The organism is Scytonema sp. NUACC21, assembly GCF_054684315.1.
This window is the reverse complement of sequence record NZ_BAAFZH010000104.1, coordinates 1-57671: the sequence shown is the minus strand read 5'-3', so window position 1 is coordinate 57671 and position 57671 is coordinate 1. Positions and strand designations below refer to the sequence as shown.

General features: G+C 40.6%; 45 protein-coding genes and 4 pseudogenes (1 of these 49 running past the window's edge). 34 read left to right on the top strand and 15 right to left on the bottom strand.

The window, feature by feature from the left end; all coding sequences use genetic code 11:
* From ACYRY3_RS35795 to ACYRY3_RS35780, 4 genes are all read left to right on the top strand, one after another.
* On the top strand, positions 1-841 hold the 3' portion of the coding sequence (locus tag ACYRY3_RS35795; protein WP_460206462.1) for a MazG nucleotide pyrophosphohydrolase domain-containing protein. The gene continues 155 nt to the left of window position 1, outside the view; 841 of the gene's 996 nt are visible here — the last part of the coding sequence; the start codon falls outside the window, past its left edge; it ends in the stop codon at positions 839-841.
* Positions 842-990: 149 nt separating this feature from the next.
* Positions 991-1113 carry a hypothetical protein gene (locus ACYRY3_RS35790; protein WP_460206460.1) on the top strand — a complete coding sequence of 41 codons (123 nt, stop codon included), beginning with the start codon at positions 991-993 and terminating at the stop codon, positions 1111-1113.
* Between the two features lie 128 nt (positions 1114-1241).
* Positions 1242-1499: a hypothetical protein gene (locus ACYRY3_RS35785; protein WP_460206458.1), complete on the top strand. Its 258-nt coding sequence runs from the start codon at positions 1242-1244 to the stop codon at positions 1497-1499.
* A gap of 86 nt (positions 1500-1585) precedes the next feature.
* Entirely contained in the window at positions 1586-1999 is a 414-nt protein-coding gene (locus ACYRY3_RS35780) for a heavy metal-responsive transcriptional regulator (RefSeq protein WP_460206456.1), read from the top strand.
* Positions 2000-2255: 256 nt separating this feature from the next.
* Here the strand turns inward: ACYRY3_RS35780 and ACYRY3_RS35775 are convergent, their stop codons facing one another.
* Positions 2256-2996, bottom strand: coding sequence for a histidine phosphatase family protein (locus tag ACYRY3_RS35775; RefSeq protein ID WP_460206454.1), 741 nt, complete (start codon positions 2994-2996; stop codon positions 2256-2258).
* 276 nt (positions 2997-3272) lie between these two features.
* Between ACYRY3_RS35775 and ACYRY3_RS35770 the strand changes: the two genes are divergently transcribed.
* Positions 3273-4160 (top strand): NAD-dependent epimerase/dehydratase family protein, encoded by an 888-nt coding sequence (locus ACYRY3_RS35770; protein WP_460206452.1) that lies wholly within the window; start codon positions 3273-3275, stop codon positions 4158-4160.
* 108 nt (positions 4161-4268) lie between these two features.
* On the opposite strand, the gene ACYRY3_RS35765 is transcribed toward ACYRY3_RS35770, so the two are convergent.
* On the bottom strand, positions 4269-4925 hold the full coding sequence (locus ACYRY3_RS35765) for a glutathione S-transferase family protein (RefSeq protein ID WP_460206450.1): 657 nt from the start codon (positions 4923-4925) through the stop codon (positions 4269-4271).
* Between the two features lie 33 nt (positions 4926-4958).
* Positions 4959-6359, bottom strand: a complete 1401-nt coding sequence (locus tag ACYRY3_RS35760) for a DUF2252 domain-containing protein (RefSeq protein ID WP_460206448.1) — start codon at positions 6357-6359, stop codon at positions 4959-4961.
* Positions 6360-6677: 318 nt separating this feature from the next.
* On the opposite strand from ACYRY3_RS35760, the gene ACYRY3_RS35755 reads away from it, so the two are divergent.
* Complete coding sequence (locus ACYRY3_RS35755) at positions 6678-7133, top strand: EVE domain-containing protein (protein WP_460206446.1); 456 nt, start codon at positions 6678-6680, stop codon at positions 7131-7133.
* Positions 7134-7519: 386 nt separating this feature from the next.
* Positions 7520-9208, top strand: a complete 1689-nt coding sequence (locus tag ACYRY3_RS35750; RefSeq protein WP_460206444.1) for an NHL repeat-containing protein — start codon at positions 7520-7522, stop codon at positions 9206-9208.
* Here ACYRY3_RS35750 and ACYRY3_RS35745 read toward each other — a convergent pair.
* The gene (locus ACYRY3_RS35745) at positions 9205-9360 is read right to left on the bottom strand and encodes a hypothetical protein (protein ID WP_460206442.1); all 156 of its coding nucleotides are present in this window, start codon (positions 9358-9360) and stop codon (positions 9205-9207) included. The two genes, ACYRY3_RS35750 and ACYRY3_RS35745, sit on opposite strands and share 4 nt — an antisense overlap.
* Positions 9361-9392: 32 nt before the next feature.
* Complete coding sequence (locus tag ACYRY3_RS35740) at positions 9393-10196, bottom strand: phytochelatin synthase family protein (protein ID WP_460206440.1); 804 nt, start codon at positions 10194-10196, stop codon at positions 9393-9395.
* Between the two features lie 557 nt (positions 10197-10753).
* On the opposite strand from ACYRY3_RS35740, the gene ACYRY3_RS35735 reads away from it, so the two are divergent.
* The 3 genes from ACYRY3_RS35735 (at position 10754) to ACYRY3_RS35725 (ending at position 16428) form a co-directional block, all read left to right on the top strand.
* A complete protein-coding gene (locus ACYRY3_RS35735) occupies positions 10754-11464 on the top strand; it encodes a DUF305 domain-containing protein (protein ID WP_460206649.1) in 711 nt (236 codons plus the stop codon).
* Between the two features lie 221 nt (positions 11465-11685).
* Positions 11686-13329, top strand: coding sequence for an efflux RND transporter periplasmic adaptor subunit (locus ACYRY3_RS35730; protein ID WP_460206438.1), 1644 nt, complete (start codon positions 11686-11688; stop codon positions 13327-13329).
* 15 nt (positions 13330-13344) lie between these two features.
* The gene (locus ACYRY3_RS35725) at positions 13345-16428 is read left to right on the top strand and encodes an efflux RND transporter permease subunit (protein ID WP_460206436.1); all 3084 of its coding nucleotides are present in this window, start codon (positions 13345-13347) and stop codon (positions 16426-16428) included.
* Between the two features lie 21 nt (positions 16429-16449).
* Here the strand turns inward: ACYRY3_RS35725 and ACYRY3_RS35720 are convergent, their stop codons facing one another.
* Both ACYRY3_RS35720 and ACYRY3_RS35715 read right to left on the bottom strand, forming a co-directional pair.
* Entirely contained in the window at positions 16450-17058 is a 609-nt protein-coding gene (locus ACYRY3_RS35720) for a Uma2 family endonuclease (protein WP_460206434.1), read from the bottom strand.
* 397 nt (positions 17059-17455) lie between these two features.
* Positions 17456-18793, bottom strand: coding sequence for a hypothetical protein (locus tag ACYRY3_RS35715; RefSeq protein ID WP_460206432.1), 1338 nt, complete (start codon positions 18791-18793; stop codon positions 17456-17458).
* Positions 18794-19286: 493 nt separating this feature from the next.
* Between ACYRY3_RS35715 and ACYRY3_RS35710 the strand changes: the two genes are divergently transcribed.
* Positions 19287-19412, top strand: a complete 126-nt coding sequence (locus ACYRY3_RS35710) for a hypothetical protein (protein ID WP_460206430.1) — start codon at positions 19287-19289, stop codon at positions 19410-19412.
* Between the two features lie 443 nt (positions 19413-19855).
* Positions 19856-20362, top strand: coding sequence for a GNAT family N-acetyltransferase (locus tag ACYRY3_RS35705; protein ID WP_460206428.1), 507 nt, complete (start codon positions 19856-19858; stop codon positions 20360-20362).
* A gap of 174 nt (positions 20363-20536) precedes the next feature.
* On the opposite strand, the gene ACYRY3_RS35700 is transcribed toward ACYRY3_RS35705, so the two are convergent.
* On the bottom strand, positions 20537-21610 hold the full coding sequence (locus ACYRY3_RS35700; RefSeq protein ID WP_460206427.1) for a tetraprenyl-beta-curcumene synthase family protein: 1074 nt from the start codon (positions 21608-21610) through the stop codon (positions 20537-20539).
* Positions 21611-22132: 522 nt separating this feature from the next.
* Between ACYRY3_RS35700 and ACYRY3_RS35695 the strand changes: the two genes are divergently transcribed.
* Positions 22133-22345 carry a hypothetical protein gene (locus ACYRY3_RS35695; RefSeq protein ID WP_460206425.1) on the top strand — a complete coding sequence of 71 codons (213 nt, stop codon included), beginning with the start codon at positions 22133-22135 and terminating at the stop codon, positions 22343-22345.
* 377 nt (positions 22346-22722) lie between these two features.
* Complete coding sequence (locus ACYRY3_RS35690; protein ID WP_460206423.1) at positions 22723-23739, top strand: alpha/beta fold hydrolase; 1017 nt, start codon at positions 22723-22725, stop codon at positions 23737-23739.
* Between the two features lie 199 nt (positions 23740-23938).
* On the opposite strand, the pseudogene ACYRY3_RS35685 reads toward ACYRY3_RS35690, so the two are convergent.
* A pseudogene (locus ACYRY3_RS35685) lies at positions 23939-24385 on the bottom strand (cation transporting ATPase C-terminal domain-containing protein); the annotation flags it as partial.
* Positions 24386-24535: 150 nt separating this feature from the next.
* Here ACYRY3_RS35685 and ACYRY3_RS35680 point away from each other — a divergent pair.
* Positions 24536-25360: a superoxide dismutase gene (locus tag ACYRY3_RS35680; protein ID WP_460206421.1), complete on the top strand. Its 825-nt coding sequence runs from the start codon at positions 24536-24538 to the stop codon at positions 25358-25360.
* Between the two features lie 4 nt (positions 25361-25364).
* On the opposite strand, the gene ACYRY3_RS35675 is transcribed toward ACYRY3_RS35680, so the two are convergent.
* Positions 25365-26228 (bottom strand): hypothetical protein, encoded by an 864-nt coding sequence (locus ACYRY3_RS35675; RefSeq protein WP_460206419.1) that lies wholly within the window; start codon positions 26226-26228, stop codon positions 25365-25367.
* A 435-nt stretch (positions 26229-26663) separates the two neighbouring features.
* Here ACYRY3_RS35675 and ACYRY3_RS35670 point away from each other — a divergent pair, with 435 nt between their 5' ends.
* On the top strand, positions 26664-27743 hold the full coding sequence (locus ACYRY3_RS35670) for a potassium channel family protein (RefSeq protein WP_460206417.1): 1080 nt from the start codon (positions 26664-26666) through the stop codon (positions 27741-27743).
* Positions 27744-27843: 100 nt separating this feature from the next.
* Positions 27844-28467 carry an SAM-dependent methyltransferase gene (locus tag ACYRY3_RS35665; protein ID WP_460206416.1) on the top strand — a complete coding sequence of 208 codons (624 nt, stop codon included), beginning with the start codon at positions 27844-27846 and terminating at the stop codon, positions 28465-28467.
* 9 nt (positions 28468-28476) lie between these two features.
* Here ACYRY3_RS35665 and ACYRY3_RS35660 read toward each other — a convergent pair.
* Both ACYRY3_RS35660 and ACYRY3_RS35655 read right to left on the bottom strand, forming a co-directional pair.
* A pseudogene (locus ACYRY3_RS35660) lies at positions 28477-28582 on the bottom strand (transposase); the annotation flags it as partial.
* A gap of 68 nt (positions 28583-28650) precedes the next feature.
* Positions 28651-29502, bottom strand: coding sequence for an AAA-like domain-containing protein (locus tag ACYRY3_RS35655; RefSeq protein ID WP_460206648.1), 852 nt, complete (start codon positions 29500-29502; stop codon positions 28651-28653).
* A 532-nt stretch (positions 29503-30034) separates the two neighbouring features.
* Between ACYRY3_RS35655 and ACYRY3_RS35650 the strand changes: the two genes are divergently transcribed.
* From ACYRY3_RS35650 to ACYRY3_RS35635, 4 genes are read left to right on the top strand one after another with little or no spacing between them, the layout of a single operon-like run.
* Positions 30035-30334 carry a hypothetical protein gene (locus ACYRY3_RS35650; protein WP_460206415.1) on the top strand — a complete coding sequence of 100 codons (300 nt, stop codon included), beginning with the start codon at positions 30035-30037 and terminating at the stop codon, positions 30332-30334.
* Positions 30321-31373, top strand: a complete 1053-nt coding sequence (locus ACYRY3_RS35645) for a DUF6745 domain-containing protein (RefSeq protein WP_460206414.1) — start codon at positions 30321-30323, stop codon at positions 31371-31373. Before ACYRY3_RS35650 ends, ACYRY3_RS35645 begins: the two co-directional genes overlap by 14 nt.
* A gap of 43 nt (positions 31374-31416) precedes the next feature.
* A complete protein-coding gene (locus ACYRY3_RS35640) occupies positions 31417-32049 on the top strand; it encodes a hypothetical protein (RefSeq protein ID WP_460206413.1) in 633 nt (210 codons plus the stop codon).
* On the top strand, positions 32040-32561 hold the full coding sequence (locus ACYRY3_RS35635) for a hypothetical protein (RefSeq protein WP_460206412.1): 522 nt from the start codon (positions 32040-32042) through the stop codon (positions 32559-32561). The genes ACYRY3_RS35640 and ACYRY3_RS35635 overlap by 10 nt, the downstream gene beginning before the upstream one ends.
* Positions 32562-32594: 33 nt before the next feature.
* Here the strand turns inward: ACYRY3_RS35635 and ACYRY3_RS35630 are convergent, their stop codons facing one another.
* Together ACYRY3_RS35630 and ACYRY3_RS35625 are read right to left on the bottom strand one after the other, a co-directional pair.
* On the bottom strand, positions 32595-37019 hold the full coding sequence (locus ACYRY3_RS35630) for an NACHT and WD40 repeat domain-containing protein (protein ID WP_460206411.1): 4425 nt from the start codon (positions 37017-37019) through the stop codon (positions 32595-32597).
* A 491-nt stretch (positions 37020-37510) separates the two neighbouring features.
* Positions 37511-37777 (bottom strand): annotated as a pseudogene (locus ACYRY3_RS35625) (alpha/beta fold hydrolase); the annotation flags it as partial.
* 323 nt (positions 37778-38100) lie between these two features.
* Here ACYRY3_RS35625 and ACYRY3_RS35620 point away from each other — a divergent pair.
* The 13 genes from ACYRY3_RS35620 to ACYRY3_RS35560 all read left to right on the top strand — a co-directional run bounded on the left by ACYRY3_RS35620 (position 38101) and on the right by ACYRY3_RS35560 (position 56511).
* Positions 38101-39423, top strand: coding sequence for a salicylate synthase (locus ACYRY3_RS35620; RefSeq protein WP_460206410.1), 1323 nt, complete (start codon positions 38101-38103; stop codon positions 39421-39423).
* Between the two features lie 119 nt (positions 39424-39542).
* Positions 39543-40346 (top strand): methyltransferase domain-containing protein, encoded by an 804-nt coding sequence (locus ACYRY3_RS35615; protein ID WP_460206409.1) that lies wholly within the window; start codon positions 39543-39545, stop codon positions 40344-40346.
* Positions 40347-40639: 293 nt separating this feature from the next.
* A complete protein-coding gene (locus ACYRY3_RS35610; protein ID WP_460206408.1) occupies positions 40640-40840 on the top strand; it encodes a hypothetical protein in 201 nt (66 codons plus the stop codon).
* A gap of 797 nt (positions 40841-41637) precedes the next feature.
* Positions 41638-43935, top strand: a complete 2298-nt coding sequence (locus ACYRY3_RS35605; RefSeq protein WP_460206407.1) for an iron-containing redox enzyme family protein — start codon at positions 41638-41640, stop codon at positions 43933-43935.
* Between the two features lie 11 nt (positions 43936-43946).
* Positions 43947-45788 carry a carbamoyltransferase family protein gene (locus ACYRY3_RS35600; protein ID WP_460206406.1) on the top strand — a complete coding sequence of 614 codons (1842 nt, stop codon included), beginning with the start codon at positions 43947-43949 and terminating at the stop codon, positions 45786-45788.
* A gap of 611 nt (positions 45789-46399) precedes the next feature.
* Positions 46400-47527 (top strand): SGNH/GDSL hydrolase family protein, encoded by a 1128-nt coding sequence (locus tag ACYRY3_RS35595; protein ID WP_460206405.1) that lies wholly within the window; start codon positions 46400-46402, stop codon positions 47525-47527.
* A gap of 9 nt (positions 47528-47536) precedes the next feature.
* Positions 47537-47674, top strand: coding sequence for a hypothetical protein (locus tag ACYRY3_RS35590; protein ID WP_460206404.1), 138 nt, complete (start codon positions 47537-47539; stop codon positions 47672-47674).
* A gap of 170 nt (positions 47675-47844) precedes the next feature.
* Entirely contained in the window at positions 47845-49413 is a 1569-nt protein-coding gene (locus ACYRY3_RS35585) for a carbamoyltransferase C-terminal domain-containing protein (protein WP_460206403.1), read from the top strand.
* Positions 49414-49553: 140 nt separating this feature from the next.
* Positions 49554-50930: an ATP-grasp domain-containing protein gene (locus ACYRY3_RS35580; protein WP_460206402.1), complete on the top strand. Its 1377-nt coding sequence runs from the start codon at positions 49554-49556 to the stop codon at positions 50928-50930.
* Between the two features lie 9 nt (positions 50931-50939).
* Positions 50940-51665, top strand: coding sequence for a CTP synthase C-terminal region-related (seleno)protein (locus ACYRY3_RS35575; protein ID WP_460206401.1), 726 nt, complete (start codon positions 50940-50942; stop codon positions 51663-51665).
* Positions 51666-51899: 234 nt separating this feature from the next.
* On the top strand, positions 51900-53096 hold the full coding sequence (locus ACYRY3_RS35570; protein WP_460206400.1) for an MFS transporter: 1197 nt from the start codon (positions 51900-51902) through the stop codon (positions 53094-53096).
* A gap of 177 nt (positions 53097-53273) precedes the next feature.
* A complete protein-coding gene (locus ACYRY3_RS35565; protein ID WP_460206399.1) occupies positions 53274-54491 on the top strand; it encodes an ATP-grasp domain-containing protein in 1218 nt (405 codons plus the stop codon).
* Between the two features lie 379 nt (positions 54492-54870).
* The gene (locus tag ACYRY3_RS35560) at positions 54871-56511 is read left to right on the top strand and encodes a GUN4 domain-containing protein (RefSeq protein WP_460206398.1); all 1641 of its coding nucleotides are present in this window, start codon (positions 54871-54873) and stop codon (positions 56509-56511) included.
* A 26-nt stretch (positions 56512-56537) separates the two neighbouring features.
* Here the strand turns inward: ACYRY3_RS35560 and ACYRY3_RS35555 are convergent.
* Positions 56538-56777, bottom strand: a pseudogene (locus ACYRY3_RS35555) (transposase); the annotation flags it as partial.
* Positions 56778-57671: the final 894 nt, after the last annotated feature.

Here is a 57671-nt window from a genome sequence, read left to right as displayed (position 1 = left end):
TAAACTTTTTAAAGAAGGAGTTGCGGAAGAATTGGGTGATATGCTTTGGTATCTTGCCAACTTGGCAAGCAAGTTTAACCTTGATTTAGAAGAAATTGCAGAAAAGAATTTGAAAAAGTGCCATGACCGTTGGGGATGGAGAAATTCAGTAAAAATAGATAGTCAATCTATAGGCTACATCTTTGACAAAAACTTTCCCGAACACGAAACTTTACCACGACAATTTGAAGTAGAGATGACTGAGTTAAGGAACGATAACTTAGTAAAGATGAGAGCCTTTATTGACAAACAACAGGTTGGAAACGACCTCACCGATAACTCTTACTCTAGCGATGGTTACCGCTTTCATGATGTTTTCCATATGTCATATGCCGCAGTTTTGGGTTGGTCGCCAGTCATGCGTAGTATGCTTAAACGTAAGCGCAAAAGCAATTCTCTCGTTGACGAGGTTGAAGACGGCGGTCGTGCAATAGCTATTGAGGAAGGCATATCAGCACTCGTATTCACCTATGCTAAAGATCACAGGTTTTTAGAAGGCGTTTCAGCGATAGATTACCAGCTATTGAAAACTATCAAAAATATGACATCACATTTAGAAGTTACTCAGTGTTCGTTGGGTGATTGGGAGAAGGCAATCATGATGGGCTATGAGGTCTGGGGACAGGTAGAGAAATACCGGGGAGGAACGGTAGTTGTTGACCTTAATGCACGCTCCATAACTTATCAAATAACTTTAATGCCTTCTAACTCCCAATTTATAGATATGCATGACAAGCACCAACTGACTGAGGAACCGTGTGAATTTAACAATGTCATGGTTAGTCTCGCAAACGGGGTTTGAATTAAGCGATCGCAAATTCAGTGTTGGGTTCAATTAAACAGAAAGCCAAGATTCTGTCCGAAAGGGCATGCGTAGTGGTACGTAAAGTGACCCTAGGATAGTTTTCAGGGATGTAGTGAATACGGCTGTTATGACATTTTACAAAAAGGATGATACGAATCGGCAATGTAGAGACGCTTCAAACAGCACGTCTGACAAAATTTATATGTATCGCGATTGCTGATGCAGATGTTGATGCTGCAAAAGCGCTCCTTAGACATGCCATCTCTTAACGGAGAGGGGGAGTACTTAACCCCACGATTGCAGGTGCAGCAATGGCATTTAGTTCTGTGTCAGTCGTTACAAATGCTTTGCGTCTGCGTAACTTTCAAAGCAAAGCCATTGTGTAAGGAGTAGGAAAATGTTAAGTCAAAAGGCAATTACCAGCAGTATCGTCAGTTTGGGATTAATAGTCGGTGTCACCTCTAGTAGAGTAGAAGCACAGACAACTCACGAAATGCCACATACTCAAACTTCACACACCACCCAGTTTGCGCGGATTGAACAACCACTGTGGGTAAAGGGTGCAGTGACAGGCGGCGGGTTGACGTTAATTGGATTGGAGATATGGTGGTTTCTTGTGAGAAAACCGAAGTCTCACAAAGGTGCCAAGATTTAGCGATATGGTGCTGTCAGGTCTTGACTCTCCATCTCACTGGAGGGTCTAAGATAAAAGTGGTCATTTCTATAGAACAGGGGCTCATCATGTTAGTTCGAGAACAGTCAAAACAAATTGGCGAAGTAGCTAAAGAAAGTGGTGTTCCTATCAAAACTATCCGCTATTATGAGGAGCTTGGTTTACTGAAAGCGTCTGGTAGAACTGAAGGCGGGTTTAGATTGTTTAATTCTGATGTTTTTAAACGTCTCAACTTTATCAAACGCGCTCAACATCTTGGGTTGACACTATCAGAAATTAAAGATTTTTTGGATGTACACGATGAAGGTTTTTTACCTTGCGATCGCGTAAAAGTCAAGCTAAAAGATAAGTTAGCTGCTATTGACGAACAAATTCGGCAACTACGTATCTTGAAGACTGAACTAGAAGGATTGCTGTCAGGTAGGGAAAATGTACCCGAACAGAACGAACAAACAATTTGCCCTATTATTGAACAGAATTAACAAGTCAAAGCTTCTTTAAGTTGAGCGAACTACGTGCAACCATTAAGCAAAATCTCAAATTGGAGATAAAGCCACACGATCCTTTGAATCAATTACAAGTAGCAGCTGCTAATATCCCTGTTGTAAATATGTGGCAACATGGTTCCCGGTACAAAATGTATAGAAAATATCTACACTATCTTTCTTGAGCAGGCAATAAGATTGTAGATAAAATTCGTCCTGTTAGTGGCATCTCACTTCAACTTAACACTTGTCGTTATAGCGGCTGAACTCCATTCCAATCCGTACAAATAAGATGTCCGTTTCTCAGTTCGCCTTTGACAACCCCCGTATTTGGTAAGATGTTAGCCAGTGCAAATTGCCTCGAAACGTTCTTGAAGACCAGAGGTAACATGGTAGATAAAATAGCGCCGTGCGCCACAAATATTAGCACTTGAGGAATGCTGGAATACTGCTCGATTGTCCTTGTGACAAATGGGACGAAACGAGAGCGCAAATCGTTGTAACTCTCTCCATCAGGGGCGCTGCGCTCGTATTGTTCGTTTATCAACCAATCAGTTAATAATTGAAAGATTTCTTGAAGAGCAGCAGCACTTGATGCAGCGAGTGTACCAAAATTGACTTCAACAATTTCAGGAGCAAGTTGTATGGGAATATTTTTGGCAAACGATAGAGCATCTGCTGTTTGAACGGTACGCAAGCGAGTGGAGGTGAAAATCGCTGAAACATCAATCTCTTGAATCGACAAGGCAAGTTCTTTCACCTGCTCGATACCTCTTACTGTGAGAGGATAGGTAAAGCCTTCATCGGGGGGTAAGTCTGGGGGTAGGTTGGGTCTTGAGGATAAAACATTAACTTCACTCTCACCATGCCTAATAAACCAAACTTCAAACTTTTTGACATCTTGAGCTTTAACTTTTGAAAGAAGGGTAGAAAAACCTGCAAATGCAGGTGCGGCAGCAAGGGCACTGATGATTGTACGTCTGTTAATCTTCACTGTTACAATTGCTTTGTCTAAATTCCGAATAGCATTGAGATTACACTAGCATGACTAAGTTCTTCTTAAGAAACCGTTAACATCATTATCCTTGTACTACAAGGCTCAAGCTCTAGGCTGAACCTGCATTTCACGGGTGATATGCCACAGATGAGTTATTAGCCAAATATTAATTTTTGTAAAAAATAATAGCGATGGAGTAGAAAACAAGGACGTATTCCGCCGATAAGTAAGGGGATATCTAAAGAAAGCTGAGTTTTATCGGAGGGTAGTTGGATGATTTTGGTCACCGGCGCAACAGGTATGTTGGGAAGTTTTGTTGTACAAGAACTACAACAACGCGGAAAGCATATTCGCATACTAGCTCGAACAAACTCAGAACCTGCAATACGAAAGACAAATGTTGACGTGGTTCTTGGCGATCTTGCTGACACGCATAGTCTTCGCCGTGCCGCACATCAAGTAACAGGCATTATTCATGTAGCTTGTACGTTCATACATCCTGAAGTAGATATTGTTGCAATGGAGACATTACTCAAATATTGGGATCGAGGAGCATTTGTATTCATAAGTAGTGTAGATGTGTATGGTTATGCTCAATGGCTTCCAATCGCTGAGAATCATCCATTAAATAAGACCTATTCATCATACAGCTATGGCAAAGTGTCCTGCGAAACGTTATTGGAGGAAACAGCCCGAAAGAGAAAGCGTAGTGACTTTAGTATCCTTCGACCACCACATATTTGGGGTCCAGATCCGCGTTGTCTGACAAAAAAAGGTTTATGGACAACAGATCTCTACGAAAAAGTATCTAGGGGTGAAGATGTCATCTTGCCTGGGGAGACTCAGGACGAATGGTCACAGTTTGGCGATGCTTGGGTAGATGCTCGAGAATTAGCTTGGGCATCAGTTGAATGTTTAAATAAGCCACTAGGACTAGCTGCTAATGTTATCAACGATCATTTTACTTGGCATGACTTCTGTACTGAATTGATTCACATTACTAGCAGCAGCAGTGCTATTAAACATAGTAACTCTGAAAGTAGCGCTTTCGGGCAACGCTGGAAATACAGCGGTGAAAGATTACAACAACACTTAAACTTTAACCCCATCTACAAGTGGCAGGATACTCTCGCACAGATGGTTACTCTAACTGGTTCTTGATTCTAAAAGAGTTACCCAAAAAGGATAACTAAGGGTAAGTGTGGATAGCAGCTATATTACAGCTACTATCCCTTTTAGCACTGACGCTGTGATTCCCATCACGTCAACTTACGATCGCCGCTCCAAAATTTTTCTGATATTTGGAAGAGCCGATTCAATTGCTCGATCGTTCGGAGTTGTTTGCTGCCAACTAGCTCGCTCTTGCAAACGTTGCGACCAAGCATTGAGATTTGGGTAAGGTTCTAAAGACAAACCGTATAAGGGTATTGAAGGAACTAGTGTTCCAACAACAACTTCGCATAACATTATTTTATCTTCGACAAAGTAAGACTTTCCAACTAAAAGTGACTCATAGAACTGCAATACCGCGATCGCTCTCTCTCTTGCCATTTCCAGCTTTTCTTGAGAAGTTTCTAATCCTACTAATGGTCGAGAAAGAGTTATTGTAGCAAGCTGAAGCTCGTTGATAGCAACCATATTGACCATCCGCACTATCGCAATATCTTCAGGTTCAGTAGGCATTAAAGATGGATTGGGATACTTCGCCTCAAGATAATCTAAAATTGCCAATGACTCAACGACTCGGAATCCGTTATCTACAATGACAGGAATGCGTTGAAGCGGATTAATTGCTGTAAACTCTTGATTAAATTGGTCTCCATCTAGATTCACCAAAACTGGCTCAAAGAGAATTTGTTTCTCGATTAAGGCTATCCAGACTCGACGAGCGTTAACAGAAATTGGATTATAGAAAAACTTTAACATTGTTTCTTAGTCTCAAATGTCAAATGGTGCAATTCAGTAAAGCGGTACCTTGGCATTGTAAGCTTCTACAAAACTTGCATAGTCATATTCAACTTGAGTTGCGTAGTTTACAGCAAAGTTAACAATTTCATCTTTAAATGCAGCTGAATTTGGAGTTACAATGTCAGTCACTTCTTTGTCAACGCTATAGGGAACGATCGCGGTATTGTAATCCTTGTCAGATATTGCATGATTCTTTGCAACCACCTTTCCTGCATACTCCATTGCATCCATAAACTTTGACTTATCGGTCAATAACTTATAGTCGAAGTCCACCTGGTAGGGAGATTTTTCATGCACCATGAAGGGGATGTTGTTCACCGTGGTGTACCCAACCAAGGGGTCGGTATTGGAAAGCATTGCTTTAGCGGTCATCGTCACTCTTAGCCCCTCATGGTTTTCATAACTTGCAGGAGACAGCAGACCGGGAACTGCAATAGCAACCGCACTACTAGCTTCCTGTTTCATTTCTAAAATTCGGTCGTCATCGGTTGCCGAACTAGGACCCTCGATGAGTAGGAAATATCGATATTTACCAAGATTACCAGTGCCCGAACCTAATTTGAGACGAATATCTTTTAGGGTGTAGTAGCTCTTGCTTTTGCGTTTGCTTTCAGGGATTGAGTGAATATAGTCACTCATGGCAGAGGAAATGGCTGAATAAGTACTGTCAGATACAGATTCGAGGACGGAGGATGTCTGGAAGGCTCGATTGCCATCAGTGCTCACTACTGTGTATTGTTTTAATAAACTAGAGCGTTTTTTACTTGCTGCTTTTTCAATTAAATCCTTTACCACACCGCTTGTATTGCTCGATTCCAGACGGTAAGATAATTCGTCGTTAGTCCCCTTAAAGTCACTCATTTTATTTAAGTAAGCATCTAAAAAATTCCGGACGATATCTTGAGCATCGCCAGAACTCAGACCGTTTTCTTTAGCCGCTAATAGAATAGAGACTGCCATGCGTCGCAAATCCCAAACGTAGGGACCGAGGTAGCCTTCATCAAAGTCTGTTGTGTCAAAGACGTTATTATCTTTGCTATCCCTCATTCCCCCAAGATTTTGCACGTGCATATCTCCTTCCAACCAAATGGCGGAGGTTGGGGAATTGACAAATTTAGAGCCCCCCAAGGTTTGCATATCGCGGTAGAAAATATGAGCCGTTCCCCGGTAGAAGGCGAAGGGGCTATCTGCCATCTTACGCATTTTTGTTTCTAGTTCAGTTGGCAGCTGGCTGGCATAGGGATGGTTGTGTTGGTAGATTTCATTTTGCACCCAAGTCGGGCGCGAAGTTGCAGCTTGAACTTCTGGTGCAAATCCCAAACTAAAGATCCAGATGATTGCGATCGCCCATAGGTGGATGCTGCGTGCGATCGCAACTATTTGTTTTATCATAGCAGTTTCTAATACTGGAAACAAATTAACTATAACGCAGATGGTTTTATGGGAAGAATTACGTGAAAACAATCCCTTGCCGATACAAAATGACATACTTCGCTATGGCGGTTTTCAATAGGTAATCTTCTGGCGGGAAGGGAGTAAAGATTAAAAAAATATTTCGTATAAATTGTAACTTTCAAGAACTTTAAGATTTTCTAAAAAAAGCGTTAGTATACTTGTTGTTTTAAGTCAACTAATTAATAATACGATCGGTAAACTGTATTCCCGTACATTATGGATAGGTGTATGTGTTAACAAAACTATCCGGGCTCAATGAATTATTGGCTAATGAAGTCAGAACCAACAGTTTACAGTATCTCTGACCTCCAACAGCAACGTGAGACTGTCTGGGACGGCGTTCGCAATTATCAAGCTCGCAACTTTCTGCGGCAAATGCAAGCAGGAGATTTAGCTTTTTTCTATCACTCCAACACCGAGCCCCCCGGTATTGTAGGATTGATGCGTATTGTGAAGACAGGTATTGCTGACCCAAGCCAGTTTGATACAAAAAGTAAATACTACGATCCAAAATCCAGCCCTGACTCCCCTCGGTGGCAAACAGTTGTCGTGGAATTTGTGGAGGCTTTTGCCAAACCCCTCTCACTATCAACGCTCAAACAAGAGTTTACCAATGAAGAACTCATGGTAGTCAGACCGGGAAATCGGTTATCGGTTATGCCCGTGCCTCCAGAAGTGGCTCAGAAGATTCTGGGGATGGCAACTTCTTAACTGTTCCAATTAGGTTTTGAAATAAAAATTTCTCATTGTAGAATTGCTTGTCAAATATTTTTTCCCATTGTAGAATTGCATAGTTAAAGAACCCAAGCCAAAGAGCCCTCTTTTTGGCTGGTGCTCCGATAAGAAAGTTTAACGTTTTCCATTCTTGGTTACCAGGGAGCAGAGAAGTGTTTTAGGGTAGCGTCCTCTGCAATTGTGTATACCTAACAAATATTTCACTGACTTGCGATCGGAATCATCATTCCCTTTGTAGGGCTATTTCATTAGCTTTTACTGAACTTTGACCGCTGTACAGCTTTTGAAAGTAACATATGACAGTTATTTGGGACGCATCTCCAGGCTTTCCAAACATCCTAATGTGAAATCTGGAGTGAACTGTGAAGAAACGTCAACTCGGTACTCTTTCTCTCGCTACCCTATTCTCCTTAGGGACAGGGGTGAGAGATTTGTTAACAAATCCAGTGCAAGCCCAAACACCTAATAACGTGAAGTACAAAACTTCTTGGATTGGCAATACTCTCAGTGGTGCTGAACGGCTAAACCCAGATAAAGACTACCCTTATAAACACGTACAAAACTTTGTCTCTGCCTGTGAAGTTGATAACCAAGGCAATGTTTTCACTGAAAGTCATTGGGATGAAGATGGACTCACTCATGGCGTATATTACAAAGGTGATGTTGTAGGAAATGAGACAGAGCGAGACATAAACGTCAGTAGTGTCGTTGACCGCAAAGGTAACAGGTGGAGTATCAAGGACAATACTGTAGTCAAGGAGGGAACTGGTATAAAGATTGCTGGTTTGGTTAAACCAACAGCACTAGCAATTGACAATAAGAATGGTCTCATCATGGTGGCCGATGACGGTGATAATAAACACGTTATTGAGTTCTATGACAGCGATGGTAAACTTGTACGCACGGTTGGTACTCCTGGTGGTGTAAAAGCTACTAAGGGAGCAGTCAAACCTAACGTATTTTGGGGTATTACCGGCACCGGCACGGATGCAGAAGGCAACATTTATATTTGCATGAGTCGATGGGGTACACGCATTGTCAGCCTTGCTCCTGATGGAGAGACATTGAATTGGGAAGCACTCGGTTTGCATTTTATAGATATGCCTTGGTTTGACCCCGATAGTAAGGGCAAGTATGTCTACGGAAAACAAGAGATATACGAAATGGATTACAGCCAACCCCCCGGTAAGCAATGGAAATTGATTGCGTATACCCTTGACGAGGATACATACCCGGACGATCCGCGAGTGAGTGTCAACAATGATGCCGCCGCTGGATCGGTCGTCTTTGTTGGGAACATTAAAAACCAAAAGTTTATGTATACAGTTGACGGTTTAAACGGCGGCGACATCCATGTGTTCAAGTTCTCTAACAATGGTTACATAGCAGCTCCTGCAGGGAAACTACCACGAGTATCCCGCAGTCCTGCATTTAGCATCGACCAAGACGGCACTTTTTGGGAACTTGATGGCAATAGAATTCTAAAAACTGAAATTCAAGGGGTTGATGGGGACGGTAACCCGATATTCGGTCAGACGCAAGAAGTGACAAGAATAGAAGGGTGGGTGAATCTTCAACGCATTTATCATGACTCAAAGACGGATTCTTTGTATGTGACTGGAGGTAAGAACGAACAAGTCATGGAATTTGGAGGAGACATTGCGCGGTACGATAACATATCCTCTGGCTCGCCAAGGCTAAACTGGCAAACAAGAATACCGTATAACTGGTACGACGACAGCGTACCAATTCACGAGCGCATTTTAGGAATAGGCTTTTTAGTAGCGGAGGACAGAGTGTTTATTGGCTACTTGAATAAAGAATATGAGGGAGATGAGACGAATACAGGAGCAGTAAGGATGTTGGATACAAAAAATGGAAACCATATCACGACCCTGCGTACAAAAAGAAGTGGGTGGATTGATTTGTGGCAGCCTTTATCTGCTACTAGGCTCAGTGATGGTACACTTGCCGTTTTAGTTGAGGAAGATTTACAAGCTAAGACAATGCTGTATACCGTCTGCGAAAGTAGTAACTGTCCGGGCTTTTAGTTAGAGCGTCCTTTGTCCTTTGTCATTTGTCCTTTGTAATAACCGATGATAAAGGAGCGTTCTTTGTTATTGTGTAGGTTGGGTTGAGGAACGAAACCCAACATTTCATCCAATTGTTGGTTGCCACTTCCTACCCAACCTACACAACACATTGGGCGATTTTAAGAAAGAGCAATTGAAAGATTCAATATATTGTTAAACTTACCATCCTCTCCATATATTTTTTAACTTGTTCAAAAGCTTTGCTATGAACCGCGTCTTCAATGTTAAATCCCAGTTTCCCAACCGTTTCCACGGTGCAATTGGGGAAAGAGACAGGAAGCGAATCTTTTGCTTTAGACATCAGAATGTAACCGCGAGGTTTTCCAGTTGCCGGATCGACCGGCGCTAGAGCATCCCAAACTAGTGACAAAGGCACCCAGTGGGATGGGTACTTGAAGCGAGCAACATCTAGAATTAAAACTAGGTCTCGTTCTGGATGATAGCCCCCTATTGGAGAGAAATGACCATCGCCAGTTTGCCCCAATACTTCTCGTGAGTAAGAGACTACCATGTGCAAGCCTTGCTCAGATGCAGTGGCTTTTCTCAAAGCTTCCCGAAATTCTTCAATAGTCCTATTGCCGTAACGCTCAAGCTCTACTCGTGCTCCATTACAACGTGCCAAACACGCAAATTGGTCGAGTGTTATTCCCTGTTGTTTAATTACTGGCAGTTGCAAGCAGCAGTCAAGAATCTCCTCACTGTACCATCGCCACAAACCTTTCCAAATCCGACCTGGGTCAATTGACAGCGCATTAAGGACAACAACGAGTGTCCCAAGACCGCAGTAAGCTGGTTCTGACTGAGTATGAAATTGCTCGGCTAGGGCAAAGTAACCCTCCATACCTCCTAGAGCTAATGCTTCTGTAAAAATTTGTTTGCCCTCGGGGGAAGAAAAAGAAATGAGTGGTGAAGGCAAAGGTCGGCGATAAAACCCATTGGTTTCCATATAAGCTCATGTATCCTAATAATATAGATCGATTTATTTAAGTTTTTACAGTCATTCAATCGCAAGACAAATCATTGATTTGGTATAAAAGGTATTCTTCCCAATTTCAAAGTTGTTTCTCACATCTGTACAATAAGTTTTAAATTTTCTTCAAATACCACCATTAAATAAAATAGATGAATTTGCCTAACCTATCCTAAACTCTCCTATAGGCTGGAGAGTCAAGAAGGACACCATAATTTTTACTTACTATTTACTGTTTCATCCTGATTTCATTTTTTGGAAAAATTACTCTCTTCCCGCCAGAAGATGACCTAAAGACTTAGGTAGGGCTATGCCGCACATTGGCTGCTGGTGGGCAGTGCCCACCCTACAAAAATATGTTTCATCCTGATTTCATTTTTTTTGGAAATACTAAGTGGTAGGTGTATTTGCCTTGCGCTTAATCGAAAATGGCTGCAGTTGGCGATCGCAACGCAGTTGACACTCCAGTTAGCTGGATATTTCACAATAGAGAAAGAAACTTTTTGGTAATTCTTATTCGTCAGATAAAACTTATGCAGCCTATTTCTTGGAAAAACGGGTTTTTTGCCTTGACTTTTGTAGCACTAGCATATCTAACAGGGGGTATGCTAACATCCTGTTCTACAACTACTTCCCAAAACCAAAACCAATCTCCAGAGACCACAGCTGTAGAAGCAAGCGATAAGCAGCATATGCAACATGGTGGTACGGGGCACAATAGCCATATGAGTCATAGCATGGATTTGGGACCAGCAGATGCTAACTACGATCTGCGATTCATTGATGGCATGAGGTTACATCACCAAGGGGCAATTGTCATGGCAAAAGAAGCCGAGCAAAAATCTCAACGCCCTGAAATTAAGGGTCTAGCACGCAACATTATTATTGCCCAGAATAGAGAAGAAAATGAACTATTGCGGAAGTGGCGAAAAGAGTGGTATCCCCAAGCCAGCGCAGAACCTGTTATCTATGGTGGTGGGGGTAAATCTATTGTACCAATGTCAAAAGAACAACAGCAAAGCATGAAAATGCTTGAAGACCTCGGGACGGCAGATGCTAACTTTGACCTGCGGTTTATGAATGCGATGATTGTTCACCACGAAGGTGCCTTGGACATGGCTAAGGATGCCTTGAATAAGTCTCAGCGACCTGAGGTTAAGAAATTGGCTCAAGAGATTATTGATTCTCAACAAAAAGAAATCGATGAAATGAAGCAGTGGAGAAAAGCTTGGTATAACAAGTAAGTAAGATGACACAAATAAAGTTATTCGTCCTTGGTCATTAGTCCTTGGTCATTAGTTCTTTGCTCAACACAAATGACAAATGACAAATGACAAATAACAAATTTCACATCATTTTCATTTTTCAATGGCAGACTGGGAGGTACGTGCATGACTGGACTGAGATCGCGGTGTGGCACGTGCCCTATTCTTTTCTCCCGGTACTAAAGAAGTATTAAAGCACCATGTCCAACTCTTTTTCCAAATCATTGACAGCAGTTCGTTGTTGTTCCACTACAGTCCTGAGCTTTTTATTATTGCTTAGTCCCACAGTGGTTTTCGCCCATGCCGGACACGGAAATGAATTTCAAGGTGGTGAAACGGCTACAGGTACCACTTTTATCCAAGTAGAAGCTGAAACAGCGAAAAGGATAGGGCTGAAAGTCGAGCCAGTGAAGCGTCAACGGCTTGCGGTTGGTATTAAAACTACCGGGCAAATTGAAACTCTACCCAGTCAAAAAGTGGAAGTTACGACCCCAATTTCCGGGGCAAAAGTAGTTGAGTTATTGGTGGAACCTGGTGCATTCGTAAAGAAAGGTCAACCGGTTGCTGTTCTCACGAGCCCTGACTTGGTAACACTGCGCGTTGAATCTCAGGAAAAACTTGCTCAAGGACAAGCTGATTTGCAATCGAGCTTGGCTGACTTAAAGCGTGCCCAGGAAAACTACAAACGGTATCAGGAAATTGCAGCTGCTGAAATAGCTGAAGCACAAAGCCAAGTTGCTTTTGCTCAAGAAAAATATGACAAGGACAAAGAGTTGGCAGATTCTGGTGCTTTACCACGTCGCAATGCCTTAGAATCCCAAACTCAGCTTGCACAGGCAAAAGCCGAACTGACTAAAGCAAGCAGTCGTCGGGATGTCATTGAGGCTGAGAATCAACTCAAACGCGCTCAAGCAGCAGTGGATGTTGCAAAATCGCGTATTAATCTCAGTAATTCTGCTTATGAAACTCGGCTGCAACAACTTGGAAATCAAGCAAATGAGAAAGGATTGGTAACCGTAACTGCACCGATTTCCGGTAAAATATCTGATAGGGAAGCGACTCTCGGTCAATCCTTTGAAGATGCAGGTGGCAAGTTGATGACTATTGCCAACGATAGTCGAGTTTTTGCGACTGCAAATATTTATGAGCAAGATTTAAGTAAGGTAAGGACGGGTCAACGGGTCAATATTAAGGTTGCTTCCGTTCCCAATCGCACTTTTACCGGAAAAATTGCCGTAGTTGGAGCTGTTGTGGAAGGTGATACAAGGGTTGTACCTGTAAAAGCCGAAATTAATAATCCGGGTGGAGTTCTTAAGCCAGGAATGTTTGCAGAACTCGAAGTTTTAACCAACCAAGCATTGTCAGCTAACTTGGCTGTTCCCAGTTCTGCTGTTGTTGAGGCTAATGGCAAACAACAGGTTTACGTGCAAAGCGGTAATACTTACCAACCTGTTGAAGTCACTTTAGGTCAAACCTCAGGAGATATGGTGGAGGTGAAGACTGGTTTATTTGAGGGGGATTTAGTTGTCACTCAGCGTGCAACTCAACTTTATGCTCAATCTTTACGGGGTGGTGGAAAAACAGGTGAGCGGGAAAGCAAGGAAGCAGGAGAACAACGAGCAAGTTCCAACTCTTCAATGCCTTTGTGGCTTGGAGTTGGGGGGGGAGGTGCGATCGCGACTTTAGCTTTCATGGCTGGTGCTTTTTGGTCGGATCGCCGTACAAAACCTCAACCATCCGCAAAATTTTCTGTATTACCAGAAGAAGCTCCTACAGAACCCCCGCAATGGATTGACAACCATCATGTCATTCATCACGAGCCAACTGTTACCAATCAGAAATAAAAACACTCTATAAATATGCTGAGTGCCATCATTAAATGGGCGATCGCCCGTCGTTGGCTCGTTATCGTGGGAACAATTGTCATCACCTTTTGGATATTTCATACAATTATCCAAATGCCTTTAGACGTGTTGCCCAGTTTTGCCCCGCCACAAGTTGAAATTCAAACAGAAGCGCCGGGATTGGCCCCCGAAGAAGTCGAATCTCTAGTGACTTTACCTATTGAAAGTTCTATAAACGGGACTCCAGGAGTCACAGCGGTACGTTCTGCAAGTGCATCGGGGCTCTCTGTTGTGAAAATTATTTTCAGTTGGGGAACCGATACTTATCAAGCTCGCCAGTTAGTCACGGAAAGATTGCAGCAAGCCCAAAGCAAACTTCCCGAAGGCGTGGAATCACCGCAAATATCCCCCACAACTTCTCCCATTGGAACAGTGTTGCAGTATGCCTTCAGTTCCGAAACTACTTCCTTAATGGAACTAAGGCGTCTTGTAGATTGGCAAGTTACCAACCGCATATTAGCTATTCCTGGAGTCAGCCAGGTTGTTGCCTATGGTGGGGATGTTCGCCAATATCAGGTCTTGGTTGACCCAGAGAAATTAAAAGCTTTTAATGTCACTTTAGAAGATGTGGTAGAAGCTACATCGGCTGCCAATATAAATGCTCCCGGTGGTTATTTAATCACTTCTGACCGAGAAAAGCTCATTCGGGGTATTGGACGGATTGAATCTATTGAAGAATTACAGCAATCTGCGATCGCAGCCCGTAATGGTACGCCTGTAAAAATATCCGATGTTGCTGATGTAAAAATTGGTGCAGCGATTAAGCGGGGAGATGGTAGTTTTAACGGTCAAAAGGCAATTATTGTTGCAATCAACAAACAGCCTCAAGCTGACACTCCTACGGTCACCCGTGCCATCGAAGAAGCGATGAAAGAAGTGAAAGCAGGCTTACCAAAAGATGTTAAAATACAAGCTACCTTCCGGCAAAAAAGTTATATAGATTCTTCTATTGAAAATGTTAGAGAAGCTTTAGTTGAAGGCAGTATTATTGTCGCCATCATTTTAATACCATTTCTTATGAATTGGCGTAATTTAGCTATTTGTCTAACTGCCCTTCCCTTGTCCTTATTAATAGGGGTACTTATACTCAATTGGTTGGGGCAGGGTTTAAATACAATGACCTTGGGTGGGTTAGCAGTTGCTATTGGTTCAGCAGTAGATGACGCCATTGTAGACGCAGAAAATGTCTATCGCTGTTTGAGAGAAAACAAGTACTCACCTAACCCCCGCCCTGTTTTAGATGTGGTGTTTGATGGCTGTCAGGAAGTGCGGGATTCAGTCTTTGGAGCTACGATTATTACTATAGTTGTCTTCTCTCCTGTTTTTGCTTTAACCGGTGTAGAAGGTAGTATTTTTATTCCAATGGGATTGGGTTACATGGCAGCAGTGATTGCTTCGAGTGTCACAGCATTAACTGTAACCCCAGCTTTATGTGGAATCTTATTGCCTCACAGTCACTTACCAGAAAAAGAACCTTGGGTAGCAAGATTTTTTAAACAGCTTTATTATCCGTTATTAACATTTTCCCTAAGATATTCTGGAGTGATTTTAGCTATTGCAACTGCAAGTTTAGTTGCAGCAACTGTCATTGTTCCTTCCTTTGGTAGAGTGTTTTTACCAGAGTTTCAGGAGCAAACTTTGGTCAATACCCTCACTCTTTATCCAGGTGTTTCTTTGGAAGCAACCAATGCAGCTGGTGAAGCACTCCAAGCAGCACTTAAGGATGACCCCAGATTTCCTTACGTACAACTGCGTTCTGGACGTGCGCCCGGTGATGCAGATGCAGCTGGTGTGAATTCTGCACATATTGACATTGAGTTGAGCCAAAAAGGTATGGAAGATAGGGAGGGGGCAATTAAAAAATTGCGAGAGGAATTTGATAAGTTACCGGGAGTTGCACCAAATATCGGCGGTTTTATTTCTCACAGGATGGATGAGGTGTTGTCTGGGGTGAGAAGTGCGATCGCGGTCAAAATTTTTGGTTCAGATTTAGAACAACTCCGCACTATAGGAAAACAAGTCAATGAGGTGATGAAAACTGTTGAGGGCATTGTTGATTTACAACTTGAACCTCAAGTCCCGATAGAACAGATACAAATTAAGTTTAATAGACTTGCGGCTTCAAGATATGGTTTAACAATAGGAAAGCTTTCTGAAACAATTGAAACTGCCCTTAACGGACGAGTGGTATCACAAGTATTGGAGAAACAACAAACTTTTGATTTAGTGGTCTGGTTAAAATCAGATGCACGTCAAAACTTAGATACGATTCGCAATTTATTAGTTGACATTCCCGACAGGGGAGGTAAAATCCCTTTGGCACAAGTAGCGACAATTGACAGTGGCACTGGTCCCAATACAATTAACCGTGAAAATGTCTCCCGTTTGATTGTTGTTTCTGCTAATGCCAATGGCAGAGATTTACGCTCGATTGTGAATGAAATTCGGGATAAAATCAATCAACAGGTACATCCGCCTTCTGGTTACTATATCCAGTATGCAGGTCAATTTGAGGCACAAGAAAGAGCAACTCAAAATATTTTAATTTCGAGTGCGATCGCTTTTGTCATCATTACAGTCATCATGTACCTTTCAGTGAAATCTATCCCTTCTACCGCCATGATTATGATTAACTTACCTTTAGCATTGGTGGGGGGTGTTTTTTCAGTCGCTTTGACTGGTGGCGTTATTTCTATTGCTTCTTTGGTTGGTTTCGTCACCCTGTTTGGAGTTGCAACTCGTAACGGATTGTTACTGGTGGATAATTACAACAGCAAATTTGCGGAAGGAATGCCTTTGAAGGAAGTATTGATTAAAGGGACGATGGAACGTTTGAATGCTATCTTGATGACGGCTTTTACCTCGGCTTTAGGATTAGCCCCCTTAGTTGTCGAAAGTGGTGCGGGCAAGGAAATTTTGCAGCCTCTTTCGATAGTGGTGTTGGGTGGTTTGTTTACTTCCACAGCGTTAACTTTGTTGGTGTTACCAGCTTTGTACGCTAAGTTTGGCAAGGTGTTGATTCCCAAGCGTAGCTCATGATGGATCTTTGCTCTATCAAGTTTATTGCCCAAGACAAATTTGTTTGGCAGTTAAATTTAATTCCGGGAAAGCCAGGGAAATAATGCGATCGTCGCCTCGGAATGGCGTAATCTGGTATTCATCATCAATCAACTGGCAGATAGAAACTGTTGGTTGTTTAGGATTGCCAGTAAATTTTTTAGCTCCAATTCCAAGGTAATCAACAATCCAGTATTCGGGAATTTTTAGGTTTTCGTATTTACCAAATTTCATGTAGTAATCATCATCCCAATTAGTAGAAACGACTTCTACAACTAATGGAATTGAACCTCCATAAATTACCGTAGATTTTTTCTTCCATAATGGCTCATTCACAAGATTTGTCCGATTTAGTACTAATACATCAGGTGAATAGCTAGATTCACTTGTCTCAGGTTTTACTAGTGCTGTTTTTGGAATGAAGTAGGGTAAGTTTAATCGAATATATTCAAAGCTGATTCTACCTGCTATAAAGCCCACAACATCTTCATGGTCGCCCGTTGGTTGGGTCATTTCAACAATTACTCCATCGTGTAATTCGTAACGTCCCCCTGGAGGTCGCCATTCTGTAAATTCTTCAAAGGTTACTAATTTGGTTTGAGCTTGAGTCATTGCTGTATCATTGGTGACAGTTTAAGGTCATGATGCATTTTCAATATATCTACGGTTGCCTGACATCGTCCGCAACTTCATGCTCGTACATAGCGATTCCTATGAGGAAATTTTATCTAGGGGATATACAGAGGACGAGATAGCCGAAATTAAGATTCTCATGAGAAATTGGGATAAAGCATCTTATTCTACTTTAGCCAATAGTATTGTGGATTGTGCCGATATACATGATTTTGAGAATAATTATTTAAAATTGATTTAAAGCGCTAGTCACTAAAGCGCTTATCTTTAGACAATTTTGGTATGGCTGTTTATTTATTGTGTCCTAAAAACTGAAAAGCTGAGAGAACTTTGCTCCCAGCTTTGAATCAGTTTACTCCAATCGCTTAATAATTAACTACTTTATTTGTCCGACAAAATCTTCATACTTTACCCGAACAGTATTAGGTACGCTAGAAATATCAATAAGTCGTAGGGCTTGTTGATATCTTTGACGGCATGACACTTCTCCTGTAATTCTATGTGCAACTAAAGAAGAAGTTTTTATGGGAATTTCAATCATATGCTGAATTTCTTTTGGTGAAAATTCACGTATCATTTCCTCATAAAAGGGTTCTGCTTTTCGAGAGACTCCATAACCATTTCCAATGTAGCAACCAACTATTTTTTCAACATATTCTTGTTGCACAGTTAATGGTAACGCTCCCTGTCTAGAAAGTTCTGCTAATCGCTCTGCAAATGGAGGCTCATTATAAAAGTTGTTTACTTCTTGATGAACTGTCCATAGTTGATTTAGCGCTTTTGAAATTATACTATGCCTCTCTGACTCTTTCAGAAAACTGAGTAAACCTATTTTCTCAAAGAATCCTTGAGATATTGCGTGACGTTGTAGATCCCCTTTTGCTAAATACCCTGAATGCTGATTAATCAAATTAGATTTAATATTTGAGGTAAATTTTTCCTTATGCGGAGCACATAAGTCTATTATGTTTAAACGAGTTGGCTCTAATGAATCTGGATCGCAATATATACCATGAATTGTTCCAAATAATAATTCCCTTTGAGCATCATGAGTTGCATACAAACGTTCTAACCACAGTAAACACTGTTCTTCTGTAAATCGACAACCTTTAATAGCTGAAATAAAAGACCCAATATCAATTCCACGTGGTGAAGAGGATTCAGCGAGAGCATATTTTATACATCTTCTAAGAAAAGCAATAAACTCACGATCATCTAATACCCCGATTGTTGGGTGAGCTGCTGAAAAGTTATTACGAGTACTTCTGCATTGATCTAAGAAGAAATAACCCTCTTCTGTTATAAGGTTTATTTGCAAGCAAAGATTTAACAATTGACTATCTTGCATTTCTAAAAGATGTTTTTCTTCATACTCTTTACGGATTTGAGTAATAAGTGGCAACCCAAAGTTCCTGACTTTCTCCCGTAACCTTAGTATAGAAGCATTCCAAGCATAGTTGATTGCACTATCAAAAAGTCCCACACTTACTGCAATACACATTCTAATAAGTAACTCGCCGTGTGAAGAGATATTTGGGATGTCTCGTAACTCACGAGGTAAAGCATTCCACGCATATTCGATTTCTTCATCACTTGCCAGCACATTTCTTGGGATTTCTAGTGCTTCCGTAAATTCACGTATAGCAGGTAGTACATTTTTTGGTAGTGATGGTAGTTGAATTTTTACTGGAGAAATCGGCATAATTTCGGTCATAATATTTCTCTTTAGTCTCAAATTGTACTTATCTGGCAAATTTTAACACATAGATTGTTAAACACGGGCATTCCATACCAGGACTACAGCCCTTTGCTGATTTAAGTCTAATTCCAGACTGCTCAATTCAACGTCGTGGGAGATCGCCATTCTCTATCAATGCTTGAATGAAGGCAGTAGCTCATTATAAGGAACTAAGCCCGCGAAGGCATGAGTCACTTGTTCAGCAATCCGATGATTCCTATTCATTAACCAGATAAACATATTGTTCATAAATGAATATTTTCTGAAAGATTTTAGGAGCAAGCCAGTACGAATTTCCTCTTCAAAATATGCCTGATAAAGGCGTTGGCACAGACCATCAACCCAGCAAATTATTCAGCGTCCTGAAGCTCAACAGCCAGAGTTGATTCACGCCGCAGACCCTTCGGGTAGGTCGTAAACGGTTCAAAATTGAATCCAATACATTGATATCAAAACTATGTAGGGGCGAATGGTTGTTCGCCCTCCTATGTGTATTGCACTGAGAACTGCTTATTGCTATGCGATCGCCACAGCGTTGATTGCATCTCTAAACAGTATTGCAGATTTGGAATTCGCATTACGGAAGCAATTCTAATTCAGGAGTGCAAACCTCTGTTTAACAAGCATTGGAACGGATTGAATCGAGAGCGCTTTGCGAACATGGCGTAGATGTACCGTTATGATAGTGAGCTTTCAACATTTTCAGATGGCTCATGCTCATGCTCATGCGATCGCAAACTGTTGAAAAAGCTGTTTTGCAGTCAGCCGATAAAATTAGTCTTCCATACCTTAACAAATTTTGAATTATAGTTACAAAAAAATTAAGTGTAACTAGTATAAAAACAGTCCAATTCTTTTTAAGATTTTTATCACCCCTTGGGGTACTGTAGGTGCAATATTAATTTTTTTATCTTAAAAAAGTGTTACTAAAATAGTTCTTATTCACTTAGCTTGAACTTTCAGCAAATCTCAGAATAAGTTATAGGTATACTAAGACAATGACGGAGTTATACAACGAAGATCCAATTATGTACGGTCATGGCTAATGACGTCACACTTGTGCCCTTCACCGAGGGCGACGCAGCCCTGCTTTCGCGGTGGCTATCAGCACCACACGTAGCACGGTGGTATCCCGAACCACAAGAACACCTCGACTGGGCTTTATGTCCACCAGCTGGGGGTGAACGGGCGATAATCGCGGTAAATGGTGCTAGAGTTGGCTACCTGCGTTGGCAGGCTGTTTCCCGCGAGATACTAGACTGGGTTGGGTTGATGGAAATACCTGCAAACTCGGTTGACATCGACATCTTAATTGGTGAGGTCAGCTGCGTGGGACGGGGCATCGGACCGCAAGCCTTGCAGTTACTTATAAAGCGCCTGCGTGAAGACCCTTCTATTCCTCTATTAGGGCTTACCACCTCCATCCACAACCACGCGGCAAAACGAGCGTACAGCAAAGCAGGCTTTAGGGATTTGCGAGAGTACGATCCACCGGGCTACGGTAGGTGTCTCCTTATGGTCATGAACTTGAGCCATGAGGTCTAACCCGGACAAAGAATAGTTGGCAATAGCCCTCTTGTACATCCACTTCTTTAGCACACCCATTAAACTGTATGCGATTGAAAATTAGTCTAAACTCCAGAGGCTAATGCGAAAGGTAAAAATATGGCAAAATTATACCATAATTCAATAGTCTGACTCATTAGATAGGTGCTGTTGCTAGACAAGCAATTGACGGGAACGAAGACGAGCCATGAGCAAACCATTTAAGAAAAAAAAGAACGCCGAACTGCCACCAAGACGTAAGAGATGTTTACCCATGCCTTGAACTTCCTTTTGACTTCGTACTTTTTCATCCGCTACATAAATTCCTATTAATGCCTGATTAATCATCTGATGAAAATTTGTATGTGGTAATTGAGTAACGCTTTCATTCGCCTTTTTCACAAAATGTGTAAACCGTTTTGTCATTTCATTTTTGTTCTTATAGTAAAAACAGAAATTTAAATCGCCACCCTGACGATCTTCCTCTTGATCTATCAAGTAATCAAGTAAAATATGCAGCCCCTGCACCCAGGGAAAATAAGCATTTTTGATTTGCTGGATTAAGTTTTTAGAGCAATTTTCATGGGAAGCATAGGCAATCAAACAGAAAATTCCCAGTGTCGATCCAGCACACGCCGAAAATTCATACCAACTCATTTCAGGAAGGTTATCTTGATGTGATTCAAACCATGCCTTTAATCGCGGAACACGCTCCTCAATTTGCACGTGCTTATGCACTTGTAACTCACAATAGTATTTGGCTAGTTCATATAGAGCTAAAGAGATTTTTGGATAACCTGGAAGCTTTTCTAACACATCCTGGCAAGTTTTAACCAGTTGCTTGAGATAGCCTCCATCTTCTCTATCCTTACGAAATCGGTAATAATCAACACCTTCTTTTCCTGGTGTTAATGCATGAAACATGGATTCATGAAGAGCTTGGAAATCTTCAGGATCTAATGATGTACTTCTATCACACAGATTATCTAAATAGTCACTAATAGTTTGATAAGCTACAATAAAAGAAATAACTTCATGAATATTATTTTTAGCTAATAATCCATATATAGCTCCACCTTCACAGTGAAATGTCTTTGTTTCGATACTCATCAATGCCTGTTTGCGAAGCTCTAAATTTGGAATTTGACTGGCACGTTTTTTCCATTCATCTAGGTAATTATGAACAAGAGGAAGAACATTGCGATAAGTTCCTAACATTAGTGTCCACGGGCAGTTTGGAATATTCATAACCTAATCTGAATAATATAATTGCTAATTTCAAACACTGATTTTTTTGTACTATTTTGCAATTGGATAGCTCAAACCAATTAATAATCTGGAAATTTAATTTTTATCACTTACTTCAACAATTTAACTGCTAATGTGTGACTAAATGTCTATCAAAGGTTGTAATTATAAACATTTTGTAAAAACTTGAATGCATTAACTCCTTAGTTGTATTGACAAACACAACACTTCTTAACTGAAATTCAAGCTATGGGAGGAATTTCTGCAGATATGGTGGGGATATTATTAAAAGTAGGCAAAACTTTGATTCAACTATAACCATCTCTCACCATTAAAGCCCCTCTGGGGCTTTTTTTTGCTATATGGATATCTGAAAAAATTCTCAACAAGAGCAGAAAAACCGGATTTTTGGGCAAAAAATAAGAAACGTCATAATAAGCAAGCTTTGGAATCCGCTCCACTCTAGCTATTGTTTCTTACCAACAATTATGGCATTAGGAGCAATTACTCTGGGCATTGACAATGCTAACACTTGACCGTACAGGTCAATTAGTCATTGAGAAATGGTGGTGCAGATGGTGCGTGTTCTCTCTTAGAAGAAGGCACGCGGACATGATTTTACAAGGTGCTGTCTCCAGTTTGTCAGAAGAACAAGATATTAAAGATGTGGAGCAACAGCATAACATAGCTAATCAGGCTTTAGGGTACAGTAGTAGCCAATCAAATGAAAGTTAGTGAAAATCAATTGCGGGTTGGAGAAGTAGCACGATCGCTCCCACCACCACGAAGGATAACGTTACCCAAACTAGAGTCAAATTAAGTCTCATATATTGTTTCCCACCAGATAACGGCTTCACTAGACTTGAAAGCTTTAAATAAGGAATTCCAAGGATGACTTAGACGTTTTGTCATTTTTGATATAATAGTCATTTGGTTGAGCAACTACATCTATCCAAAGCATGAATCTATCAAGAGTAGTTATTTAACTTGTAGATTTTAGATGAGTGTTACCATCAAAATTTGATTGCCCCAATTCAAATTTAACTTTAGAGTGATGACTATTTTGGGTGCAGGGTTCATCATTGAAATGATGGAACCCAAGAGGTGTGCCTATGTTTTTGCCCCCTGGTTTTGGTGAGAAATATGTCATGACCGAGTTAGGCAGAATGGTGTATTATACCGCTGTTGGGAAACCGTGGTCTGACTTAGAGACAGAGCAATCAAGCGACCGGACGTTGGTTTTTCTGCACGCCTTTGGTGGTGGATCTTCTGCTTACGAGTGGTCTAAAGTTTATCCAGCGTTTGCCGCAGACTATAAAATCATAGCACCAGATTTAATTGGATGGGGGCGCTCTGACCATCCAGCACGAAACTATCAAATTGATGACTATATTAAAGTTATCGTTGAGTTTGTAGAGAAAACGTGTAACGTTCCTACAACTGCGATCGCATCTGGTTTGACAGCAGCTTTCACCATTCGTGCTGCAATTGCGCGACCCGATTTGTTCAAGTCTTTAATTTTGATTACTCCAGCAGGTTTAGCAGAATTCGGACAAGACTACAGCCGCAGTTTCTCCGCGCAGGTTGTTAGCATACCAGTTTTGGATCGTGTATTCTATATGGCTGGGGTTTCCAACAGTTTTGGCATTAGCAGTTTCTTAGAGCAACGTCAATTTGCCCGTGCAGAACGAGTTTATCCTGAAATTGTCGAAGCATACCAGCAATCTGCTCAACAGTTTAATGCAGAGTACGCTGCTCTAGCTTTTGTGCGTGGGGATTTATCCTTTGATTTATCTCAATACATTACCCAACTTACTATTCCCACAGCCATTATCTGGGGGAAAAAGTCAGAATACACAGGACCAGAAGTAGGTCGTCGCCTTGCCGAAATGAACCCTCAGGCAATTCGTATTTTTGATCAAATAGATGATGTAGGTTTAACTCCCCAACTAGAGCTTCCTGCTGTTACTATTGGGCTCATTCGGAAGTTTTTGCCCGCCCTTGAGGCAAAGGAGAGCCCTAATGGCGGTTCTGGTGTGACTTCTAAGAGCGATGGAGGTTCAGAGAAATATGAAAACGGAACAGCTAACGACCAGAATGTAGTGGAAATTGTTGACAAACGAAACTAAAATCACTAAACCTCCTTACAGGACAAACCTGTTTATAGGACAACAGACATCTGGTGGAGATTAACTATGCGTTGTCTACAGTCGTTGTAGAGACGCTTTCATTCAGCGCGTCTCTACATTGTTTTTCACCAGATGTCTAATATGGTTGCCGAGGGGCAATAACAAGTGTCCGCTAAAGCTGTAGTCGGTTCCGCATGCACTAAAGCCGTTGTGAATCAAAACGATTGACTAAAGGAGATACTGCAATCATTGGCAACCCTACAACCAGACAAATAAACCATTGATTCAAGTTCAGGGGTGCAGTTAAAAATAATTGATTCATCACCCTCAACTGACTAACAAGAACCTGTAAAATTATAGTGCAAATAATTCCAATCACTATTGCTGGGGCATCGCTAATTGTCTGTTTGGTACCACAAAGTTTATCGATAACAGCGCTTCCTAATTGACTAATACTTAAACGATAAAAAATTCTTCCTGCAACTAAAGCTTGAATTGCCATTGTGCGTGCAATATCAATATTTCCTGTGGTTTGTCGCGTCCATTCAAATACACCAAAGATTAGAATCCAGTTAAAGGCAGAAATTGCCAAGATACGACGTGCTAAACTTTTAGAGAGTAACGGTTGATTGGGGTTACGTGGAGGTTAGAAATTATCAACTCTATCTTGTTGAGACTTGTAGCACCGATTACCTAATCAACAATTCATAAATCATAAAATAACCAAAAATTATATACTGAAGTTTGTGCTAGCAATAGCCAAATAAAAATTGGTATATCAATTGGGTCACTAAGTATGATGAAGTTTTTGCGGCAACAGATAAGTTATCTTATAATAGGAATCGCGCTGTTTGCACTACTAGCTTCTTGTCAATCAACAACACCAACAGCCGAGTCACCATCTCCTACAGAGACACCTGCAGCAACATCCGTAACGACGGAAGCTCAAACTACACCGTTTTCACCTGTAGCCTATCCCGATCGCGAACTGGGAACTTCTCCCGCAGAGTTACCGCCATTACCCTATGATTATGGCGCACTGGAGAAAGTTATTGATGCAGAAACAATGAAATTGCATCACGACAGGCACCATGCAACATATGTCAACAACCTTAATGATGCATTAAAGAAGCATCCCGAACTGCAAAACAGAAGTGTGGAATCTCTATTGCGCGACTTAGATAATGTACCTGAAGATATTCGGGCAACGGTACGCAATAACGGTGGCGGACATTTGAACCACACTATTTTCTGGCAAATTATGAGTCCCCAAGGTGGTGGACAACCGACGGGAGTCATAGCAACAGAAATTAATCAAACCTTCGGCAGTTTTGATGCGTTTAAAAAACAGTTTAACGAGGCAGGAGCGAAGCAATTTGGTAGTGGCTGGGTTTGGTTAGTGCGTAATCCTCAAGGTCAACTGCAAATTGTATCGACACCCAATCAAGACAACCCAATTATGGAAGACTCGTACCCAATCATGGGTAATGACGTATGGGAACATGCATATTACCTCAGATACCGCAACCGCCGTGCTGAGTATTTAGATAATTGGTGGAACGTGGTGAATTGGTCGGAAGTCAACAGGCGGGCACAGGTTGCATCACAGAAACAGGCTTAAAAGATTATACACCAGCCTCAGTCAATGCCTGACTCAAAACATCTACCAAATTCAACTGTTCTGCCCATTGTGCAAGGTAGGCATAGTCCAAACTGTCGGCACACAGCTTGATTATCCCCAAGACATCACGCCACTGTTTTTCCGATTGACTTCCCCTACCCCACCGCAACTTCTGTAAAATTGTATCTTCTGGTGAGGCAACCCAAAACGCAGGTATCCCTTCTAAGTCGATTAACCTGCGATTTGCCATCTGTGACACTGCAAATGGTGAATCATCCATCAAATACAGGTCAGCGTTAGCGATTGTTTCAGTATGTGTGATATTGAGCATTCGCTCGCGCCCCTGCTTTAAATTCTCAACTGCACCTGCAGGACAATAATATCCTGCCGTTTCAAGTGTAGTTACCAACAAATTAATTTGCTCGGATTGAACTTCAATCACCAAATCCAAATCACGAGTTGAACGGGGTTCACCGTGTAGCGAAGCAGCAACACCACCACTCACGTAGTAGGGAATGTTAATAGACTCAAAAATTAAGTGAAATTCTCCTGCAAGGGAGATGGAATCTTGTATCCACATATTTTCATCAGTACCTTGTGGCTGAAAACCACAAGAAAATTTTTCTGCTAGTAAAGCGCGAGCAAATACATAACGAATTTTTGCCAAAGGCTCTTCACGATGTCGGGATTTGATCCCTACTAAGCAAAGTTTTTTCACCCCACGCTCATGAGCAGCGAACATTTCTATCCTTTGTTTAAGTGAAAGTTGCCGCAGGCGAGAAAATAGATAAATTTCTGCCTCAATGTTAGTATCAGCTGCTTGTGTTCGGTATCCCGACGGTATTTGGTTAAGTTGGGCTTGAGCCATAAATTTGGTTTCAAATACAATGCAATACAAATAATATCTAACGTCGTGCCATTATCTATATAATGATAGCTGCTGACTCGAAACCAAAAATAGCCATAACTATCTAGTTGAATCTCCTGGCACGTAGCGTCAATCGCATCGTAAGGCTGGTCTCCAAGTAACTCAATGAGGCGTTCCCCATCGCCATCTTCTAGCTTCAGTGTTACAGTAGGACGTTGCTTCCTTAGTTACTATCGCAAACAAGCAAAAACAGCGACGGAGATAAAATTTTACCTATTTAGTATGAGCTGCTTGCCCAGGATAAGCTGCTATAATAACAGCCTTGAAGGCTAACGAAGTAAAAATTTTAGCCAAGTGCAGACAGTGCTTGCTGGTACTTAGTTTATAACCTCTACTGTATAAATTTTATCATTTATCGAGAATTGGTATTAACTAATGAAGTTGTTAGTGCAATTAGTGGGTATAGGGCTGGTAGTTTTATCGCTTTTGGACATCTACTTAACTGTCCTGTTCCCTCGCTTTGGGAGCAGCCTACTTAGTTTACAACTTGGGAAAGGAATGTGGTGGCTCTTCCGGTTGATTGCACGTCTGATGCCCTTTAAAGACGAAAGAGTACTTTCTCATAGCGGTCCTGTATTGATGATTGCAACTGTTGTAGTGTGGGTATGCTTGCTAACATTTGGGTTTGCCTTAATCGTTTGGATCGATTTAGGTTGGGCTGTACAATCGAGTGATGGAACAACAGAGACAAGCTTTATCACCGCGCTTTACTATAGTGGCTTCTCACTGACAACGCTTGGAACGGGAGACTTGACCCCAGAAACAGATTTTCAACGACTGGTGATAGTCATAGAAGCAGCTCTTGGCTTTTCTGTCTTTACTTTAACGATTACTTACTTACTATCAGTGTACAGTGCAATTACAAGACGCCACACTTTTGCTTTGAGCTTACACCATCGCAGTGTCGGTACGGCAGATGCAGCAGAAATACTGGCAAGACTTGGTGCTAGTGGGGAACTCAGTGGTGTGCAGCAAGATATTTCTAATATGGCAAGGGACTTAATTAATTTGCTGGAATCACAGCATTCTTACCCAGCATTACTCTATTTCCGGTTTCACCAATGTTATTATGCCTTACCAAGGATACTATTTTTGGCAATGGATACAGCCACTTTAATTAAAAGTGCATTGAATACCAAAAAGTATCGTTCAGTAACGCATTCCACAGCTGTAGAAGAATTATGGGGTGGCGGTCTACAATTAATTGTTGAGCTATCTGGCTTATTTTTACCAAAAAACCGTTCAAAGAAGAATGATTGCATAGAACAGATGTGGCGCTTGCGCTACTATGATGCGGTGGAAAAGATGAAAGCCGAAGGAATAGAGACAGTAGATGATTTAGAGGAAGGTGTCTATTTATACATTTACCTCCGCCGCCAATGGAACCCCTATGTAGTAGCCCTGGCTCGTTACATGGCATATGACTGGAATGAAATAGCACCTCATGAAAATTGAAGAATGTTTGCTCTTGCAGTGTTAATTCTTCTAAAATTTGCATACACAGTCTTTGTAGCCATTTGGCTTTCTGCTTAAATGGATCTCCTTAAGATGTACTATGCTGTTACGGCAAAAACTGAAATTACTGATTATCGGTGTGAGTGTGGGTAGTTTGCTGTTAGTAGGTTGCAGCCAACAACGCAATTTTGAAGCAGAAGCCCAAACGCCCGCTTCTATTATGCAACCCCAACAACGAGAGGCGGATGTGCCCTACGTCCCAACACCTAAGGAAGTTGTTGACCAAATGCTGAAAGTGGCAAATGTCTCAGGTAACGATGTTCTCTACGATTTGGGTTGCGGTGATGGACGAATTCCTATTACTGCGGTGCAGAACTATGGTGTAAAACGTGCTATTGGCATAGAAATTAACCCCAAGTTAGTGCAGCAAAGCCAGGAAAATGCAAAAAAGGCGGGAGTGAGCGATCGCGTCACTTTTTTACAACAAGACCTTTTTCAAACAAACTTGAGTGATGCAACGGTAGTCACGCTATATCTACTGCCAACAGTTAATAGAAAGCTGAGACCAAAGCTTTTACAAGAACTTAAACCCGGTACCCGTATAGTTTCTCACGATTTTGATATGGGAGACTGGAAACCCCTGCGTGTAGTACAGGTGAAGGGTCCGACTCGCAGGCATACAATCTACTACTGGGTTGTGACCAAAGGTGAGTCACGAAAGTAGCCTCAGATATACTGTTACCTCAGCATTCGGACAGAGTTTTTTCACTAACGATTTATAGTTGCCAGTCATATCCATGCTGAACTTCTTCTATCTGAGATAAAACCTTTTCTCCCCATGCTCACATTACTTTTTCAGATGCATTTACATTTTGTAACGTATTTTTGTTTATTCACACTGACTTACTTAGAGGTTTGTAAAAAATCGCCGATACAATTCACAACCTACAAGGGCTTGAGCTCCAGAAAGTTTAATCAGACCCATACTGGCTAACTTGTGAGTTAGGATGGGATCTAAGGAAACAGGTTCATTGGCATTCAGAACAGTATCAAAAGCTTGTGCTAACTCAGGCTGTTGTTGCAAGGTTGCCCAGTGACGCTGTAAATGATGAGAATAAATTCCACTAGCAGTAGAAGCAGTTTTTAGCAATTGCGACAGAGTTATCTCCTTTCGACCCAAATGATAGAGTGCTAAATGTACAAGTGCTGGATGTCCCCCGACCATTACAATTAATTGTCTAGCTTCTTCCCCATCTGTCCAATTGAGTCCATAACGTTGGGCTAACTGCTGCACCTCTTCTTGGGTGAAAATATCTAATTGAATCGGTAGCCCTACATTGAAAGGAGACTGATTGAGTTCGAGAGGAACATAAATATCTGTTGAGTGAACCACAAGCAGACGAAGCTTTTGCCAAACGGGCAGCCTTTTCGCTTCTTCGTACCAAGAACGCAACAAAGAGAGAAAATCCTTGGCTACTTGGGGATACTCGAAAATATAGTTCACTTCATCCAACGCCAGAATCAAGGGAGTATTAATTGACTTTAGTAAATATTCCTCAAAGTAAAGGGTACAGCTAATTTTACTTCCCAAATCTTCATCCCAATACTCATCTAACATCGGTTGACGCTGAAGCTGGCGAGCAATGTTGGCACATAACCAGCGTAAAAGTTGATTCAAGTCGCTCAGAATTACCCCCTCGACTTGTTCTAGATTCAAGGTGATAGTGTGGCAGTTCTGGCGGTTCGCATAGTCAAGAATCCCCTCCCGTGATGTAGTACAATAATAATCTACACTACTACATTATCTCATTTCGGCAAAACTGGCATCAAATTTTGTTCGCTAAAAGCGATCGCATAATGTTTTGAAGAAGCGAGAAGATACAGCATTTTTCAAGTAAATGAAGTACATAGGTAGGGGCAAACGGTTGTTTGCCCTTACAACAACCTGTACCTCCTCGGCGTCGCAATCTACTGTAGAAGGTTATTATGCGTCTTAAACCTTTAATTTCAAGTCTCAGTTTTTTGTTAGGCGATCGCTATCATTGATAATATTGTTTCATCTTCAACATAATTGGTATTAAATTTTTACGGATTGGAGAGCGAATCGCGTTTCCTGAGACAATTTACTCGTTAATTAACTATTGACCAATAACCTGAACCATACTAATTGCCTGTTCGGTCAACTTCCACAGCATCTCTTCTCAAGAAAGACTAAAATCGTCCATCCCTCCCTTGCAATTTCAGTATAATCTTACTATAATACAAATATAATACAAAAATAAAAAACAGCCATGAATCCACTGCGGCAGGGAGACGTTTTGCTCATTCCTACAAAACAACAGAAATCTTCAGGAAAAAAGCTTCCTCACCTGACTGTGGCTGAAGGGGAAGTGACGGGTCACAAGCACCGCATTACTGAGGGCTTTGCTCAACTGTACGAAGAGGATGGAACTTTGTACTTGCAGGTGCTATCGGAAACAGCATTGCTCAGCCATGAGGAACACAAGGAAATTGAGGTTCCCAGAGGTGTGTGGATGGTGAGGATACAAAGAGAATACGAACCAGCTGGTTGGAGATATGTTGCTGACTAAACTGAGAAGCGAACAAGACGCGCTGATTTCCACATATCGGGAAAAGTGGCGCAAAGAAGCTCTTTCAACTCAAGAGGTTGCAAGGGTGGAAGTCACGGCGGCTGTAGAAGCAATCTATAGTTTGATAGGCAAACCAAAACCCTCCATCTATCATTTTGTCAGCCCCGTAGCAGCTGTAGAGCAATTTGACTTTTTAGAGATTTGGGGAAGTCAAACAGTCGATGTTGAAAGCTTAATACAAAACTTCAAAAAGCAATTAAGCCACGATTTGTGGGTAAAACTGCATTCCACACTGTATGAGGAGTTGCACCGGGAGTTGTGGAGCTCAATTGGGCGCAGAATCTACACTGCGTTTATGGAGCGATCGCGCTTAATTCACTCTTTGAATGATGAAGATGCATCCAGCTACTTCAACCCAGCCCAAGATTGTATGCCAACAGAGTACTTGGTCTCAATGGCTTGCTTGTTTGACTTTTGTGATTCAGTTCTCAATTGTTCTATTGAGCGGGAATTGTGGCAAGCTTATCAATTGTTGGTTCGACATTGCGGTTGGCTGTGGGCATATGAAGGGGTGTGTTTGGTGTGCGACCGCCCTTACCGTCTGGAGTTGGATTCTCAAAGATTGCTTCACTCTGAAGGATACCCGGCAATTCAACTGAGGGATGGATTTAGTGTTTATGCTTATCATGGCGTCATACTGCCGGAAAAATATGGGAAAGTTCATCCGCAGCAGTGGCGATCTTCTTGGCTATTAAAAGAGAACAATGCCGAGTTGCGACGAGTATTGATACAGGGTATCGGGTACTCCAGGATTTGCCAAGAACTGCGAGCTAAAGAAATTGATGTTTGGCAAGAGTACAAGTTACTAAAAATTGCAGAAAATTTTGATGTTGAACCCGTTCATCTGCTGGCAATGACCTGTCCGAGTACTTCTCACTTGCACGCACTGCGAGTCCCGCCGGATATTCCCAATGCGCGGGAAGCTATTTGTTGGGTGAATTGGGGGATCGATCCCACTGAATTTAGCGTTCAAACCTAAGGTTATGCTTTATCTTGCGCTATCGTGCCTACAAGGAAGACCCATGCAACTAGCTGCTGAAGAATTACTGAGCTTGGGTGTAGGTGGGTTGCAGCTGACACCAGGGTTAGTACCGACCCAGGGTTTTAAGCGTTGGCTGGAGGAAAAACAGATTAAAACCCGCACCCATCACGGTTTTAGCTGGCGTCAGTTCCGAACTAAAGTGTGGGGCGACAATGGTGATTGTGTTGTGGCTTCAGACTCGGTACATCCTCCCCTTAAGAACCATCCATGTGCCAAGTTGTGGAAAACCCGAGTTGCGTTGGGCGATTACCATCATTTGATACTGGAAACCATGTATCCGGAGTACTGGTTGGGCGATGGAGAAGAAGTGGCTTGGGCAATGGATTTGGGATTGCAGTTAGCGGTTGATGTTTCTCACATTTACATTCAGTTGTGCCAAGGGGCGATGGGTGAAGATGTTTGGAGGCGGCTGCAAGGGTACGAATATATCAAAGAGTTACACGTATCAAGCAATACGGGACGTGCTGACACGCATCAACCCATGACTCAAGAATCTTTTGGTTTGGATTGGGTCAAAGAGCGTTCAGGTGATGGAATACCCGTTATTTTGGAGTGTTACTTGCACAAACTTTCTCCCGCACAACGTATCGAACAGGTAGAGCAATGGAACTAGAACACCTTTACACTAAAAAACAAGCAGCACAACTTCGGCAGCAGTTGATGGATGGGTTTGTCATACCTATCGTGCAGATGAACTTTCAGAAATATCCGACTTTGCGATCGGCGGCAATGATGGTGGCCCAATATTGGGATGATGAAGCATCGGATGCCGTCCACCATTGCTTGATTTATTCTGTTTTAGATACGCCCGATTTAGAAGCAGCAGCCAAGGCAGATGTTAACTATAGTCAAGATAAGGTGAACCTTAAGGGTCTCGGGCGTTTGGATAATAGAGCTTATTCTGTACAGCGCAATGGGCAAGAGATGTATTGGCCGGACAACCACGACGCCATCCCTGCATTTGCTGCTTATTGTAAAGAAGGTTGTCATCAATCTATGGATACTTTTGAGGCTTACACTCCCTATGCCATACTCCGCCGTCAAGACAATGCGATTGACATTGAGGTGGTTGGGAAGATGTTGCGTCCTTGGTTGGATGGGATTAAGCCGGATTGGGAGCGGTAGAGTTGGAGGGAGTGTGAGATGAGTTGAGAGGATTTACTCCTCTTCAATTGCGCCTAAAGCTTTGAGTGTTTCTTTTTCTGCTTCGGTTAAACCAGTAACACCACTGATATTCATACCTTCGTAGAGAGACATATCTTTCAAAGTTTTAAGGCAATCACCTATCTCCACATCCCAGATCCCGATCGTCCCATCACTACTGCTACTAACAAGAACTTTACCATTTGGACTAAAGGCAACTGAAAGTACCCAGTTTGTGTACCCCTGTAAAATTTTTAAACATTCACCTGTATAACTATCCCACAGCCTTACTGTTTGGTCAGTACTACCACTAGCTATAATGCGACTATCTGGGCTAAAGGCTAGTGATGTGATTCCCCCTTCATGTCCACATAAAGTACTTAATTGTTCGCCAGTACGAATATCCCATAGCCTTACTGTTTGGTCGTCACCACCACTAGCAAGCTTCTCAACTTGAGGGGCAAAAGCAACTGAAGATATCCAACAGTCATGTTCAAGTAAAGTTTTAAGGCATTCACCAGTTTGTACATCCCACAGCTTTATCGTGCGATCGCGACTGCCACTAGCAAGAATTTGACCGTTAGAGGAAAAGGCTACCGAACATACCCAGTCAGTATGCCCGTCTAATGTTTTTAAGCATCTGCCAGTGTAAATATCCCATAGCTTGATTGTATCATCGTCACTACCGCTAGCAAGTGTACGACCGTTAGGGCTAAAGGCGACTGACCATATTGACGCAGTATGCCCCTGCAAGCTTCTTAAGAATACACCGTTACTTACATCCCACAGGCTTACCGTTGCATTACCATCATTACTAGCTAACATCTGACCTTCAGGACTAAAAGCAACTGAGCGTATCCAATCATTACCTTGTAAAGTTTTGAGGCACTTGCCAGTTTGAGTATTCCACAGGTTGATTGTTTGGTCATTTCTACCACTAGCAAGAATCTGACCGTCGGGGCTAAATGCAACTGACCACACTGGGTTATTCTGCCCTTGCAAAATTTTGAAGCACCCACCACTTTGAATATCCCATAGTCTTACCGTTTGGTCAGAACTCCCACTAGCAAATATTTGACCGTTAGGGCTAAAGGTGATTGACTTTATACCACTAGTGTGTCCCTGTAAAGTTTTAAGGCATTGACCACTTTGGACATTCCACAACCTGATTATTTGATCGTCACCACCACTAGCAAACATTTGACCGTTAGGGCTAAAGGTGATTGATTTTATACCACCAGCGTGTCCCTGTAAAATTTTGAGGCATTGACCACTTTGGACATTCCACACCCTGAGTGCTTGGTCTTTACCACCACTAACAATTATCTGACCATCTGGACTAAAGGTAACTGACCACACTGATTGAGTATGCCCCTGCAAAGTTTGAAAGCATTGACCACTTTGGACATTCCACACCCTGATTGCTTGGTCTTTACCACCACTGGCAATTATCTGACCATCTGGACTAAAAACCACTGAATAAATATTTGCATTATGAATTTGTAAAGTTTTGAGGCACTCACCACTTTGAATATCCCATAGCTTTATTGTTCCATCTTCACTACCACTGGCAAGTGTTTGACTCTTAGGACTAAAGGCAACAGACCATACCATATCAGTATGGCCCAACAGAGTCTTTAAACATTCTCCTGTGTGGAGATTCCATAACTTTATTATTCGATCGTTACTACTACTGGCAAGTATTTGACCGTCATAACTGAAGGTGACTGAGCGCACCCAACTTATGTGTCCTTTACAACTTAAAATTTGCTTTCCACTTGTAACTTCCCATAAGCGAATCACACCATCAGAATCACCCGTAGCTAAGAACTTATTATCCGGACTGAATGCTACTGCAAAAACTTTACCTAAAACTTGAGCAAAAATAGAATCCACTATACGTGCTTTTGCAAAATTCATACCCTGTAAGCTGGCATTAGAAAAGTTAGCCCCCTTAATCACACAACTGCTTAAGTTTTTCCTTTCTAATGCTGCCTTATTAATTTTCACCGCCAGTGTTGCCGCATTTCCCCCAACATAACCCACTTCATCTTCAGTTCTTCCCCGTGTTGCTTCAATAACTTTAATCAGAGACTCTTTATTACCCAACATTGGCACAAGCAAATCTATCACCGCTTTCGTCAGCTGAGATCGCCCAACAGTCTCCCTCAACTTCTCTAAAGGTTCACTTATAAACCCTCTTAATGGCGAGATCGCATTACGAGAAGCAAAATACTCAGACCAAGTATAATCAACAGATACCACACTGTTATCCAAAAATGATTGAGATCGCGCTAACTCAGTAAAATCTTCAGCTAATGTTCCCAATTCTGCGGCAAACTTATACGCCACAAAAAACTCTAACAAAGAACGATGCGCCGGAGTATAATCACCATCGGCATCCCGAACTAGCATTGTTTGCCCCATCATATCGTAATGCCAGTGGTCTAAATCTTTTTCTTGACAACCAAATAAACGCCTAATCCGGTCAGGGAAAAACTTATAATTGAGGCTCATCTGGTTAGTTGAGAGCATCTCCCAGGATAGTTCGCATAAGAAATAAAGCTTGTCTGCTAGAGACGTAAAAGTGCGCTCTGCTTTGATATCCCGTTCCATCTTATGACGCACGGCATACAAGTAAACTCGCGATATATCTACGGGTTTTCCTACTTCAATATCTGGTAGTGCTTCTAAAATGAACTCGCTCATGACTGGACGCCGAGCTAGATCCAAAAGTTGGGGATTGCCCATCACACTTTCTACTGTAGTAGAGGAAGCTTGGAACGATAGAACTTGTCTAATTTGGTCGTCGTTAAATTTCTCCAGTTCCAAGACTTCAAACTGTGGTGTTTCTCCTGTTAAATTAGCAGTTGATGCTTGGAGTTCGGCATTGAGTAAAGCACGCCCTTCCTTCGCCTCTGGAAAATGTTCGGTACGGCAGGTGAGGATAACTTTAGAACCAGGAACAACCACTTTCGCCAACTCCCAGAAATTATTAATCATCTCTTGGCGGTCAACACGAGCTGCCATTTCATCAAAGCCATCAAAAATTAGCAGCAGTTTGCCCATGCGGTTGAGTTGCTCGAATACCGAATAACCGGGCAAAGGAATTTCGTACTGTCGAAAGAAAAACTCAGAAAACAGTGACTCTACGCTGACTGCTTTGGCATAGTCGCGCAAGGGAATGACCAAAGGCAAACGGGGAAGCTCGGTTCCGCGTTTTTGAGCATCGCGATATCGTTGGAGTGCCACCCAAGCATAATGCAGAGCAAACCACGTTTTACCAGTCCCGAATTCCCCTAATATGGAAATATGCTCTTTTGCAGGGTCATCTAACCAACGGTCAATATAACCATCAATCCAACCATCTTCCCCGTCATAACGGCTGGTTGCTATTTGGCGCTTGGTAATGGAATCAATTTCTTCCTTGGTGCAAGCTAGAGGAATGTATTTTTGGTCTATCTGTCGCCGTTTTACCTCTGCTTCTAGCCACTCAAGATATCCAGTAAAATCTGCGTCTTGAGATACGAGTTCGTCAAAAGTGTAACATCCTAGGTGGTTATTTTCCTCTTTTTCGACTTCGTTACGAGCTGCCCGTGAGATGCGACGGGCTGTGACCAACCAACCTTCATCGGTGCGTTGTTGCTCTACTGAAGAACTTAACGCCATGACATCACTTAGCCCTGCTTCTCCTGCAATCCCACGTATGAGAATGCGATCGTATCGATTGCGTCTCACAGGAATATTGATAATCCACTCGAAGTAATCTTCTGCCCAGACTTCATATTTCTCAAAACGATAGCCCAGGGTTTCAAACCAACCGCGCATTTGTTGTGCAAGTGCAACAGCCCTACAATTATTTTCTGTTGCAATACTAGCAGCTGGTAGTGCTGGATAATTTTGAGCAGCCAGCCTTGCCATCTCGGTGCGAATCCCTTCAAGAGTTGGCAACCTGTCTAATTGTTCGGTAATCGCTGCAATTCTTTTGTGCAAAGAACCAATTTGCTGGCTTATAAGTGCATCGGATGGGGTGCGGCTGCGCTTGGCTACTTCAATAAATACAGTGGCAAATGCTGCAACTTCTCGTCTAATGTCAAGGCTCAGGGTTTTGATTTCATCTCCCAAAGCATAAGCACCCACAAATGTATCGACTTCCGATAGGAGAATTGAGGGGTTGTTGTGGTCTAAGGCTTTGCGAAAGGCTTGTTTTATTTGCTCGTGGCGAAAAAGTTCCAGGAATGGCTTGGGTTTGCCCACACCATACTCTACTAAGGCATAGGCGTAAACTCCACTAAAGTCAGCAGGCGGGTGTTCGGGAGCGAGGTTAAATTGATTTAGTAGTTTGATGACAGTTTCATTACGTTGCAGCTTATCTTTAATCAGTGGACTGGCGATGCTAGAAATTGCATTAATAATAGCGTCAAGGTTAAGTGGTATCACAGAAATGTCCTGCTCCCGATCTCTAATTTGCGTCTTTCCCGGTCAATTTAATGTAAAAAAAGCTTAAGATATAGGCGGCATTGTACGGAGTCACAAGTTAAATTTCCCAGTAACTTCATTGCTGTCTGGTATGATTCCGGATTTTACTGAAAAATTATGTTAAGTTACTTCTATCCGTATCTTCTAAAGCGATACTCCTGAAGATGAGGCAATAAGAGCAAGTATTTTAGTGCGATCGCTTGCCATCGCATCATGACTTATCAAGGGTTGTGTAAAGCGATCGCTCTCAGAAGTTGAGAATTATCGCTACACGCAATATGTACCCTTTCCCTACCAAAATACAAATGTGAGAATCATGGGAGGCTCGTACCATCCCATTGATTCAAGAGCTTCTTCTTTCCAAAGGGCGGCTTATATTGCGCTTTAGCTCGGGCAGTTTCACAGTTGCCGAATGCTCCGACAACTCCTTTTCAGTCAGGACAAAGTGACTTTAGCTCTTTTAGATCCAGGGATTCAATGAGTGCCGCGAGGTCATCCGCGTAGGTATCCATGTCATTACCGTGCCAAGGCTGACTTGAGCGCCCGTGTCCGCGACGGTCGTGGGCGAGCGCACGATAGCCGTTGGATGCGAGGAAAACCAATTGTTCGTCCCAGGCATCCGCATTGAGCGGCCAACCGTGACTGAAGAGGATGGGTTGTCCCGTGCCCCAGTCCTTGTAATAAATCTGCGTGCCGTCTTTGGTTGCGATTGTACTCATCTTTTTGTCCCTCATATAATTATTCTTTTAATTTCTCTTTACATATCTTGTGGATTTTTATCCGATTACTTACTTGCTATTGACAATATTCTCCCATTAATATAAATTACGCTCTATAAAGCAAGTCTAGCTTTTCACGTTATATAGAAAATTCCAAAAATTTAACTTTCAAACGCCAAATTTATGCGTCTCATCGTATACAGAGGAAGCTTTAGAAGCATTTCCATTCCTTGGAACAGTAAAAAAAAGTAAATGCTTGTAGGTGAAATTTGTGTGAACAGCAGTCTGCTAGCTAAAACATACATCAACCACTAGAAAATATAATGACCGAAACACAAAAATATGAGTACGAAGAAGTGTTTGTAACAGGGAAAATTTGTCCTATTGCTGTGTTGCAAAATTTACTTCAATCAGGTGTTATTTCTGACTATATTCTTTATCAAGATCGGGACGAAGTGCGTATTGCTGGGAATATGTTATTTAAGGTATCAGTAAGCTTCGAGGCTGTCTCATTAGAAGATACAGAAAGAAAGCTCTCAGTTCCTATTAGCGATCCATTTAAACAAGTAGAATCCTTATTAGCGTCTTTGCCAATTGTAGGTTGGACGGCTTACGGATATATCGCTTTTGATATAGTTCGCTTTTACTCGAGCTACTCCAAAGCAATTCAGCAAGCACTTTTATGTTTTATTGTACCGGAGATCGAAATTCAAATTACTACGCAAAAAGTAAAAATTAAAAGCATAAGAGGGCTAGATAAAATCAAAGAATTGTTATCAGTGAATAGCCAATTAATAGAGGTTGTCTCAACACCTATATCGATTGGTTTGACTGATAACGAGCGAGAATCTTATCAAAGTAAAGTAGATGTTCTCATTCAAGCGATTCAAGCAGGTAAGTTACGAAAAGCCATACTTTCTCGTTCTGTAAAGATAAAAGGAGATCTGGACGTTCTTAAAACCTATATAGCCGGAACAAAAGTTAATAACTCTGCCCGTTCATATTGCCTGAATATAGGAAATGTACGTGTTGTAGGCTTTAGTCCCGAAATATTGATGCAAATAGACAATCAAGGATTTGTTATTACCAATCCGTTGGCAGGTACGCGGCGACGTGGAAAAGACTTGGAAGAAGATGCTCGGTTGTACGGTGAATTATTTACTAATGCTAAAGAGGTTAAGGAACACGCACTCTCCGTCGAACTTGCTCAACAAGAGATTGCACAAATTTCTGTACCTGAGACAGTTAAAATATTTGACTTTATGCAGGTCAAGAAATACCGCTACGTACAGCATTTATCATCGCGAGTGAGCGGTCAGTTAAAATCTGAGAAAACTTTATGGGATGCTCTGAAGGTTTTATTTCCAGGTATTACTGTATCTGGTATTGATAAAAGTCAGGCTTTGGAATGGATAGCTCGCTTAGAAGACGAGCCACGAGGTATTTATGCAGGTGCTATTGGTTGGATAAACAACACTGGGCTTGTAGATTTAGCGATCGCCATCCGCTCCGTCTATCAATACGATGACTGGATTTACCTAAATGCTGGAGCAGGTATAGTAGCAGAATCAATTCCACAATTCGAGTACATGGAGTCTGTTAACAAAATGAACACTATGTTGTGTTGTCTGGTATTGAAGCACTAATCAACCCAAACCATGAATGACTTAGATGTAGCTTTTTGATTATTTGATTTAACACTTCGGATACAATTGCTTGATAAGTCAACTTTTTCTCAATTCATCTAGTATCTTCTAAAAACATTATGGAAAACATAGCTCTTGGATTTCAATCTCCCAAAAAAATGAACGAACCAAAGTTTTTATTCGACTTTCTAGATAAATGTGACAAAATAGATTCTGTGCGTGTATGCAAACAGAAAATTATTGATTATTTAGGCATTAAAGAAGGGGATTGCGTTTTAGATGTAGGGTGCGGGCTCGGTCAGGAAGTACAACGTATAAAACAACTTGTTGGTAACAATGGTTTAGTTGTGGGAGTAGATAAAAGCGAGTTAATGATTGAGGAGGCGAAGAAAAGAGCAGATAAATTAAATCTATCAGTAAAGTATTATGTAGCTGATGCCAACTGTCTCAATATAAATGATAATAGCTTTGATGCCTGTCGGGCAGAACGTGTTTTATTGTTCCTAGAAAACCCAAAGAATGCAGTTTTGGAAATGATTCGTGTATTGCGTCCTGGTGGCAAGCTTGCTATCTTTGATTTTTACTTAGACGGCACTTTTGTAAACTCGGCTTTTCCCGCTTTAAATCGCAAAATTGTTGGCTTGATATCGGACAGTTTTCCAAATGGATTAATAGGTTGTAAACTCCCGGAAATATTTAAAGATTTAGGTTTAATCAACATTTCTTTTGTGACCCACACTAATATAGCACCATATGATTTTTTTATGTGGGTTTGTCACGGAATTTTAGAGCAAGCCCTTCAACAAAAAGTTCTATCAGAATCGGACTTAAATCAATGGGTAAATCAGTTAAAAAACCTGCACGAATCAGGGCGTTTTTTAGCAGGGTTTCCAGGTTTTATTGTAACCGGACAAAAAAAATAATTTAAAGATAACTCAACCTCCACCAATCGGCACAAAGAAGAACGATCTCACTACCCAAACCCATACTCCCTTTCCAAAACTCCCAACGAACTACTAGTGGCGCTGGTGTACTTGATTTTCAAGCATCTGTCGGCAATATTTCAGGAAATATCACTATTACTGGTGGAAAAGGCAGATTTTCAGGTGCTACAGGCATACTCACTTTCGTTGAGAATAATACATTGAACGAAGACCCGACTGTTTAAAAAGACTATGGGATTTGGGTTAAAATAATTAATAAAATTGAGAGAAAAATGGTTAAGCCTAAAAATGTAGTATATCGCGGACACTCAATAGAAAAAGTGGGTCACGGTAAGAGAACTGTATTTAGAACGATTATCAATGAAAAAGAGTGGTCTGCCATAACTGAGTCAGAAGTAAAAACAGCCATTGATGTTTGGATTGATGAAGGAGTTGAGCCCCAACAGGGTAATGAAGGTACTCTTGAGTATTGAAGCTGTAATTACAGAGAACGATCCCATGGAACAGGAAAAGCGCTTAAAGTATCTTGAGTTGGTTGCTAGCGCTATTATTCTTCGGTGGGATCGATAACAGTTCCGTCTTCCAAATAACGATCGCACTTTGATGGAGCAAGTTATATAACGCGGGGCTGAAAAGTGTTTAAAATGACACAAAACATAATCTTCACTCCCCTTGGTGCGATCGCTTGTTTGTTCTAAATAAATCTTCTCAATTTCCTCACTTACCTGCAGGATGTAGAATTCTAACATAATCTTAAAACTTGATATTACCCCTAAGTGTACTACTAAGCTTTGATTGAGTTTAATATAATCAACACAGAAGCATTCAAGTAGCCACCAGTGCGTATACCAAAACACGTGAACAATTCTTCCCTAACTTCCCTAATCCCCAACTTTTTCAAGTCAGGTAAGGTGGGCGTAAAAATTTATTTTTGGGTTAAAGCAGAGGGAAGGGATTATAGTCTCATTCACCTTACTTTACATATTTGTACATATTTGGATTTATTTGTGCCTATCTACGACAGAGTTTAACTTGGTGAGGTACAAAAATTGCCCTCTCTGTCCCCCCTTGCCAAGCGGGGGATGAAAGGGGGGTGTACTCCATTTAGATACAAAGCGCTGTAAATTCAGCAGGAAGAAATTTATATTTTCTGAAGATTATATACTATTAAAAACATAATTAACAATATATTATTGATGGCTATTTAAAAAAATTTATTTTAGATAAATTTCCGCTTTGAGTAGAGTTTTTACGGAGTTTTTAAGAATCTATGAATAAAGAAATTTGCTATAACCTTAATCAACAGCATGATTTGCGTCTTGCCTCTTTAAATTCTGACTCATCTGTAATAGAAACCGAAGCAAGTCAGCTTTGCCATCAAATATTGAATATAGATAATATAGAGCATAATTTTTACAGTGTAGCTGAAAAAGCTGGAAGATTTTGCAACAGATATTCGAGCGTTTCCAGCGACGTTCCAACTTCTATAGTAAATACTACTGAATACGATCTTGATACATTAAGTGCTAGAGAGGTTTCTCTTTTATTTGTAGAGAGGACTTCTGCATTAAAAGAGGATGCATTAATTATTGACGTGAATTTAAGTGTAATTAACTTCATTTTAACACAATTTGCCCCTCAAGGTCTTTTGAGCGGATGCCAGCTTCAGAATTCGTCAAATGCATCTAACTGTCATGAAGTGGTAGCGAGTGCTTTACACTTCATTCATGGAGCACAAGTTGGCAATGGAAATATCAACAGAAATCAAAATGTTTTATTTAGACAAATGCTTGAAAGTATTGGTGTGCGGCTGCCAACAATCTTATCTACGAGTTTCTCAGCGTTCACAGATATTCTTTCTGAGTCGTGGAAGTTGCCAGCCTATCGTCTGAGTCTTTCCCTATTTACCGAGGAAATGTGCCCAGAAATTCTTGGTGCTACACTCTTCGACGCTATATTTCCCATACCAGGGCTTGTTCAGAAACTGGAGCCCTATATCGCACATCATGGTGGATTGACTACATATTACAAGGTAAGGGCATTCCAATGTAGCAGCAATAACCTTGTCGAAAAAGCACGTTGGGCAATTGAAATCTATCTTTCAACATTTGATAGCCTTGACCAATCAAAGAGAAAGCAAACTCTGGAACAAATCTGTTGTCGAATTTATGACGGAATTTACACATCTTATCGACTTTTAAGTGAATGGTCTTCAAGTTTAATACGCTACCTTCAAGAAGGCTACCTTAGTCCCCGCGAAAAAATGATTCGCCTGGTAAAACAGAAGGCAAAATATGCTGTTGGTTATCATAGCCGAATCAAGCTAAATGGAGTTAACTTCGACGCCGCGATCGCTGATAATGCCGAAATGTTCGTTGACACGCTAGGTAAATCACAATGGGTATTCCCTGGAAACCCTGAAAAGAGCGCCCTGTTAACCAGCTTGGTTAAATTTGGTGGGCCGATGTTTCGTGTGTTTTCGCCTATAGAAATTGAAATTATTAATGAATGGGTAAAGTCATTGCCACAAGAAGCCCCGGCTAAATGCAATAATAAACAAGAAATAAAGAAAGATGAAATTATCGTAAATTCCAAAAGGACTTACTCAGGTTTCACAGCACTAAAGGCTTTGGGGAGAAGACTAGTGCATAATGCCAAACCCTTGTCTGATAGAGATATGTACTATCAATTAATCAACATAGAACATTATCCAGACATTCGTTTCCGTGCACTAGAATTGGTTACTAATTGGCTCACACAAAGCTCAGTTAATATGTTTCGAGGAACAAGAGCTATTCCGTTCCAAAACTATACTTATCAAAAGCTGCACGACTGGTTTAATGCAAAGGCACAGTCACAAGTTGAATCTTATTCTCAGTCGTTCAAGGAAATTGAAAAGCCACGGGAGCAAGTTATTAAAGAGGCAGTGCAGTTATGCCCTATGATTCTGATTGATGGAGCATGGTTGCAAAACTGGTGTAGCCCAGGACTTGTAGATACAAAAATCGGTGCTATTCTATACACTATCTATTCAGATGAAGTAGGTAATGGAGATCCTCAGCTAAATCATCCGAATATTTATCGAGCATTAATCCAACAGATGGGTATGAACTTACCGGATTTTAAAAGCCTGGATTTTGCTTACTGGCATGGCTTTGATGATAGTGCATTTAAGGTGCCCGTTTTTTGGCTTGCTATCTCACTATTCCCACGGCGCTTTTTAGCGGAAACCTTAGGGCTGAATCTTGCTATGGAATTGTCGGGTGTGGGTGGAGCGTATCGTACAGCGAGAGATGAACTTCGTTACTACGGCTATAACACGCTTTTTGTCGATCTCCATAACACTATAGACAACGTATCTACTGGTCACTCTGCAATGGCGTTAGATGCGATTGAGTATTATATGGACGATATTCTCCAGTCAAATGACGAGGTAGTAATCCGCGAACATTGGGAACGCATCTGGATCGGATATCGCGCCTTAAATCCACCACCTCAAACATGGAATATATTCGCTCGTCGGAAAAATTACTCGTATCAACTTACTAAATTGCCTGTTTTAAGTTAAGGGAGTTTCAGATGGCTTGTTACACATTAGGTTTATCTGCCTACTATCATGATAGTGCAGCAGCATTATTGTTAGATGGTGAGTTAATTGCTGCTGCCCAAGAAGAGCGCTTCAGCAGAGTAAAACAGGACAGTCGATTTCCAGTTAACGCCATAAAGTTTTGTCTGCGTGAAGCAGGTATAGACTTAGACAGCATCGATACCATTTTTTACTACGAAAATCCATACAAGAAGTTAAGCCGAATTACTTCAACTTATTTCAATTTTGGCTTAAAGGGTTATAGATCGTTCGTATCAGAAATGCCTGCATGGTTAATGAAGAAGGTTCACGTAAAGCGCACTCTCAACCTTGAATTGGCATCTTATTTCCCAGGAATACAGAAGTTACCAAGGATTGAATATATAGATCATCACAAATCGCACGCATCCTCAGCGTTTTTCGCCAGCCCTTACGAAGAAGCAGCTGTACTTTGTCTTGACGGAGTAGGCGAATGGGCAACTACATCAGCATGGTTTGGTAACGGAAATAAACTTTCTTTAGTATGGGAAATTCATTTTCCACACTCTCTCGGTTTGCTTTATTCGGCGTTTACCTATTTTTGTGGCTTTAAAGTTGACTCTGGAGAGTACAAGCTTATGGGGCTAGCACCCTATGGCAAACCTTCTTACTACCAGCAAATCGTGGATAATCTCATAGACGTAAAACCCGATGGTAGCTTCTGGTTGAATATGGATTACTTTGACTATGCAACAGGAAACTGCATGATCGGCGATCGATTTGACGAGTTATTCGGTGGGTCCAGGCGCGAGCCGGAAAGCACGATTACCCAGAGGGAGTTCGATCTTGCAGCTTCTGTTCAGTGTGTTCTTGAGGATGTGGTTATTCTATTAGCAAAATCCTTACGGCGGCAGATTGGCGTTAATAATCTCTGCCTTGCAGGTGGCGTGGCGTTAAACTGCGTTGCTAATGGGAAGCTATTAAAAGCTAACATCTTCGATTCAATATGGGTTCAACCAGCATCTGGGGATAGTGGTGGCGCATTGGGCGCAGCTTTTGCGGGCTGGCAAAGCAGAACGAAGACAAACAGAGTTCAGCTTGGTGAAGATCGCATGAAAGGCTCTTTATTAGGTTCTTCATATGATGATGCCGAAATTGAAACGCAACTTCGTCAACATGGCGCTGTATATACCAAGTTGAAAGATGAAGAACTGTGCGGTATTGTAGCAGATCTCCTGGTTCAAGGGAGCGTAATAGGATGGTTTCAGGGCAAGATGGAATTTGGACCTCGCGCACTAGGCGCACGCTCAATCATTGGTGATTCAAGGAACCCAAGGATGCAGAGTGTGATGAACCTTAAGATAAAAAATCGAGAATCTTTTCGTCCATTTGCGCCAGCTGTATTAGAAGAATATGCCCATGAGTGGTTTGATTTGGATCGACCAAGCCCATATATGTTATTTGTTGTTAACGTTCACGACAATCATAGAATTGTGCCACCCGAGAACGAAAAAGAACTCTCAGGTATAGACAAACTCAAATGTGTGAGGTCTACAATACCAGCTGTCACACATGTTGATTATTCTGCACGCGTGCAGACTGTAAACCGGACTTCTAATCCACGTTTCTACAATCTGATCCACGAATTCTATTTACGCACAAACTGTCCTGTCCTCGTAAATACTTCCTTCAACGTAAGGGGTGAGCCTATTGTTGAAAGCCCCAGCAATGCATATGCTTGCTTCATGCGAACTCAAATGGACTATTTGGTGATTGGCAGATATTTGTTATGTAAGAGCGCTCAACCTGCTTGGAGCGAAACAAAAGATTGGCGAACAGAATTCGTATTGGATTAGTTCAATGAATTTATGTTTAGTTAAGTGTAATACTTGTACTGTTCTGTTAGTTAATAAATTAGAAAGGTTCATTTTCTTATGATTGGTATTTGCTACAAAGCTCTGTCTACTTTAATCTTCTCCATCATCTTTTTATTAGTGTTTTGGCCTTTGGGCTTGCTAAACAGTATTATTTTCGATCCACTTTATCTCAGAAAAAAGAATAAATTGAATAGCTATTTTAGATATTACGCTCTTCCAACCTTTAATAATGACATAACCATAAGCAAGATAACTAAGCAGAATGCTCGCACACAACTCAAAATCTGAACATATACGTATTTATTCCAAGAAAGAATTAACAATAAAAATAGATGACTGATAACATCCAGTGTTTTAATATTAATATATATGTTCTTAAACTAATAGTATAATTAGAATGGAAGAATCAATTTTTAGAATCAAATTTAAGATATTGATTGGCTTTTATTCGGAAAAATTGTTAATGATGATATAATTTTTAAAATTTCATCAAACAATAAAAATACAATTACTAAAATTTTAAGAATATTATGTAGCATTAGTCAAATTGAAGCAAATGATAGTTTTTATTCTTTAGAAAAGAAAAACATATGGAACGAAAAAAATTATCCCACAAAGAAGCCGTTCGAGAAGTGTATCGCCTCACGCCACAAGTTAGAGAATATGACGAGTTTATGTACCTTGGTGTAAGGTGGCTTCCTTATACAATGTTCTTTCACCACAAAAATTATCAATCTGAAGTCATTAGTACCGATTCCTTTGGCTTCCGGAACAGTACATTTGGGGGTGCAAAAATTAGTGTTGCTAATATGCCAACAGATCGTCCTGTCAACCTTTTGGTAGGAGGCTCTACAACTTTAGGCACGGGGGCAACGTCTGATGCTAATACTATATCCTCACGTTTAGCGGAGTACACTCAAGAGCCTTGGCTAAATTTTAGCGGGCGGGGATATAATGCAACTCAAGAAATAATTTTATTTCTTATGCATCAACACAGATTTCAACACATAAATAATGTAGTTGTATTCAGTGGTATAAACACCCTTACCCTTGAAGGCTTACCTGATAACCTCACTAGCGATCATGGGCGTTATTATTATTCCTTTGAGTATAATCACTACATGGATAAGTACAATGATGACTTGAAGCAACGCTTAAGAACCTATGCCTCCGACCTTGATAATAGGAACAAAAACCCGTTGAGGCGATTGAAAAGTTATATCAGCAGCCTTGTGAACCAAGAAAATATCGCCGATAAAATCATTACGGATGATAGTACTAATACTCAGGAACGAGTTCAACGTGCAGCATTTGCAGTGTCAAATGCTCTGTATCAATGGCAACAAGTAATCGCACCATTTAATGCAAGGCTTATCTTCATTTTACAGCCGATGTCTTATTGGACAAGGGATTATCTTACTCCAGATGAAGAGGATATATTCCATGCTATTGATAGTTGCCCAAATAACTTCTGGCGATTGTTTAAAAACATCCTGAGCAAGGAAATTCATGGAATATTTGCAGATGCAATACGCACTAGTTGCGTGTCTCGCAAAATTCAATTTGAAGACATGAATTTGCTTTTAAGGGATTCCCAGAAAATTAGTGATTACTTGTTTGTTGATAGAGTACATTTTAATGACGAAGGGTACGATGAAGTCGCAAACATAATCCACAAAAAAGTGTTGCAGCAACCAGATTACGTAAGAGAAACTTAAGAGGTTCCAATGAAAACTGAGCAAGACCAAAACCAGCCAACCAATAATAATCGCTCAAAAGGCGGTTTTAACAAAATTCGTCGTCTATTTCAAAAGATTTTGGGAAAGAAAAAAAAGGAACAGAGCTCAATTTATCCTCTCAGGTAATGGGTTAGGTATCTCGACAGTTCTTTCTTTAAATATTAATTGCAAGAGTTGGGGGTAAGGTCTACATCCACAATCACCCCTGACAAACTACACGGGTTAACTTTTTCTAGTTGTTCCAAAGGGTCTTCACTTGTAAGCACTTTATACACATTAGGTAAAAAAGGAAATTAATGAAGATATTTTCAATGAAACCCGGACACGACGGGGCGATCGCTTTTCTTGACACCGATTCTAAGAGGTTGGAGTGGTCTTACGAACCAGAGAAAGACAGTTTCCCTCGTTACGACTCCTTAAATCCAAATCTATTAATGGAAACTGCAGCAATTGCACCGCATATTCCCGATGTTCTAGCAATAAGTGGTTGGAGCAAGAACGGCTTTGATGAAAGTGCCCCGATTGGTGCTGGATACTATGGGATCGACAGCAATACCGTTCAAACAGGAGCGCTCAAATTCTTCGGGACGGAAGTTCAGTACTTTAGTAACAGCCATGAGCGATCGCATATCTGGTGTGCCTATGGACTATCACCTTTTGAGCAAGGGCAGCCCTGTTATATCTTGATATGGGAAGGTGCTCTTGGTGATTTTTATGAAATTGACGAAAAATTGAATATATCTCATATCGGTACGGTAATGAAAACGCCAGGAAACAAGTATGCTTTCTTGTATGCCCTGGCCGATCCAACCTTCAACTTACCGAAGGGAAAGCTAAGATTTGAAGATCCAGGAAAGCTTATGGCTTTGTGTGCCTATGGTGAATCTGGCTTTCTGACTTCTGACGAGAAAGAAATCACCGAGTTCTTACTAAATCGAGATAGCATTCTTTTAAGTCTAAGCAAAGAGGATGTAAAGTGGTCTCCCTATTACAATATTGGTCTTGAAACTCCGGAGTTCACCCGACTTGCTAAGCGGTTCTCTAACAGCTTGTTCGATCGCTTCTACTTATATGCAAAGGAACATCTAACAAAAGGTTATCCTTTGTTAGTTGTTGGAGGTTGTGGTCTCAACTGCGACTGGAACACCATGTGGAAAAATACAGGCTTATTCTCGGATGTATTTGTTCCACCTTGTACCAATGATACAGGGTCGGCTATAGGGACAGCTATTGATGCAATGAGAGAGTTTACCGGTAATGCCAAAGTAGAATGGTCTGTATACTGTGGTCAGGAGTTTGTTGAAGACACTGTTGCCATGCCTGATGTTAAAGTTCAGACGCTAGATCTGACAGAGGTTGCTAAATTCATAAATGTTGGAAATATCGTTGCTTGGACGCAGGGTAGGTGTGAAATTGGTCCCAGGGCGCTGGGTAACCGTTCGATTCTTGCTTCTCCATTCTCTATAGATACAAAAAATCGTCTTAACCGAATTAAGCGACGCGAAGGATTTAGACCTATTGCGCCAATTTGTTTGGAAGAAGATGTATCTGTACATTTTGACTGGCAGGGTTCTTCACCTTATATGCTATATTTCCAAAAAGTTATTAATACCGATCTGCAAGCAATTACTCACGTTGATAATACCGCGAGAGTGCAGACCGTTAATCAGCAACAGAATCCAATAATGCATAGGCTTCTTCAGAACGTAAAAGAGATATCTGGCGTTGGTATCTTATGTAATACATCTTTAAACTTCAACGGCACCGGATTTATCAATCGGACAAGCGACCTCTATAACTACTGTAAGCTAACCGGAATTGATGGATTTGTGTATGGAAACAAATTCTGCAGCTTCTTGCGTTAGTAGGTGTTAGCAAAACTATTGTGCCTCTTAACAAAAGCCAGACTTACTAAAAAGTTAGTTACATTTTGTCTAATTCTTTAAAAGAATTGCTAAGTTGGAGAGGCATACCTCAATGAGTAAAATTCAAAAGTAAGGAAACAATGAAGAAAAAGATAGTTTATGTTTATTCAATAGGTGGTCCTCCAGTTGATTATTTTTATCCAAAATTAGCGCAAAGGGGCGATATTTACACTTTCATTGTTAGCGCTGCTTCTCCATACAATAGAAAGATTATTGAAAGATATAGCCAACTAGTTGAAGATTTTAGCAATCTTGCACCCAGTGAAGCTTTACAATGTGTTTACCAAAGAGCGGTTGCACTATTGCCAGATGCTTTATTCACATTTGCTGAATTCATTTTAAAAGATGTGTCGGAAATAGCTGAAAAGCTCGGAGTTAGAGGGGTTGGTAAAAACGTAGATTTGGCTCGTAATAAGGTATTAATGCGTGAGCGTTGGGCTGAAGCCGGTATACCTCAGCCTAAATTCTATGCTATCAAAAACCTTTCAGATATTACAAAGACAAAAGAACTTGCTACTCCCTTCATTATTAAAGTCGCTTATGGTGCGGGGTCGATCGCTATGCAAAAAGTGGAGCGACATGAAGAAACCGAATTTTGCATACAGAAAATAATCGAAGTCATTGAGATGGCGCGAAAAACTGGCGACCATGAATTTTCAGAAGATTCAAAATTCCCAATGTTGATTGCAGAAGAAATCATTAAATCAACAACAGATTCGTGGTATAATGAGCCAGACTACGGCGATTTTGTAAGTGTTGAAGGCTTGGTAAAAAATGGAATCTATTATCCTTTGGCCATGACAGGTAGATTAAAAACTGTACCTCCCTTTACCGAACTTGGAAATTTGGCCCCATGCATATTAACAGATGATAAAAAAGCCAAGATCGTGGCTTTGGTGACACAGGCAATAAATGCACTTGAATTGGAGAATTGTGCCACTCACACAGAGTTGAAGCTAATGGCAAACAATGAAGTTTCGTTCTTGGAAACATCTGCTAGAATGGGCGGAGTTGGGATTGCTAAGGAACTGTACGATGTCTATGGGTTTGATTTTGTTGATTTGTTCTTTAGCATTCTCCTGAATGAAGCGTGCGAAATTCCACAATTTGAATCTGCCAAACCTAAATGCGGTGCTGCGTCGGTTGCATTAATTGGTTGTAACACTAGCGGGCAACCTTGGAACAGTAACCGGGTATTCAAAACCGATTCCGTGGATTGGAATATATTGACTAATGGTCAGGGAACGGTAGAGATATTAATGTCCCAGTCAATTTCTCAGGATTCAGCATTTCCAATTTATGACTTTGAAACTGGGGTACTTAATTACGCAGGGCAAGCTTACTTGGTTTGTGAAGAGCAAAATAAACTTAAGGATACTGCCTACCTAATAATTAATAACTTGGAAGATAGTTTACCCCTTGCACAAAAATCATTACTTAGTTCAGATAAACATTGAAATAAATTTATGGGAATTAAGATTCGTATTGCGCTTATAGGTAATTACGATGCAACCGTGCCAGCACATCGTGCAATACCTATTGCATTAGAACTTGCCGCAACCTCCGTGGCAGCGGAGATTAACCCCGTATGGGTACCAACAGAAGAGATCGTCAATACTTCACGGGTTGCGGGCTTTGATGGGCTTTGGTGCGTCCCAGCCAGCCCATATCGAAGCATGGAAGGAGCATTGCTAGCTATCAAATATGCGCGTGAGCAAAAACTTCCATTTCTAGGCACATGCGGCGGGTTTCAGCACACCATCATAGAGTACGCTAGGAATGTTTTAGGTTGGGACGATGCGGATCATGCCGAAACTGCACCTAACGGGTTACGACTGGTAATTTCGCCATTAGCATGCGAGCTCGTTGAAACATCCTCTTTAGTACGTTTTCGATCCGGATCTCGGATTGCTGTTGCTTATGAACGGGAAGAAGCCGTAGAGAGCTACAGATGCCGTTTTGGACTGAATCCTGCATTTCAAGAGAGACTGCTTTCGGGAGGACTTCGCGTCAGTGCATACGATAGCAAGAGCGAAGTTCGTGCCGTGGAATTAGATAATCACCCGTTCTTTGTAGCAACATTGTTTCAACCAGAGCGTATCGCCCTTGTTCATCAGCTTCCACCACTCATTGCCGCATTTGTTCAGGCAACTTATCAGATTTCTTCTGACTATAAAGTAATTGGAAGATAGTTATAGTCATTCTAAATCAATTGTGAGAAAAAACGCTGAAAAGCTTATAAATATATATTTTTAATCTACGTCTTTCTCACATTTCAATTCGGATTGCTATATCTGCGGTTGAGTTAGTTTATGCATAGTACGCGAGCACAGTTCAATTGTTGTTATTTCTTATACAAGAAATAAATCCTGTCAATAAAGCACTTTAATTGAAGCCAAAAAAAGAGAAATTAGGTAATTAACTGAATGAAATTACAACAAATATTACAGTTTCCTAGAAATGTAAAACTTTATTTACTGAGTTGTATATTTTTTGGAGTAGGTACTGGTATTTACGAGCTAGTTTATAACTTGCATCTACTGGAGATAGGAATAAACTCAGATGATATAGGAACGTTATACTTAATAAATTTTATCGTAATGAGTATAACTTCTATTCCTTCAGGGCTGCTTGCAGATCGTTATGGTCGTCGTTGGTTTTTAGTTGGAGGTTCTTTACTTTTTGGTATAACAATGCTTTTAATTCCATGGTTTACTAATCTGTACATCTTAGGATTCCTACAAGCATTAAATGCCTTGGGAGGGATAATAATGTTCACAACAGAATCATCAACCATTGCAGGTGAGGTTTCAGACGAAAAAAGAACACAATTATTCAGTTTTATATACGTCACCTATTTATTTTGGGATGGAGTGGGAACTTTACTGGGAGGTCAACTACCTTATTGGTTAACAAGTAAATACTTTTCTCAATATCAATTAACACTTTTCATTTCAGGCATATTCTGCACGCTTATCGGTGTAATACGATATTTCATTAAATTTAAATATGAATCAACTGGAGGAAAGGATAAATTAACCAACATATTTCCTAAAGCTCCAATGATCAAAATAGCAACTTTAGCATTTCTTGTTGGAGGTTCAGCAACTCTGGCAATGCGTTTTATCAATATAATTCTTCAATCGCATTGGGGATTTGATACGCCTATGATGAGTTATTTAATTTTTATAGAAAAAATTGTAAGTTTTGTAGGAGCGGCATTAGCTCCAATAATTGCAAATTATTTCAGTAATGAAAGAGCAGGTTCATATGCGATGTTTTTATCAGTACCATTACTAGTTTGTGCAGGTATAACCAACGAACCAATGCTATTTATGTTCTTATACTTATTTAGGCAAGGATTACATTACTGTCAAATGCCATATCTTGATATTCTTTCTGTATCAACTGTTAGCTATCAAGACAGGTCTGTAATGTCAAGCTACAGAGAAATTGGTTTCTATTTAGGAAGTGCGGTATTAGCTAAAGTATATGGAGGCTTATTAGAAAGCTCGAATTTTGTTGAAGCTTTTATATTGTCAGGAGTTTTAGCATTACTTTCAGGTCTTGTCTATTTAAAATTTAGCTCAAGCAAAAGTTCAATTGAATTTCAAGGAAAGTAGCTTATGATATGATGAATCCGTACAAATAGCAGTTCATGTGTGCTTTTTAAAAACATAAAATTTCAAGTTTTTATAACAAAAAAAATCTTTTTATTTTATGTTTTAAAAAATCTGTATAATTGTTTTAGTCAATGTCAAAATTAAAAACTAAAAGTTAAATAGTTAAGGAGAAAAATTATGATGAAGTTATTGATGATAGGAAGTGGTTCACAAGTTTATCGAGAATATTCAATTTCCTCAATAGCCAAAAAATATTCAATTTTATTAATACAACAAGATGAGCCAACATGGCAAAGATCTTATGTGCATGACTTTGCTTTAGCAAACATGATGGATGAGAAAGAAGTGATTGAAGCAGCCAAACATCTTCAAACGAAACATAAGATAGATGGAATCTTAACTTATGAAGAACCTTCAATTGAACTTACTGCCTTAGTGGCAAGAGAATTAAACCTAAAATATATAAGTGTAAATTCGGCTAAATCTTGTCGTGATAAATATTTAATGCGGGAAGCCTTTAATAAATTAAATATTTCTTCATGCAGTAGCTATATAGTAAACTCAGAAGAAGAAGCTATTTTTTATGCAAATAAAATTAGGTTTCCAATTGTTTTAAAACCGGCAAAAATGGCTAGCAGTATAGGTGTTGTCAAAGTAGAGTCTGAAAAAGATTTGCATGAATCATATAGAATTGCCACTTCTGCAACAAATCCTAGATTTTCAAAGGAGCAAGTAATTTTATTAGAAGAATATTTAGATGGTCCAGAGTATAGTGTGGAAAGTGTAGTTATTGAAGGTCATGTATCTATTGTTGCAATTACACGAAAAGAAATTGGATTTTATCCATATTTTGAGGAAATTGGACACCAAGTTTCTCAAAGTGAATTTCTTGAACAGAAACAGCTTATTGAAGAACTAGTTATTAACGCACACCATGCATTAGAAGTAGATATAGGTGTTACCCATACTGAAGTCCGACTAACTAAGAAAGGACCAAGATTAATAGAGTTAGGTGCAAGGCTTGGAGGTGATTTAATACCTTATTTAGTTTATCTTTCTACTGGGATTGATCTCTCATTAGCTGCCGCAGATATAGCAGTTGGAGTGGAACCAAATCTAATTGCGACAAGGAATAAAGCATCTTTAATAAGATTTATTTATCCCAACAATGATGTACGTGTTAAAAAAGTATCCGTTGACCCTATTGTATTTACATGGGACGGTGTACAGCAAGTAAGTTGGGAAGTTAAAACTGGAGATTTACTTTTACTCCCACCCAAAGAGTTTTCAATGCGTTTAGGCTTTATAATAACTACTGCAGAAAATGTAAAAAGTTGTATGGAAATAAATGAAAGAGTTTATAATAATTTAACCCTTGAGGTGGAAAACTTATAAACTTATATCGGCATCCTATTTGACTTGTAAAAGGGAACGCTTAACGCTTCACAGGAACTGCATTTGGTGGGAGCTTTAAACCTTCAGATGATGCGTAACACTGGTTTATATCTGCCATATAAATGAGCGTGGGGGCGAGAAACCCTTTGATTTTGTCAAAGATGTAGTCAAATAACCAGAATCTGCAATTTCTTATGATAAAGTTAACCCCCTTTTTGACAAGGCATTGATGTAAATAGCTACCCCTAAGGGCTTTGTCCTACTCAAAAAACCTTGGATTGTGGAGCACACTTTCAGTTAATTGATGGTCTGTCGGCGATTTGTCAAAGACTATGAGTTATTGCAATTTAAATATAAAGAGAATCACAAAAAAACTAAAATGATAAAAAACTGGGCATTGGTGATTGGTATCAATCAGTACGATTTTCTACAACCGCTCAAATATGCCGAGCGAGATGCACAGTTAATGCGGGATTTCCTCCTTTATGAGGCTGATTTTGAGCAGGTCTTTTTATTCTCCAATAATTCATTTACACACGATAGAACTGTAAATCATCCTTCCCGTGCTAACTTGCTAAAATTTTTGCAACAATTATCTGAAGCTCCCTTTTTAGAAATAGGAGATAATTTTTGGTTTTTTTTCAGTGGTCATGGAATATTACATGGCAATCTTGATTATCTCATGCCCTCTGATGGTAATCCAGAAGATATTGAAAACACAGCAATTTCTATTAATTATATTATCGAATGCTTGTGCCGTAGCGGAACTAATAATATTGTCCTTATTTTAGATGCTTGCCACCAGCAAAACAAGCACAATCAAGAAAAATTTGGGCAACAAACACAAAAAATAGCAAATCAAACCGGAATAGTCAGCATTTTTTCCTGTAGCCCTGATGAATACTCTTATGAAATTGAAAAATTACAAACAGGTGCCTTTACCTATGCTCTATTAGAAGGTTTAGGTACTCAAGGACAATGCGCCACAGTTGGGCGGTTAAACCAGTATCTCAGTTTCCGGGTTCCACAACTTGTTAGCCAATATCACAATTCTAAGCAAACACCTTATACTAATGCTGAAAGTATAAATAAATCGAGTTTAATTATTAGATCAAAATACGCAAATCTAAATGAGATTAATACTCTTAAAATCAATGCTTTCCAAGCTGAGGTTAGCGGTAATCTGGAACTGGCAGAGCAACTTTGGATGCAGATGAATGCAGCAGCTTCTGCTCCAAATACAGATAAAATCCAGGCAATCCAAAGAATTGCTCATCTTAAAGCAGCAAATTTGGATTCTAAATCAAACCTCACCCCCCAATTTGTTTATTTGCAAAAAAATGGGGAAGTTAATTCTCCTTATTTGATACAACAAGGCTTAAGTAAAAAAGATTTGCTGGGTAAAGGGTTATGTTCTCAGTCTGAAATCCAACGAACCTCTAGTATTCCCATATTCAATAAAAATTTAGAAAATTTTAAGAATCAACTGATACAAAGTGATTATATTGATAGATCTACTAGGTTTTATTCAGCAGAGGGAATAAGTTACAAGCGGTTGCGCGATTTCTTAGTAGCTGGCAATTGGAAAGAAGCAGATCGGGAAACTCTTGCCATAATGTTAAAAGTTGCAAGACGAGACAAAGAAGGCTGGCTAAATATTGAATCTATCAATAAATTTCCCTGTATTGAGCTTTGCACCATCGATCTGCTTTGGCTGAAGTACAGCAATGGGCGTTTCGGCTTTAGTGTGCAACAGCACATTTGGGAAAGCGTAGCCGATCAACCTGATGGTGATTATGAAACATGGTGCAAGTTTTGCGATCGCATCAGTTGGCGTGTGAATGACGATTGGTTATTCTACTCGGATCTGAACTTTAACACAAATGCTCCAGAAGGGCATTTACCAGCTGCTAGTATAGTTTATACCTTGACATCACGCAGGGGTTGGGTAGTAGGTTTGTTTTCTTGTGTTGTGGGGTTCTCTGCTTTGGTGTCCAAACTGGTTAAATGTAGCCTTTAACCTGAATTGTCTCAAATTGCCATCCATATTAACTTCAATTTATTATTGATTCCTTCTACTATTCCACTGGTAGTTCCTCGTTCAAAATATCCGACTATTTCTCCAAACCACCGTTGAATTGTCCGCACACTTTTTTGATAATATGGTTTGGCTTTCTTTAACCAATCGATTAATTTTAGACTCCCCGTATTCACATCTTTATTGTCTTCAAATAAATTGTGAAAATCTTCTTTTAATGAGTGAATTATAGCTCTTAAAGGAGAAGGAGCATATAAGGGAAATAAGTGTAAGTAAGTTTGAGATGAACCAGCCCCTACCAGAGTGCGATCGCTAACCATGATGAGGGATACTATGCATTCACCTCATCTGTCATTATTCCGATACTTATAGGCACAACTTTTGTCCTTTAACAAAACCTTGATCTGGCATTCTTCTTTGCGGATCGTCTTGAACTTGCCCTCGCAATCTACCAAAACAAAGCTGTTGTAGCACTAATGTAAAAGGAACACTTGGTTGATGATTTGGATATAATTCGCCTGGGTCGTAAGAGTATTCACCAATCCAAGTACCTGTAATATTCTACCGTGTCATCATCTGTTGCCAGCCAAGCGAAACGTTTTTAACTATATATATACATAGTATTGGACTGAACTGTGTCCGGGCACCATCAGATACAAGCGATCGCAATTGTTGGACGCAATGCTTTAAAATAGCGATAAAGCAACACCAACGCCCTCCGATGCACTTCAACGCGCTTGTTTGTCGCACGCTACAATCGCATGCGTCTTCGGTGCATAAAGGCATTTAATTAACAAACGCTTTTAATATCACAGATCTGCCGCAAGGTAGCAGCAAAGCAATAGCGAGTAAGATAGCATAACAAAAACCTTGCCTTCCTAATAGTTGAAGGTAAGGTTTCAATAAATAGCCAAGGTATGGTATAAAAAACCACACTTTTTGCATTATACCCATATTAAATATATTCAATATCAAACCCTAGACTAACTTTTCTCTAGGGTATTTTCATTCTTGGGAGCCTTGTCAATTTAAAGCGATTATGGTAGTAGTAGCTGTTGATCCGTCGCAAATCTCTGCTCGGTTGCGTTCAGATTTGCACAGCAGTTCTATGCCTATAATTGCTGAAATTCAAGAAAAACATC

Excerpts from the sequence above, each read along its gene's own strand:
- ACYRY3_RS35790 (WP_460206460.1), top strand. The coding sequence starts at position 991 with ATGATACGAATCGGCAATGTAGAGACGCTTCAAACAGCACGTCTGACA.
- ACYRY3_RS35785 (WP_460206458.1), top strand. The coding sequence starts at position 1,242 with ATGTTAAGTCAAAAGGCAATTACCAGCAGTATCGTCAGTTTGGGATTA.
- ACYRY3_RS35780 (WP_460206456.1), top strand. The coding sequence starts at position 1,586 with ATGTTAGTTCGAGAACAGTCAAAACAAATTGGCGAAGTAGCTAAAGAA.
- ACYRY3_RS35770 (WP_460206452.1), top strand. The coding sequence starts at position 3,273 with ATGATTTTGGTCACCGGCGCAACAGGTATGTTGGGAAGTTTTGTTGTA.
- ACYRY3_RS35765 (WP_460206450.1), bottom strand. The coding sequence starts at position 4,925 with ATGTTAAAGTTTTTCTATAATCCAATTTCTGTTAACGCTCGTCGAGTC.
- ACYRY3_RS35760 (WP_460206448.1), bottom strand. The coding sequence starts at position 6,359 with ATGATAAAACAAATAGTTGCGATCGCACGCAGCATCCACCTATGGGCG.
- ACYRY3_RS35755 (WP_460206446.1), top strand. The coding sequence starts at position 6,678 with ATGAATTATTGGCTAATGAAGTCAGAACCAACAGTTTACAGTATCTCT.
- ACYRY3_RS35745 (WP_460206442.1), bottom strand. The coding sequence starts at position 9,360 with ATGTGTTGTGTAGGTTGGGTAGGAAGTGGCAACCAACAATTGGATGAA.
- ACYRY3_RS35740 (WP_460206440.1), bottom strand. The coding sequence starts at position 10,196 with ATGGAAACCAATGGGTTTTATCGCCGACCTTTGCCTTCACCACTCATT.
- ACYRY3_RS35735 (WP_460206649.1), top strand. The coding sequence starts at position 10,754 with ATGCAGCCTATTTCTTGGAAAAACGGGTTTTTTGCCTTGACTTTTGTA.
- ACYRY3_RS35730 (WP_460206438.1), top strand. The coding sequence starts at position 11,686 with ATGTCCAACTCTTTTTCCAAATCATTGACAGCAGTTCGTTGTTGTTCC.
- ACYRY3_RS35725 (WP_460206436.1), top strand. The coding sequence starts at position 13,345 with ATGCTGAGTGCCATCATTAAATGGGCGATCGCCCGTCGTTGGCTCGTT.
- ACYRY3_RS35720 (WP_460206434.1), bottom strand. The coding sequence starts at position 17,058 with ATGACTCAAGCTCAAACCAAATTAGTAACCTTTGAAGAATTTACAGAA.
- ACYRY3_RS35715 (WP_460206432.1), bottom strand. The coding sequence starts at position 18,793 with ATGACCGAAATTATGCCGATTTCTCCAGTAAAAATTCAACTACCATCA.
- ACYRY3_RS35710 (WP_460206430.1), top strand. The coding sequence starts at position 19,287 with ATGGTTGTTCGCCCTCCTATGTGTATTGCACTGAGAACTGCTTATTGC.
- ACYRY3_RS35705 (WP_460206428.1), top strand. The coding sequence starts at position 19,856 with ATGGCTAATGACGTCACACTTGTGCCCTTCACCGAGGGCGACGCAGCC.
- ACYRY3_RS35700 (WP_460206427.1), bottom strand. The coding sequence starts at position 21,610 with ATGAATATTCCAAACTGCCCGTGGACACTAATGTTAGGAACTTATCGC.
- ACYRY3_RS35695 (WP_460206425.1), top strand. The coding sequence starts at position 22,133 with ATGCTAACACTTGACCGTACAGGTCAATTAGTCATTGAGAAATGGTGG.
- ACYRY3_RS35690 (WP_460206423.1), top strand. The coding sequence starts at position 22,723 with ATGTTTTTGCCCCCTGGTTTTGGTGAGAAATATGTCATGACCGAGTTA.
- ACYRY3_RS35680 (WP_460206421.1), top strand. The coding sequence starts at position 24,536 with ATGATGAAGTTTTTGCGGCAACAGATAAGTTATCTTATAATAGGAATC.
- ACYRY3_RS35675 (WP_460206419.1), bottom strand. The coding sequence starts at position 26,228 with ATGGCTCAAGCCCAACTTAACCAAATACCGTCGGGATACCGAACACAA.
- ACYRY3_RS35670 (WP_460206417.1), top strand. The coding sequence starts at position 26,664 with ATGAAGTTGTTAGTGCAATTAGTGGGTATAGGGCTGGTAGTTTTATCG.
- ACYRY3_RS35665 (WP_460206416.1), top strand. The coding sequence starts at position 27,844 with ATGCTGTTACGGCAAAAACTGAAATTACTGATTATCGGTGTGAGTGTG.
- ACYRY3_RS35650 (WP_460206415.1), top strand. The coding sequence starts at position 30,035 with ATGAATCCACTGCGGCAGGGAGACGTTTTGCTCATTCCTACAAAACAA.
- ACYRY3_RS35645 (WP_460206414.1), top strand. The coding sequence starts at position 30,321 with ATGTTGCTGACTAAACTGAGAAGCGAACAAGACGCGCTGATTTCCACA.
- ACYRY3_RS35640 (WP_460206413.1), top strand. The coding sequence starts at position 31,417 with ATGCAACTAGCTGCTGAAGAATTACTGAGCTTGGGTGTAGGTGGGTTG.
- ACYRY3_RS35635 (WP_460206412.1), top strand. The coding sequence starts at position 32,040 with ATGGAACTAGAACACCTTTACACTAAAAAACAAGCAGCACAACTTCGG.
- ACYRY3_RS35620 (WP_460206410.1), top strand. The coding sequence starts at position 38,101 with ATGACCGAAACACAAAAATATGAGTACGAAGAAGTGTTTGTAACAGGG.
- ACYRY3_RS35615 (WP_460206409.1), top strand. The coding sequence starts at position 39,543 with ATGGAAAACATAGCTCTTGGATTTCAATCTCCCAAAAAAATGAACGAA.
- ACYRY3_RS35610 (WP_460206408.1), top strand. The coding sequence starts at position 40,640 with ATGGTTAAGCCTAAAAATGTAGTATATCGCGGACACTCAATAGAAAAA.
- ACYRY3_RS35605 (WP_460206407.1), top strand. The coding sequence starts at position 41,638 with ATGAATAAAGAAATTTGCTATAACCTTAATCAACAGCATGATTTGCGT.
- ACYRY3_RS35600 (WP_460206406.1), top strand. The coding sequence starts at position 43,947 with ATGGCTTGTTACACATTAGGTTTATCTGCCTACTATCATGATAGTGCA.
- ACYRY3_RS35595 (WP_460206405.1), top strand. The coding sequence starts at position 46,400 with ATGGAACGAAAAAAATTATCCCACAAAGAAGCCGTTCGAGAAGTGTAT.
- ACYRY3_RS35590 (WP_460206404.1), top strand. The coding sequence starts at position 47,537 with ATGAAAACTGAGCAAGACCAAAACCAGCCAACCAATAATAATCGCTCA.
- ACYRY3_RS35585 (WP_460206403.1), top strand. The coding sequence starts at position 47,845 with ATGAAGATATTTTCAATGAAACCCGGACACGACGGGGCGATCGCTTTT.
- ACYRY3_RS35580 (WP_460206402.1), top strand. The coding sequence starts at position 49,554 with ATGAAGAAAAAGATAGTTTATGTTTATTCAATAGGTGGTCCTCCAGTT.
- ACYRY3_RS35575 (WP_460206401.1), top strand. The coding sequence starts at position 50,940 with ATGGGAATTAAGATTCGTATTGCGCTTATAGGTAATTACGATGCAACC.
- ACYRY3_RS35570 (WP_460206400.1), top strand. The coding sequence starts at position 51,900 with ATGAAATTACAACAAATATTACAGTTTCCTAGAAATGTAAAACTTTAT.
- ACYRY3_RS35565 (WP_460206399.1), top strand. The coding sequence starts at position 53,274 with ATGATGAAGTTATTGATGATAGGAAGTGGTTCACAAGTTTATCGAGAA.
- ACYRY3_RS35560 (WP_460206398.1), top strand. The coding sequence starts at position 54,871 with ATGATAAAAAACTGGGCATTGGTGATTGGTATCAATCAGTACGATTTT.